The 57671-nt window shown below is 73.1% G+C and carries 46 protein-coding genes and 9 tRNA genes (1 of these 55 running past the window's edge); 28 read left to right on the top strand and 27 right to left on the bottom strand.

The annotated features are described in order from the left end of the window. The 3 genes from ABT084_RS26965 to ABT084_RS26955 all read left to right on the top strand — a co-directional run. On the top strand, positions 1 to 809 hold the 3' portion of the coding sequence (locus ABT084_RS26965) for a hypothetical protein (protein WP_351048908.1). 859 nt of this gene lie to the left of the window's left edge; only the last 809 of its 1668 coding nucleotides appear in the window; its start codon lies off the left edge, out of view; its stop codon occupies positions 807 to 809. A 294-nt stretch (positions 810 to 1103) separates the two neighbouring features. Beyond that, the gene (locus tag ABT084_RS26960) at positions 1104 to 2579 is read left to right on the top strand and encodes a N,N-dimethylformamidase beta subunit family domain-containing protein (protein ID WP_351048905.1); all 1476 of its coding nucleotides are present in this window, start codon (positions 1104 to 1106) and stop codon (positions 2577 to 2579) included. A gap of 97 nt (positions 2580 to 2676) precedes the next feature. Continuing rightward, positions 2677 to 3588, top strand: coding sequence for a phosphoribosylaminoimidazolesuccinocarboxamide synthase (locus ABT084_RS26955; RefSeq protein ID WP_351048903.1), 912 nt, complete (start codon positions 2677 to 2679; stop codon positions 3586 to 3588). Between the two features lie 132 nt (positions 3589 to 3720). On the opposite strand, the gene ABT084_RS26950 is transcribed toward ABT084_RS26955, so the two are convergent. From ABT084_RS26950 to ABT084_RS26915, 8 genes are all read right to left on the bottom strand, one after another. Beyond that, positions 3721 to 3793 (bottom strand) — tRNA-Gly (locus tag ABT084_RS26950). A gap of 22 nt (positions 3794 to 3815) precedes the next feature. Further along, entirely contained in the window at positions 3816 to 4445 is a 630-nt protein-coding gene (locus tag ABT084_RS26945; RefSeq protein ID WP_502969208.1) for a response regulator, read from the bottom strand. A gap of 29 nt (positions 4446 to 4474) precedes the next feature. After that, positions 4475 to 5743, bottom strand: coding sequence for a sensor histidine kinase (locus ABT084_RS26940; protein WP_351048896.1), 1269 nt, complete (start codon positions 5741 to 5743; stop codon positions 4475 to 4477). A gap of 21 nt (positions 5744 to 5764) precedes the next feature. Next, positions 5765 to 6538, bottom strand: a complete 774-nt coding sequence (locus tag ABT084_RS26935; protein ID WP_351048893.1) for an ABC transporter permease — start codon at positions 6536 to 6538, stop codon at positions 5765 to 5767. Further along, a complete protein-coding gene (locus tag ABT084_RS26930; protein WP_351048890.1) occupies positions 6535 to 7482 on the bottom strand; it encodes an ABC transporter ATP-binding protein in 948 nt (315 codons plus the stop codon). Before ABT084_RS26930 ends, ABT084_RS26935 begins: the two co-directional genes overlap by 4 nt. A 171-nt stretch (positions 7483 to 7653) precedes the next feature. Next, a tRNA-Gly gene (locus tag ABT084_RS26925) sits at positions 7654 to 7726 on the bottom strand. A gap of 93 nt (positions 7727 to 7819) precedes the next feature. Further along, a tRNA-Gly gene (locus ABT084_RS26920) sits at positions 7820 to 7891 on the bottom strand. Between the two features lie 88 nt (positions 7892 to 7979). Next, positions 7980 to 8297, bottom strand: coding sequence for a histone-like nucleoid-structuring protein Lsr2 (locus tag ABT084_RS26915; RefSeq protein ID WP_351048887.1), 318 nt, complete (start codon positions 8295 to 8297; stop codon positions 7980 to 7982). Positions 8298 to 8617: 320 nt separating this feature from the next. Between ABT084_RS26915 and purS the strand changes: the two genes are divergently transcribed. From purS to ABT084_RS26895, 4 genes are all read left to right on the top strand, one after another. Further along, positions 8618 to 8869: a phosphoribosylformylglycinamidine synthase subunit PurS gene (gene purS / locus ABT084_RS26910; RefSeq protein WP_008740952.1), complete on the top strand. Its 252-nt coding sequence runs from the start codon at positions 8618 to 8620 to the stop codon at positions 8867 to 8869. 2 nt (positions 8870 to 8871) lie between these two features. Beyond that, positions 8872 to 9552 (top strand): phosphoribosylformylglycinamidine synthase subunit PurQ, encoded by a 681-nt coding sequence (gene purQ / locus ABT084_RS26905; RefSeq protein ID WP_351048884.1) that lies wholly within the window; start codon positions 8872 to 8874, stop codon positions 9550 to 9552. Further along, complete coding sequence (purL, locus tag ABT084_RS26900; protein WP_351048881.1) at positions 9549 to 11798, top strand: phosphoribosylformylglycinamidine synthase subunit PurL; 2250 nt, start codon at positions 9549 to 9551, stop codon at positions 11796 to 11798. Before purQ ends, purL begins: the two co-directional genes overlap by 4 nt. A 95-nt stretch (positions 11799 to 11893) precedes the next feature. Further along, positions 11894 to 12685: a maleylpyruvate isomerase family mycothiol-dependent enzyme gene (locus tag ABT084_RS26895; protein WP_351048878.1), complete on the top strand. Its 792-nt coding sequence runs from the start codon at positions 11894 to 11896 to the stop codon at positions 12683 to 12685. A 40-nt stretch (positions 12686 to 12725) separates the two neighbouring features. On the opposite strand, the gene ABT084_RS26890 is transcribed toward ABT084_RS26895, so the two are convergent. Both ABT084_RS26890 and ABT084_RS26885 read right to left on the bottom strand, forming a co-directional pair. Continuing rightward, positions 12726 to 14156, bottom strand: a complete 1431-nt coding sequence (locus ABT084_RS26890) for a sulfatase-like hydrolase/transferase (RefSeq protein WP_351048875.1) — start codon at positions 14154 to 14156, stop codon at positions 12726 to 12728. Positions 14157 to 14266: 110 nt separating this feature from the next. Further along, a complete protein-coding gene (locus ABT084_RS26885; RefSeq protein WP_351048929.1) occupies positions 14267 to 14362 on the bottom strand; it encodes a putative leader peptide in 96 nt (31 codons plus the stop codon). A gap of 157 nt (positions 14363 to 14519) precedes the next feature. On the opposite strand from ABT084_RS26885, the gene purF reads away from it, so the two are divergent. Together purF and purM are read left to right on the top strand one after the other, a co-directional pair. After that, entirely contained in the window at positions 14520 to 16037 is a 1518-nt protein-coding gene (purF, locus tag ABT084_RS26880; RefSeq protein WP_351048873.1) for an amidophosphoribosyltransferase, read from the top strand. 49 nt (positions 16038 to 16086) lie between these two features. Continuing rightward, positions 16087 to 17157 carry a phosphoribosylformylglycinamidine cyclo-ligase gene (purM, locus tag ABT084_RS26875; protein ID WP_351048870.1) on the top strand — a complete coding sequence of 357 codons (1071 nt, stop codon included), beginning with the start codon at positions 16087 to 16089 and terminating at the stop codon, positions 17155 to 17157. A gap of 114 nt (positions 17158 to 17271) precedes the next feature. On the opposite strand, the gene ABT084_RS26870 is transcribed toward purM, so the two are convergent. Together ABT084_RS26870 and ABT084_RS26865 are read right to left on the bottom strand one after the other, a co-directional pair. Beyond that, positions 17272 to 17538: a DUF3073 domain-containing protein gene (locus ABT084_RS26870; protein WP_351048867.1), complete on the bottom strand. Its 267-nt coding sequence runs from the start codon at positions 17536 to 17538 to the stop codon at positions 17272 to 17274. Positions 17539 to 17861: 323 nt separating this feature from the next. After that, positions 17862 to 18971, bottom strand: a complete 1110-nt coding sequence (locus ABT084_RS26865; protein WP_351048864.1) for a Leu/Phe/Val dehydrogenase — start codon at positions 18969 to 18971, stop codon at positions 17862 to 17864. A 190-nt stretch (positions 18972 to 19161) separates the two neighbouring features. Between ABT084_RS26865 and ABT084_RS26860 the strand changes: the two genes are divergently transcribed. After that, positions 19162 to 20016, top strand: coding sequence for a DUF8083 family protein (locus ABT084_RS26860; protein ID WP_351048860.1), 855 nt, complete (start codon positions 19162 to 19164; stop codon positions 20014 to 20016). A 512-nt stretch (positions 20017 to 20528) separates the two neighbouring features. Next, on the top strand, positions 20529 to 20735 hold the full coding sequence (bldC, locus tag ABT084_RS26855) for a developmental transcriptional regulator BldC (RefSeq protein ID WP_003949541.1): 207 nt from the start codon (positions 20529 to 20531) through the stop codon (positions 20733 to 20735). A 342-nt stretch (positions 20736 to 21077) separates the two neighbouring features. On the opposite strand, the gene ABT084_RS26850 is transcribed toward bldC, so the two are convergent. From ABT084_RS26850 to hrpA, 3 genes are all read right to left on the bottom strand, one after another. After that, positions 21078 to 21233 (bottom strand): DUF6274 family protein, encoded by a 156-nt coding sequence (locus tag ABT084_RS26850; RefSeq protein ID WP_351048857.1) that lies wholly within the window; start codon positions 21231 to 21233, stop codon positions 21078 to 21080. Between the two features lie 121 nt (positions 21234 to 21354). Beyond that, a tRNA-Asp gene (locus tag ABT084_RS26845) sits at positions 21355 to 21428 on the bottom strand. A gap of 79 nt (positions 21429 to 21507) precedes the next feature. Then, positions 21508 to 25431 (bottom strand): ATP-dependent RNA helicase HrpA, encoded by a 3924-nt coding sequence (hrpA, locus tag ABT084_RS26840; RefSeq protein ID WP_351048854.1) that lies wholly within the window; start codon positions 25429 to 25431, stop codon positions 21508 to 21510. A 99-nt stretch (positions 25432 to 25530) separates the two neighbouring features. On the opposite strand from hrpA, the gene ABT084_RS26835 reads away from it, so the two are divergent. The 3 genes from ABT084_RS26835 to ABT084_RS26825 all read left to right on the top strand — a co-directional run bounded on the left by ABT084_RS26835 (position 25531) and on the right by ABT084_RS26825 (position 27627). Next, entirely contained in the window at positions 25531 to 25968 is a 438-nt protein-coding gene (locus ABT084_RS26835) for a hypothetical protein (protein WP_351048852.1), read from the top strand. Between the two features lie 61 nt (positions 25969 to 26029). Further along, a complete protein-coding gene (locus tag ABT084_RS26830) occupies positions 26030 to 26761 on the top strand; it encodes a DsbA family protein (RefSeq protein ID WP_351048849.1) in 732 nt (243 codons plus the stop codon). Continuing rightward, positions 26758 to 27627 (top strand): cytochrome c biogenesis CcdA family protein, encoded by an 870-nt coding sequence (locus ABT084_RS26825; protein ID WP_351048846.1) that lies wholly within the window; start codon positions 26758 to 26760, stop codon positions 27625 to 27627. The genes ABT084_RS26830 and ABT084_RS26825 overlap by 4 nt, the downstream gene beginning before the upstream one ends. 36 nt (positions 27628 to 27663) lie before the next feature. Here the strand turns inward: ABT084_RS26825 and ABT084_RS26820 are convergent. The 4 genes from ABT084_RS26820 to ABT084_RS26805 form a co-directional block, all read right to left on the bottom strand. After that, positions 27664 to 27740: transfer RNA gene (locus ABT084_RS26820), tRNA-Phe, on the bottom strand. A 22-nt stretch (positions 27741 to 27762) separates the two neighbouring features. After that, positions 27763 to 27836, bottom strand: a tRNA-Asp gene (locus ABT084_RS26815). Positions 27837 to 27875: 39 nt separating this feature from the next. After that, positions 27876 to 27948, bottom strand: a tRNA-Glu gene (locus ABT084_RS26810). Between the two features lie 121 nt (positions 27949 to 28069). Continuing rightward, positions 28070 to 28420, bottom strand: a complete 351-nt coding sequence (locus ABT084_RS26805) for a metallopeptidase family protein (RefSeq protein WP_330331644.1) — start codon at positions 28418 to 28420, stop codon at positions 28070 to 28072. Positions 28421 to 28503: 83 nt separating this feature from the next. Between ABT084_RS26805 and ABT084_RS26800 the strand changes: the two genes are divergently transcribed. The 4 genes from ABT084_RS26800 (at position 28504) to ABT084_RS26785 (ending at position 32693) form a co-directional block, all read left to right on the top strand. Next, on the top strand, positions 28504 to 29007 hold the full coding sequence (locus ABT084_RS26800; protein ID WP_351048842.1) for a FluC/FEX family fluoride channel: 504 nt from the start codon (positions 28504 to 28506) through the stop codon (positions 29005 to 29007). Next, positions 29004 to 29381, top strand: a complete 378-nt coding sequence (gene crcB / locus ABT084_RS26795) for a fluoride efflux transporter CrcB (RefSeq protein ID WP_351048839.1) — start codon at positions 29004 to 29006, stop codon at positions 29379 to 29381. The genes ABT084_RS26800 and crcB overlap by 4 nt, the downstream gene beginning before the upstream one ends. 115 nt (positions 29382 to 29496) lie before the next feature. Beyond that, positions 29497 to 30042, top strand: coding sequence for a hypothetical protein (locus ABT084_RS26790; RefSeq protein ID WP_351048836.1), 546 nt, complete (start codon positions 29497 to 29499; stop codon positions 30040 to 30042). A gap of 287 nt (positions 30043 to 30329) precedes the next feature. Continuing rightward, a complete protein-coding gene (locus tag ABT084_RS26785) occupies positions 30330 to 32693 on the top strand; it encodes a DEAD/DEAH box helicase (protein WP_351048833.1) in 2364 nt (787 codons plus the stop codon). Between the two features lie 114 nt (positions 32694 to 32807). Here ABT084_RS26785 and ABT084_RS26780 read toward each other — a convergent pair whose 3' ends face one another. Further along, positions 32808 to 34127: a S8 family serine peptidase gene (locus tag ABT084_RS26780; protein ID WP_351048831.1), complete on the bottom strand. Its 1320-nt coding sequence runs from the start codon at positions 34125 to 34127 to the stop codon at positions 32808 to 32810. Positions 34128 to 34416: 289 nt separating this feature from the next. On the opposite strand from ABT084_RS26780, the gene cseB reads away from it, so the two are divergent. The 4 genes from cseB (at position 34417) to ABT084_RS26760 (ending at position 40163) form a co-directional block, all read left to right on the top strand. Further along, complete coding sequence (gene cseB, locus ABT084_RS26775; protein ID WP_351048829.1) at positions 34417 to 35163, top strand: two-component system response regulator CseB; 747 nt, start codon at positions 34417 to 34419, stop codon at positions 35161 to 35163. Next, on the top strand, positions 35160 to 36488 hold the full coding sequence (locus ABT084_RS26770) for an ATP-binding protein (protein ID WP_351048826.1): 1329 nt from the start codon (positions 35160 to 35162) through the stop codon (positions 36486 to 36488). The genes cseB and ABT084_RS26770 overlap by 4 nt, the downstream gene beginning before the upstream one ends. Positions 36489 to 36719: 231 nt before the next feature. Next, positions 36720 to 37475: an ABC transporter ATP-binding protein gene (locus ABT084_RS26765; protein ID WP_351048926.1), complete on the top strand. Its 756-nt coding sequence runs from the start codon at positions 36720 to 36722 to the stop codon at positions 37473 to 37475. Positions 37476 to 37604: 129 nt separating this feature from the next. After that, on the top strand, positions 37605 to 40163 hold the full coding sequence (locus ABT084_RS26760; protein WP_351048824.1) for an ABC transporter permease: 2559 nt from the start codon (positions 37605 to 37607) through the stop codon (positions 40161 to 40163). A gap of 109 nt (positions 40164 to 40272) precedes the next feature. On the opposite strand, the gene ABT084_RS26755 is transcribed toward ABT084_RS26760, so the two are convergent. Next, a tRNA-Lys gene (locus tag ABT084_RS26755) sits at positions 40273 to 40345 on the bottom strand. A 171-nt stretch (positions 40346 to 40516) separates the two neighbouring features. After that, the gene (locus ABT084_RS26750) at positions 40517 to 41125 is read right to left on the bottom strand and encodes a TetR/AcrR family transcriptional regulator (RefSeq protein ID WP_351048821.1); all 609 of its coding nucleotides are present in this window, start codon (positions 41123 to 41125) and stop codon (positions 40517 to 40519) included. 98 nt (positions 41126 to 41223) lie between these two features. Here ABT084_RS26750 and ABT084_RS26745 point away from each other — a divergent pair, with 98 nt between their 5' ends. The 4 genes from ABT084_RS26745 to ABT084_RS26730 all read left to right on the top strand — a co-directional run bounded on the left by ABT084_RS26745 (position 41224) and on the right by ABT084_RS26730 (position 44693). Continuing rightward, the gene (locus tag ABT084_RS26745) at positions 41224 to 41718 is read left to right on the top strand and encodes an FBP domain-containing protein (RefSeq protein WP_351048818.1); all 495 of its coding nucleotides are present in this window, start codon (positions 41224 to 41226) and stop codon (positions 41716 to 41718) included. Between the two features lie 71 nt (positions 41719 to 41789). Further along, positions 41790 to 41863: transfer RNA gene (locus ABT084_RS26740), tRNA-Met, on the top strand. A 211-nt stretch (positions 41864 to 42074) separates the two neighbouring features. Next, the gene (locus ABT084_RS26735) at positions 42075 to 43241 is read left to right on the top strand and encodes a PP2C family protein-serine/threonine phosphatase (protein ID WP_351048923.1); all 1167 of its coding nucleotides are present in this window, start codon (positions 42075 to 42077) and stop codon (positions 43239 to 43241) included. A 330-nt stretch (positions 43242 to 43571) separates the two neighbouring features. After that, on the top strand, positions 43572 to 44693 hold the full coding sequence (locus ABT084_RS26730) for a M23 family metallopeptidase (protein WP_502969207.1): 1122 nt from the start codon (positions 43572 to 43574) through the stop codon (positions 44691 to 44693). Here the strand turns inward: ABT084_RS26730 and ABT084_RS26725 are convergent. The 4 genes from ABT084_RS26725 to ABT084_RS26710 form a co-directional block, all read right to left on the bottom strand. Then, positions 44602 to 45939, bottom strand: a complete 1338-nt coding sequence (locus ABT084_RS26725) for a PrsW family intramembrane metalloprotease (RefSeq protein WP_351048917.1) — start codon at positions 45937 to 45939, stop codon at positions 44602 to 44604. The two genes, ABT084_RS26730 and ABT084_RS26725, sit on opposite strands and share 92 nt — an antisense overlap. A 107-nt stretch (positions 45940 to 46046) precedes the next feature. Next, positions 46047 to 46853 (bottom strand): tRNA (guanosine(46)-N7)-methyltransferase TrmB, encoded by an 807-nt coding sequence (gene trmB, locus ABT084_RS26720; RefSeq protein WP_502969206.1) that lies wholly within the window; start codon positions 46851 to 46853, stop codon positions 46047 to 46049. Between the two features lie 348 nt (positions 46854 to 47201). After that, positions 47202 to 48275, bottom strand: coding sequence for an FAD-dependent oxidoreductase (locus tag ABT084_RS26715; RefSeq protein WP_351048815.1), 1074 nt, complete (start codon positions 48273 to 48275; stop codon positions 47202 to 47204). 177 nt (positions 48276 to 48452) lie between these two features. Next, entirely contained in the window at positions 48453 to 50126 is a 1674-nt protein-coding gene (locus ABT084_RS26710; RefSeq protein ID WP_351048812.1) for an NsdA family TPR-like regulatory protein, read from the bottom strand. Between the two features lie 591 nt (positions 50127 to 50717). Between ABT084_RS26710 and ABT084_RS26705 the strand changes: the two genes are divergently transcribed. Both ABT084_RS26705 and ABT084_RS26700 read left to right on the top strand, forming a co-directional pair. Continuing rightward, a complete protein-coding gene (locus ABT084_RS26705; protein WP_351048809.1) occupies positions 50718 to 52967 on the top strand; it encodes an asparagine synthase-related protein in 2250 nt (749 codons plus the stop codon). Positions 52968 to 53348: 381 nt separating this feature from the next. After that, positions 53349 to 56765 carry an ATP-binding protein gene (locus tag ABT084_RS26700; protein WP_351048807.1) on the top strand — a complete coding sequence of 1139 codons (3417 nt, stop codon included), beginning with the start codon at positions 53349 to 53351 and terminating at the stop codon, positions 56763 to 56765. Between the two features lie 32 nt (positions 56766 to 56797). Here ABT084_RS26700 and ABT084_RS26695 read toward each other — a convergent pair. Continuing rightward, a partial coding sequence (locus tag ABT084_RS26695) for an NPCBM/NEW2 domain-containing protein (RefSeq protein ID WP_351048804.1) occupies positions 56798 to 57671 on the bottom strand: 874 nt, incomplete at its 5' end.

The following is a 57671-nucleotide window of genomic DNA, read 5'->3' as shown; positions in this document are numbered from 1 at the left end:
GGATGGGCCGCTGGCCCGCGCACCTCGACACCGGGGTGGTCCGCGCGCTCACCGAGCTGTCCCGGCGCGACCGGCTGGCCGAGGGGTTCACCTCCCGGCTGGGCGAGCGCCCCGCGTGCGATCTGCTGGAGCAGCCCGGGGTGGTCGACGAGGCGGCCTCGCTGCTGGCCGCGCGGCTCTTCCACGGCGGTCCGGCCGAAGTGGGCCCGGACTGGTCGCCGGTCGAGTGGGCGGCGTATCCGGAGGAGGTCGTCGACCGCAAGTGGCGTACGGAGGCGGCCCGGCTGCACCGCTCGCTCGACCTCCTCGCCGGGGCCGCGCCGCAGGGCGTGGTGACCGGGGACGCGGTGAGCGGCCCGACGCTGGAGCGGGTGCTGCGGTATCTCGCCTCCGGCGGGGCCGACGACACCGCCGCGGACACGCTGGCCGGACGGCTCAGCGGGGACGTGGCGCGCGAGGAGCGGGCGGTGGCCGAGCGGGCCGGCGTCGGCTCCGGCGCGGGAGCCGGAGCGGCGAAGGCGCGCGGCGCCGACACGGTGCCGCTGTTCCCGCTGCAGGCCCCGCGCAGCGGCCGGGACCTGCTGGCCGACCACGTCATGGCGATGGTGTGCTGCGCGGCCGTGGACTCGGCGGGCGGTGCGCCGGGCCTGGACTGGCTGGACGGGCCGGTGCTGCTGGTCGCCGGGACGCGCTGCGCGGACCTGGCGCCGCCGGTGCTGGCGCTGGTGGAGGACGGCGACCCCGCGCCGCTGCGCGGATGGCTCGCGGACCTCGGGGTCCGGCCGGAGAAGCCGGTCCGGCTGGTCTGAGCCGGCCGGCCGGGGCGCGCCGCGCGCTCGCCGCCCCCGCGCCCGAGTCGGCGCGCCCGCGCCCGCCTCCCGCCGCGCGCCGCCCGCCACGCCGTGCTCCTCCCCGCGCGCCCCGGGCCCCGGGAGGGGGCGTGCGGGTCGCACAGGTAACCGGATGTGAATGTTCCGGTCACGTCAATTCGCGACGAACGGTGACGGAGTGCGTGCGTTATGTGATGTGCTGGGACCGGTCGTGGACATGGACCGCGGCACGGCGGGGCATGCGCGTTCGGGGGAGCGAGGGAGGGGAGCGGTATGGGTGCGGACCAGATCCGGCGATGGGAGTCAGGTGCGCTCGCGCACGCGGTGACCGATCCCTTCGGCCAGGGCCCGCTGCCCTGGTTCCGGGGCAGCGAGACGTACTTCGACGACACCGGCCAGGTCGTGCCCTGGTACGTCGATCCGTCCCTGGCCCCCGGCCAGATCCCGCCCGCCCGCACCAGCGGCCCCCGCACCGCCGACGACGTGCACCGCCAGATCAAGGGCTTCGCCTCCACCGGAGCCGTCGCCCCCGGCGAGGCCATCGACTTCCGCATCACCGTGGACCCGCCCCAGCAGTTCTCGGTCGACATCTACCGGATCGGCCACTACGGCGGCGACGGCGCCTCGAAGATCCACTCGAGTCCACGGCTGTCGGGCATCGTCCAGCCCGCCCCCCTCACCGCCGACCGCACCGTCTCCTGCCACCACTGGTGGCTGTCCTGGCGGCTCCAGGTCCCCTCGTACTGGAACCTCGGCGCGTACGTCGCCGTCCTCACCACCGACGACGGCTACCGCTCCCACATCCCCTTCACGGTCCGCGACGACCACCCCGCCGACCTGCTGCTGCTCCTGCCCGACATCACCTGGCAGGCCTACAACCTCTACCCGGAGGACGGCCACACGGGCGCCAGCCTCTACCACGCCTGGGACGAGGAGGGCCGCCTGCTGGGCGAGGAGGACGCGGCCATCACCGTCTCCTACGACCGCCCCTACGCGGGCGCGGGCCTGCCCCTGCACGTCGGGCACGCCTACGACTTCATCCGCTGGGCCGAGCGCTACGGCTACGACCTGGCCTACGCCGACACCGGCGACCTGCACGCGGGCCGCGTCGACCCGACCCGCTACCGCGGCCTGGTCTTCCCCGGCCACGATGAGTACTGGACGACCCCCATGCGCCGGACCGTGGAGCGCGCCCGCGACCACGGCACCTCGCTGGTCTTCCTCTCCGCCAACACCATGTACTGGCAGGTCGAGCTGTCCCCGTCGCCGTCCGGCACCCCCGACCGGCTGCTGACCTGCCGAAAACGCCGCGGCCCAGGCCGCCCCGCCCTCTGGCGCGAGGTCGACCGGCCGGAACAGCAGCTGCTGGGCATCCAGTACGCCGGCCGCGTCCCCGAACCCGCGCCCCTGATCGTGCGCAACGCCACCCACTGGCTCTGGGACTCCACCGGGGCCGCGGAGAACGACGAGCTGCCCGGCCTGGTCGCGGGCGAGGCCGACCGCTACTTCCCGCGCACCCAGCTGCCCGAGCACCAGGACCGGATCCTGCTCGCGCACTCTCCGTACGACGACACCGAGGGCCACCGGCGCCATCAGGAGACCTCCCTGTACCGCGCCCCGAGCGGCGCCCTCGTCTTCGCCTCCGGCACCTTCGCCTGGTCCCCCGCGCTCGACCGCCCCGGCCATGTCGACGAGCGGGTGCAGAAGGCCACGGCCAATCTCCTCGACCGGATCTGCAAGCGGGACTGACGCGCGGCCCGGCCGGGACCGGGACCCCTGGGGCGGGGGCACGGGACCCGATGCGGGAGAATGGCCGTGCGCTCGTACAGAACCACAGGGAGACCCCGTGTCCGGATTCGTCGAAAAGCCCGAGCCGGTTCAGGTGCCGGGCCTCGTCCACCTCCACACCGGCAAGGTGCGCGACCTCTACCGCGACGGGGACGACAACCTCGTCATGGTCGCGAGCGACCGGATGTCCGCCTTCGACTGGGTGCTGCCCACCGAGATCCCGGACAAGGGCCGCGTCCTGACGCAGCTGTCCCTGTGGTGGTTCGACCAGCTCGCGGACATCACCCCGAACCACGTGATCAGCACCGAGCTGCCCGTCGGCGCCCCCGCCGACTGGGCCGGCCGCACCCTGATCTGCCAGAACCTCGACATGGTCGCCATCGAGTGCGTCGCCCGCGGCTACCTCACCGGCTCCGGCCTGGCCGAGTACCGGCAGACCCGGACCGTCTGTGGGCTGGCGCTCCCCGAGGGTCTGGAGGACGGCTCCGAGCTGCCCGCCCCGATCTTCACCCCGGCCGCCAAGGCCGAGGTCGGCGAGCACGACGAGAACGTCTCCTACGAGGAGGTCGCGCGCACCACCGGCCCCGAGACGGCGGCGCTGCTGCGCCAGGCCACCCTCGCCGTGTACGGGCGGGCCCGCGACATCGCCCGGGAGCGCGGGATCATCCTCGCGGACACCAAGTTCGAGTTCGGATTCGCCAAGGACGGCGTCCTGGTCGCCGCCGACGAGGTGCTGACCCCGGACTCCTCCCGCTTCTGGCCCGCCGACCTGTGGCAGCCGGGCCGGGCCCAGCCCTCCTTCGACAAGCAGTACGTCCGCGACTGGCTGGCCTCCCCGGCCTCCGGCTGGGACCGCCACGGCGAGCTTCCGCCGCCGCCGCTGCCGCAGGACGTCGTGGAGCGGACCCGCGCCAAGTACATCGAGGCGTACGAGCGCCTCACCGGCCAGACCTGGAAGAGCTGGACCTGAGCCGCGCGTCCGGGGCCCGCGTCGCGCGACACGGGCCCCGGACGGCCTCGGGCCACCACGGCCCGGCCCCCCGCCCGGCCCCGGACACACGAAGAAGCCCCCGGTCATGGACCGGGGGCTTCTTCCTTACAGAGCGGACAACGCGACTCGAACGCGCGACATCCACCTTGGCAAGGTGGTGCTCTACCAACTGAGCTATGTCCGCAGGCGCCGTAAGGCGAGACCTACTATACCCAACCCCGGGCGCGTGCGAGACGCACTGCCGTGTGCCGGTTCTCGGCGCCCAGCTTCGCCGCCGCCGACGACAGGTAGTTGCGCACGGTGCCCTGCGACAGGGAGGCCCGCTCCGCGATCTCCGCGACCGGCGCCCCGTCCGCCGCGAACTCCAGCACCTCGGCCTCCCGCGCGGTCAGCGGGGAGTCCCCCGCGCTGATCGCGTCGGCCGCCAACTCCGGGTCCACGTACCGCCCTCCGGCGTGCACGGTCCGGATGATCTCGGCCAGCCGCTGCGCCGACACCGTCTTGGGCGCGAAGGCCCGGACCCCCGCGGCCAGCGCCCTCTTCAGGTGCCCCGGGCGCCCGTGACTGGTCACGATCATCGTCCGGCAGCCGGGGAGTTCGGCCCGCAGCGATGTGGCCACGCTCACACCGTCCGCCCCCGGCATCTGGAGGTCCAGCACCGCCACGTCGGGGCGGTGCGCCCGCGCCATGGCGAGCGCCTCCGGGCCCGTGGCCGCCTCGGCGACCACGAGGAGGTCGTCCTCCAGCCCCAGCAGCGCGGCCAGCGCGCCCCGGATCAGGTGCTCGTCGTCGGCGAGCAGCACCCGTACGGGACTCCCCGCACCGCCGGCCGCCACGCCGCCCGCCACTCCCGCGTCTCCTCCGGTCACGTCCGTGCCTCCTCGTGCGCGATCTCCACCCGCAGCCGCTGCCCGGGCACCTCGGCCCGCAGCCGGAACACGCCCGGCGCGGCCGTATCCGGCGTACCTCCCGCCGGGACGGTCCCCGCCTCCAGCGAGCCGCCCAGCGCCGCCAGCCGCTCCCGCAGCCCGGCGAGCCCCGAACCCGGCGGCCCGGCCGGATGCGGCGGCGCTCCGTCGTTCTCGACGAGCAGCACCACCGCCCCCGCGTCCCCGCCCGCCAGCCGGATCACGCACTCCCGGGCGTCCCCGTGCCGCAGGACGTTGGTCGTCGCCTCGCGCACCACCCAGCCCAGGGCGGACTGCACCGCCGCGGGCAGCTTCCGCCGCTCCAGCAGCTCCACCCGGCAGTCGATCCCGGCGGCGCTCAGCACCCCGCGCGCCCCCTCCAGCTCCACCCCGAGGTCGGCCTCGCGGTAACCCCGCACCACGTCCCGCACCTCCCGCTGCGATTCCCGCGCGATCCGCTGCACCTCGACCATCTGGTCCACCGCCTCCGGGCGCCCGCGCCGCGCCAGCTGGACCGCCAGCTCGCTCTTGAGCGCGATCACCGCCAGGTTGCGGCCCATCACGTCGTGCAGGTCGCGGCCGAAGCGCAGCCGCTCCTCGGCGACCGCGAGCCGCGCCCGCACCTCCCGCGCGCGGTCCAGCTCCCACACGGTGGTCAGCAGCCATGCCGAGAAGCCGTAGGTGAAGGAGAGGAACAGACTGCTGATCAGCACCCCGATCAGGTATCCCAGCGCCTGCAGGCCCGACTGGCCCAGCGCGAGCGCCATCAGCGCCGTACCGGCCGCGGCGACCGGAGGCCCGTACCGCCTGCGCGGCGACTCCAGCGCGATCGTCAGCGCCCCGACGCCGAAGCAGAGCATTCCGACCACCGTCGTCGCGGCGAGCGCCTCCTCGAGCACGGCGGGATCCGTCGAGAGGGCGAGCGGGACGAGGGCCACGACGGCGCTGGCCGCGGCGGTCGCGAGCGCGAGGCGCCGCGGGCGCGGGCGCCGGTCGAGCACCCAGTCCAGCGCACGCGAGGTGAGCACCCCGCACAGCACGGCGTGCGCGCAGACCAGCAGGCAGACGGCCAGGCGCGCCGCTCCGGCGCCCTCGGCCGACAGGAGCGGGAGCAGCCCGACCGACAGGATCTCCACGAGTACGAAGAAGTGGAACGACCAGCGCGTGTACAGCTCGACCTTGGCCGCGCTGCCGCGGTCCTTCCACCACCCCGTCAGCCTGGACACAGCCGGTTCCCCCCGATCCGTCTAACGTCGCGGTTCCCAGCGGAACCACCGCCGGACAGCAAACACCGTGAGCGCGATCCAGGCCAGCGTGGTCGCGGCGGGTACGAGCAACTCCGCGTCCCCGCCGAGCCAGCCCGCCCGCACCAGGGCCATCACCCCGCTCAGCGGCAGCAGTTCGGCGGCCCGGGCGAGAGCGTCCGGCAGCGAGTCCACCGGTACGAACAGCCCGGATCCGATCACCGAGGCCAGGAACAGCGGGAGCGTGGTCAGGCCCGCGCTCTCCACATTGCGGGTGAACGCGCTGGTGAGCGCGGCGAGTCCGGCCAGCAGCAGGATCCCGGCGAGGACGCCCAGGGCGAGCACCGCCGGGTTCTGCGGGCCGCGCACGTGCAGGACGGCCGCCCCGGCCACCGCCAGGCCGGCGATCTGGGCCAGCGCCAGTACGGCGGCGGGCAGCGCGGTCCCGGCCAGGATCTCCAGGTCGCCCGCCTCGCCGGTGCGCAGCCGTTTGAGGACGAGTTCCTCGCGCCGGGCGACGTACGCCGAGACCAGGTTCATGTAGACGACCATCAGCAGCACCATCCCGATGCCGCCGGTCAGCGTGGCTTCCGCCAGGCCCGCCGCGCCGTTCGAGCTGAGCGTGAAGCGCAGGGAGAGCACCATCACCACCGGCATCAGCAGCGCCACGGACAGCGCGGCCCGGTTGCGGACCAGAAGGGTGATCTCGGAGCGGGCGAGGGCGGCCAGCCGCCGGGGCCGCAGGTCCGGGACGCGCGCGCTGTTCAGGGCAGTCATCGGGCACCCGCCATCTCGTCGTCGCGGTCGGCCGCCCGGCGGCTCCGGGCGATCTCCAGGAAGGCCTCCTCCAGCGAGGCGGACCGGGCGTCGAGCCCGCCCAGCTCCACCGCCGCCTCGTCGGCCCAGCGCAGCAGCTCGCCGAGCGCGGACTGGAGCCGCTCGGTACGGATCTCCACCCGCCGCCCGTCGGCGGCGGCCCGCAGCGACAGCGGCAGCCGGGCCGCCGCCACCCCGGCGGGCAGCGTGAACCGGATCCGGGCCGGCCGGGTCGCGGTCACCTCGGCCGGGGTCCCGGACAGGACGAGCTCCCCCTCGTGCAGGATCGCCAGCCGGTCCGCCAGCGCCTCGGCCTCCTCCAGGTAGTGCGTGGTCAGCAGCACCGTGGTGCCCTCGTCCCGCAGCGCCCGGACCAACGCCCAGGTGTCCTGTCGCCCTTCGGGGTCCATGCCGGTGGTCGGCTCGTCGAGGAAGAGCACCTCGGGCCGCCCGAGCAGGGCCAGCGCCAGATCGAGCCGCCGCCGCTCCCCGCCGGACAGCTGCTTGACCCGTACGTCCGCCCGCGCCCCGAGCCGGACCAGCTCCAGCACCTCCGCGCCCGGGCGGGCGCCGCTGGTGACCCCGGACCACATCCGGACGGTCTCCGCGACGGACAGGTCGGAGGGGAACCCGCCCTCCTGGAGCATCACCCCGGTGCGCGGGCGCACGGCGGCCCGCTGCCGGAAGGGGTCGAGCCCGAAGACCCGGACCCGGCCGCCGCTCGGAGCGGCCAGCCCCTCCAGCAGCTCGACGGTGGAGGTCTTCCCGGCGCCGTTCGTCCCCAGAAGGGCGAAGACCTCGCCCCGGGTGACGGAGAAGGAGATGCCGCGCACGGCCTCGAACCCGCCGGAGTAGCCGCGGCGCAGCTCCGCGGCTTCGATCACTGTCCGCTCGGTGTCAGTCATGACTCCAGACTCCGGCCGGTTCCGGGAGCGGGTCAGTGCGCGCTGTCACCGCGTCCGATGACATATGTCAGGGCCGCGCACCGCGGGAGGGAAGGCGAGAGGGAACGGGGGAGGGAACGCGGAAGGCCCCAGTCGATGACTGGGGCCTTCCGGTGAAACTCTTGGAACAAGAGCGGACGACGAGACTCGAACTCGCGACATCCACCTTGGCAAGGTGGTGCTCTACCAACTGAGCTACGTCCGCAAACTCGCAAAGATCGCTTCCTCGTAGGAAGCCACCAAGCGGTCGCGAGCATCACTCTACCCGATCCACCACAGTGGTCGGTAAAGCGTGCAGAGCGGGTGACAGGAATTGCACACTGCGCCTTCCTCCTGGAAGGAGGATGTTCTGCTACTGAACTACACCCGCACGACCTTCGGGGCTTTGACCTGCGGTCTGGCCCCTCGGCGTGATCCACACACTAGCCGATCCCTGGGGGTGGATGGCAAATCGAGGGTCAGTGAGCGGCGTTGTACGCCTCGTAGACCTTCTTGGGGATGCGGCCGCGGGGCGGCACGTCGAGCTGGTTGGAGCGCGCCCAGGCGCGGACGACCGCCGGGTCGGGAGCGATCGCCGTGTGCTTGAAGGTCTTCCCGGAGCGGGACTGCCGGCGGCCTGCGGCCACGTAAGGAGCCAGACCCTTCCGGAGCTTCTTTGCGTTGGCGACATTGAGGTCGATCTCGTACGACTTACCGTCCAGAGCGAAGACGACCGTTTCCGCCGCTTCTCCGCCGTCGATGTCGTCGGAGATCGTGACTACTACGCGCTGCGCCACGTATATCGGTCCCTTCGTGCGGCACCAGCACGGGGTGACGTGCGGTGATGCCGACTGTGTGGATGCTTCGGAGCAATGCTTCTTTCCCCCGTTTTTGCGGGGGATTCCTTTGTACAGTGAATGACGTTGTATAGCGAAGCCCAGTTAATTCTCTCCGCGTGTCCCGCCGCAATCCCGGGTGCGTGTTTTTCCGGTGGATTTTGCGAAGCGTTGGTGAAGTCGAAACCCCGCGCCCGAGGCCCCCGCCCGATATCTACCCGCGTAGAAATTTTGGCCGGGTACGCTGATGGAACCGCCTTCGCACCAACCACCACACGGGAGTGCCAGTGGCACGCGTCGTAGTCGACGTCATGCTCAAGCCGGAGATCCTCGACCCCCAGGGCCAGGCGGTGCAGCGTGCACTGCCGCGTCTGGGCTTCGAGGGGATCGCCGACGTCCGCCAGGGGAAGCGCTTCGAACTGGAGGTGGAGGGACCGGTCGACCAGGCCGCCCTCGACCGCATCCACAAGATGGCCGAAACGTTCCTCGCCAACACCGTCATCGAAGACTTCACCGTGAAGGTCGAGGCCTGACGGTGACCACTCGCATCGGAGTCGTCACGTTCCCCGGAACGCTCGACGACCGTGACTCGCTGCGCGCCATCCGCCTCGCGGGGGCCGAGCCGGTCTCGCTGTGGCACCGCGACAAGGACCTGCACCAGGTCGACGCGGTCGTCCTCGCGGGCGGGTTCAGCTACGGCGACTACCTGCGCGCCGGAGCCATCTCCCGGTTCTCGCCGGTGATGGAGACCATCATCGAGCAGGCCAAGGCCGGCATGCCCGTCCTCGGTATCTGCAACGGCTTCCAGGTCCTCACCGAGGCCCACCTGCTGCCGGGGGCGATGCTGCGCAACAACCACCTGCACTTCATCTGCCGCGAGCAGAAGCTGCGCGTGGAGAACGCGGAGACCGCGTGGACCGGCGACTACACCGCCGGCCAGGAGATCTCCATCCCGCTCAAGAACATGGACGGCCGCTACACCGCCGACGAGCACACGCTCGACGCACTGGAGGCCGAAGGCCGCGTGGCCTTCCGGTACCTCGAGGGCAACCCGAACGGGTCGCTCCGGGACATCGCCGGCATCACGAACGCGGCGGGCAACGTCGTGGGCCTCATGCCGCACCCCGAGCACGCGGTCGAACCACTGATCGGGACCGGCCGCACCGACGGCCTCGGATTCTTCACCTCGATCCTGAAGAAGCTGGTCAGCGCATGAGCCTGGACACCGTCAAGAACGCCACCGAGACCCCCGACGCCTCCCAGCCCTGGAAGGAACTCGGCCTCAAGGAGGACGAGTACGCCCGGATCCGGGAGATCCTCGGCCGCCGTCCCACCGGCGCCGAGCTGGCCATGTACTCCGTCATGTGGTCCGAGCACTGCTCGTACAAGAGCAGCAAGGTCCACCTGAAGCAGTTCGGCGAGAAGGCCCCCGAGAACACGGCGATGCTCGTCGGCATCGGCGAGAACGCGGGCGTCGTCGACGTCGGCCAGGGGTACGCGGTCACCTTCAAGGTGGAGTCGCACAACCACCCCTCGTACATCGAGCCCTACCAGGGCGCGGCCACCGGCATCGGCGGCATCGTGCGCGACATCCTCGCCATGGGCGCCCGCCCGGTCGCGGTCGTGGACCCGCTGCGCTTCGGCGCGGCCGACCACCCCGACACCAAGCGCGTCCTGCCCGGCGTCGTCGCGGGCATCGGCGGCTACGGCAACTGCCTGGGCCTGCCCAACATCGGCGGCGAGGTCGTCTTCGACGCCTGCTACCAGGGCAACCCGCTGGTCAACGCCGGCTGCATCGGCGTGATGAAGCACGAGGACATCCACCTCGCCAAGGCCTCCGGCCCCGGCAACAAGGTCATCCTCTACGGCGCCCGCACCGGCGGCGACGGCATCGGCGGCGTGTCCGTGCTGGCCTCGGAGACCTTCGACTCCTCGAAGCCGACCAAGCGCCCCGCCGTCCAGGTCGGCGACCCCTTCCAGGAGAAGCTCCTCATCGAGTGCACCCTGGAGATCTTCAAGGAGAAGCTGGTCGCGGGCATCCAGGACCTCGGCGGCGCCGGGCTCTCCTGCGCCACCTCCGAGCTGGCCTCCGCCGGTTCCGGCGGCATGCGCGTCGAGCTGGACACCGTTCCGCTGCGCGACGCGACGCTCTCGCCCGAGGAAATCCTCATGAGCGAGTCGCAGGAGCGCATGTGCGCGATCGTCGAGCCGCAGTACGTCGAGCGGTTCATGGAGATCTGCGAGAAGTGGGACGTCATCGCCACCGTCATCGGTGAGGTGACCGAGGGCGAGCGCCTGGAGATCTTCTGGCACGGCGAGCAGATCGTGGACGTGCCCCCGGGCACCGTCGCGCACGAGGGCCCGGTCTACAACCGCCCGTACGCCCGCCCCGAGTGGCAGGACGCGCTCCAGGCGGACGACGCGAACAAGCTGGCGCGCCCGGCCACTTCGGCCGAGCTGCGCGAGCAGGTCCTGGCCCTGGTCTCCTCCCCGAACCAGGCCTCGAAGTCCTGGGTCACCGACCAGTACGACCGGTTCGTCCAGGGCAACACGGTGCTCTCGCAGCCCGAGGACGCGGGCATGGTCCGTATCGACGAGGAGACCAACCTCGGCGTCGCCATGGCCACCGACGGCAACGGCCGCTTCGCCAAGCTCGACCCGTACACGGGCGCGCAGCTGGCCCTGGCCGAGGCCTACCGCAACGTGGCGGCGACCGGCGCCAAGCCGCTCGCGATCTCCGACTGCCTGAACTTCGGTTCCCCCGAGGACCCGGGCGTCATGTGGCAGTTCGCCGAGGCCTGCCGCGCGCTCGCCGACGGCTGCCTGGAGATGGGCATCCCCGTCACCGGCGGCAACGTCTCGCTGTACAACCAGACCGGCGAGACCGCGATCCACCCGACCCCGGTCGTGGCCGTCCTCGGTGTGATCGACGACGTCAACCGCCGGACGCCGATGGCGTTCACGGAGCCCGGCCAGCTGCTCTACCTGCTGGGCGACACCGCCGAGGAACTGGGCGGTTCGGCCTGGTCCGAGGTCGTCCACCAGCACCTGGGCGGCATGCCGCCCAAGGTGGACCTCGCCCGGGAGATGCTGCTCGGCGAGATCCTGATCTCGGGCTCGCGCGACGGCATGATCGACGCCGCGCACGACCTGTCCGACGGCGGCCTCATCCAGGCGCTCACCGAGTCCTGCCTGCGCGGCGGCAACGGCGCGCGGATCGTGGTCCCGGAGGCGCTGGACGCCTTCACCCTCCTCTTCTCCGAGTCCGCGGGCCGGGCCGTCGTGGCCGTCCCGCGCAGCGAGGAGCTCCGCTTCACCGACATGTGCGGGGCGCGCGGCCTGCCCGCCACGCGGATCGGTGTCGTGGACGGCGAGGAGATCGAGATCCAGGGCGAGTTCAGCATTCCGCTGACCGAGCTGCGCACCGCGCACGAGGCGACGATCCCGGCCCTGCTGGCCTGACCGGCCGCTGTCCGGCTCCTTCGCGAGCGTCGTACGAGGCCCCGCCCGGCTTGTCCGGGCGGGGCCCCGTCGTTGCTGGGGGTTAGGGTCGGCGCATGGCGCCTGGGAAGAAGAAACCGCGTACGTACGACTCCGCCCGGACGCGGGCGGCGGTCACCGCACAGTTCGCCCATGTGGCCGACGCGGTAAGCGGGTTGAGCGCCGAGGAGCTGGCCCGGCCCACGCACCTCGGCGCCTGGACGGTCGGCGAACTCGCCGCGCACATCGCCTGGATCGCGGATTCGCTGGCCGGCTCCCTGGCCCGGCCGCCCGCGGCGAAGGCGGTGCTCGGCGCCGCCGCGTGGCCCTTCGCCACCGCCCCGCTGGCCGGGCGGATCGCCGAGGCGGCGACCGAGACCCTGAGCGGCGCGCCCCTGCCCGAGCTGTTGGAGCGGGCCGCGGCCCGGATGGCCGCGGCGCTGGCCGAGCACCGCGACGACCGGGTGCTGGACCTGTGGATCGGGGCCATGACCCTGGGGGACTTCCTGGTCACCCGGACCGTGGAGCTGGTGGTCCACACCGACGACCTGAACCGGGCCGCGGGGCTGGCGATCCCGCTGGACCGCCAGGCGCTGGCCGCCTGCGTCCGGCTGCTCGCCGACGCGCTCGCGGACAGGGCCCCGGGCGGCTCGGTCGAGGTACGGATCCCCCCGTTCGCCGTGGTCCAGTGCGTGGCGGGGCCCCGGCACACCCGGGGCACCCCGCCGAATGTCGTGGAGACGGACCCGCTGACCTGGATCCGGCTGGCGACCGGCCGCACCGCATGGGCCGGGGCCCTGGCGGACGCCCGGGTCAGCGCGAGCGGCGAACGGGCCGACCTGGCCGGCCTGCTCCCCCTGATGCGCTGACCCGAGGCGTACCGGCGCATGGGCGGCCGGCGGCGCCGGATCAGCCGGGATACGGCAGCAGCCCCGCGTCCGTCTTCTCCCAGGCCGCCCGCAACTCCGCGAGGCGGGCCGGTTCCAGGGCCGCCTTGTCGGCCTGCTCGCGGAGGTCTCCCGCCAGGTTGAACAGCTGGTCCCGGCCGCCCTTGCCGCGGTAGTACTTCCAGTCGCCGCGCCGCAGCGCCCGCTCCCCGCGCACCCTCCAGAACAGGTCGTGCCGCGGGGCCTCCTCGCCGCGCAGCAGGTACCCGGCCAGGCTCCTGCCGTCGAGCGGATGGGCGCGGTCGGGCCGGGCCCCGGCCAGCTCCAGCAGCGTCGCGGTCCAGTCCGGCGTGACCACCGGGACGTGGCTGACCTGGCCGCCGTCGATCCGGGCGGGCCAGCGGACGATCGTGGGGACGCGGATCCCGCCTTCCTGGAGGGAGGCCTTGTTGCCGCTCAGGGGCCAGTTGTAGGAGAACCGCTCGCCGCCGTTGTCACTGGCGAAGAACACGAGGGTGTCGTCCTCCTGCCCGGAGCGCTTGAGCGCGGCGAGCACCTCGCCGACCGAGCGGTCGAGGTCCTCGACCATCTGCTGGTACTTCTCGACCGAGCCGCCGTCCTGGTGCCACAGCGCGCGCCCGTCCCCCGCCTTGATCCGACGGACGACCTCCGCGCTCTCCGCGGTGTCGCCGTCGGCGATCCAAGGCCAGTGCGGGGTGGTGAAGTTCAGGTTCAGCAGCCACGGCTTGTCGTGCCCGCGGCCGACGTACTCGCTCGCCCGCTCGGTGAGGATCCGGGTGTAGTAGCGCAGGTCCTTGTACGCGGCGTCGCCCTCGTAGAGGTCGTACTCACCGGCCAGGCCGAGCTTGGAGTAGTACTCCAGGGCGCCGCCGAAGTTGCCGAAGAACTCGTCCCAGCCGGACTTGGTCGGGCTGTAGTCGGGGAGGTAGCCGCAGTGCCACTTCCCGATCAGCGCGGTGGCGTATCCGCTGGCGCGCAGCAGCGAGGCCAGCGTGGGGTGGGTGGGCTCCAGGCCCACGGACCGGTCGGCGATCGGCTCGGCCAGTCCGCCTGCGGTACGGCCCGGATAGCGGCCGGTGTAGAGGCTGAACCGGGTCGGCGAGCAGGTCGCGGATCCCGCGTAGGCATCGGTGAACCGGACGCCCTGGCGGGCCAGTCGGTCCAGGTTCGGGGTCTTGATGTGCGGGGAGCCGTACGAGGACAGGTCGGCCCAGCCCAGGTCGTCGCCCAGGATGAACAGGATGTTCGGGCGCCGCCCGGAGCGCCCCCGCGCGGCCTTGAACTCCCGCTCGCGGGGCTGTGCGTACTGCGCTTCGGCCGGCGCGGCCTGCGCCGGGCCCGCGGCGGCGATCCCGACGGCGGCGGTGGCGGCGGTGGCGCCGACCGCGCCGCCGAAGGCGCGCCGGGACAGCTCGGATCGGTGGGTGCTCACAGAAGTACTCCAGCCCAGGGCGAGGCCGCCGACGGAAGTCTCCGGCCGGCCCAGACAGAAAAGACCCGGAAAGGGTCGGAAAAGGGAAAAGAACCGCGAAATGTGAGTGGTTACGCGGAACAGCGACAGATGGCGCTCGCGACACGGACGAGGTCGACGTGGCGGCGCTCGACAAGGGTGACGCTGAGGTCACCGGCGGGCTGCATGGGGTGGAGCTTGTGTGAACGCACAGGTACCTGTCAACCAGCGCATCCGGATATCGAGACGGTCACCCTGCGTCCGGTTTACCGGACTGTCCGCACTGTGACATTTCCTGGCCGTCCCCAATTCGGACCAGTGGTCGATCTCGCCTACACTCAAAGCGTGCCTCGTGGTGATGGACGACTCAACCACGACCTGCTCCCCGGTGAGAAGGGCCCCCAGGACGCTTGCGGCGTCTTCGGTGTCTGGGCTCCGGGTGAAGAGGTCGCCAAGCTCACCTACTTCGGACTGTATGCACTGCAGCACCGTGGACAAGAGTCCGCGGGCATCGCTGTGAGCAACGGTTCCCAGATCCTCGTCTTCAAGGACATGGGCCTCGTTTCCCAGGTCTTCGACGAAACCTCCCTCGGATCCCTCCAAGGTCATATCGCGGTCGGTCACGCCCGCTACTCGACCACCGGAGCCTCCGTCTGGGAAAACGCGCAGCCCACCTTTCGTGCGACGGCCCACGGCTCCATTGCCCTGGGTCACAACGGAAACCTGGTGAACACCGCCGAACTCGCCGGGATGGTCGCCGACCTCCCCCGTCAGGACGGCCGTGCCACCCAGGTGGCCGCGACCAACGACACCGATCTCGTGACGGCCCTGCTCGCCGGACAGACGGACGACGACGGCAGGCCCCTGACCATCGAGGAGTCGGCCACCAAGGTCCTCCCGCTGGTCAAGGGCGCCTTCTCGCTCGTCTTCATGGACGAGGGGACCCTCTACACCGCCCGCGACCCGCAGGGCATCCGCCCGCTGGTCCTCGGCCGCCTCGAGCGCGGCTGGGTGGTGGCGAGCGAGACCGCCGCCCTCGACATCTGCGGCGCCAGCTTCGTCCGCGAGGTCGAGCCGGGCGAGCTGATCGCGATCGACGAGAACGGTCTGCGGTCCTCCCGATTCGCGGAAGCGAAGCCCAAGGGCTGTGTCTTCGAGTACGTCTACCTGGCGCGCCCGGACACCGACATCGCCGGCCGGAACGTGTACCTCTCGCGTGTCGAGATGGGCCGCCGGCTGGCCAAGGAAGCCCCGGCCGAAGCCGACCTGGTGATATCGACACCGGAATCGGGCACGCCCGCCGCCGTCGGATACGCCGAGGCCAGTGGGATTCCGTACGGCGTCGGCCTGGTCAAGAACGCCTACGTCGGCCGGACCTTCATCCAGCCCTCGCAGACGATCCGCCAGCTCGGCATCCGGTTGAAGCTGAACCCCCTCAAGGAAGTCATCCGGGGCAAGCGCCTGGTGGTCGTCGACGACTCGATCGTCCGCGGCAACACCCAGCGCGCCCTGGTCAAGATGCTCCGCGAGGCCGGTGCGGCCGAGGTCCACATCCGGATCTCCTCCCCGCCCGTGAAGTGGCCCTGCTTCTTCGGCATCGACTTCGCCACCCGCGCGGAGCTGATCGCCAACGGCATGACCGTGGACGAGATCGCGACCTCCATGGGCGCGGACTCCCTCTCGTACATCTCGCTCGACTCGATGATCGAGGCGACGACCATCCAGAAGCCCAACCTCTGCCGGGCCTGCTTCGACGGCGAGTACCCCATGGAGCTGCCCGACCCGCAGCTCCTGGGCAAGCAGCTCCTGGAGACCGAGCTGGCCGGCGGCAAGGACGCGGCGGACGCGCTCCGTCGTCCCTAATCACGCACCCGCAGTAACCGCAGTAACGACACGAAAGCTCATCCCTGTCATGACAGAGAAGACCACCGGTGCCAGCTACGCAGCCGCGGGCGTCGACATCGAAGCGGGCGACCGCGCCGTCGAGCTGATGAAGGAGTGGGTGAAGAAGACGCAGCGCCCCGAGGTCCTCGGCGGCCTCGGCGGCTTCGCCGGCCTCTTCGACGCCAGCGCCCTCAAGCGCTACGAGCGCCCGCTCCTCGCCTCGGCCACCGACGGCGTCGGCACCAAGGTGGACATCGCCCGCCAGCTGGGCGTGTACGACACGATCGGCCACGACCTGGTCGCGATGGTCATGGACGACATCGTCGTCTGCGGCGCCGAGCCGCTCTTCATGACCGACTACATCTGCGTCGGCAAGGTCCACCCCGAGCGGGTCGCGGCCATCGTCAAGGGCATCGCCGAAGGCTGCGTCCTGGCCGGCTGCGCCCTGGTGGGCGGCGAGACCGCCGAGCACCCGGGTCTGCTGGGTCCGGACGACTTCGACGTCGCGGGCGCCGGTACGGGTGTCGTCGAGTACGACGCCCTGCTCGGCGCGGACCGTATCCGTACGGGGGACGCCGTCATCGCGATGGCGTCGTCCGGGCTTCACTCGAACGGGTACTCGCTGGTCCGTCACGTCCTCTTCGACCGCGCCAAGATGGCGCTGGAGAGCCACGTCGAGGAGTTCGGCCGGACCCTCGGCGAGGAGCTGCTGGAGCCGACCAAGATCTACTCGCTGGACTGCCTGGCCCTCACCCGCACCGCCGAGGTCCACGCCTTCTCGCACATCACGGGCGGCGGCCTCGCGGCCAACCTCGCCCGGGTCATCCCGGACCACCTGCACGCCACGGTCGACCGCTCGACCTGGGCCCCGGGCGCGGTCTTCGACCTGGTCGGCCAGGCGGGCAAGGTCGAGCGCCTGGAGCTGGAGAAGACGCTCAACATGGGCGTCGGCATGATCGCCGTGGTCCCGCAGGAATCGGTGGACGTGGCCCTGACCACGCTGGCCGACCGCGGCGTCGACGCCTGGGTCGCGGGCGAGATCCAGGGCCGCGGCGCCCACACCGAGGGCTCGACCCTCACCGGCGACTACGCGAACTGAAGCTGACGGACCCGGCGGCAACGCCGGGAACGCACTGAAACCCGGTCCGGGGCTTGGCCCTGGACCGGGTTCATGTGTTGCTCAGCTGGTGGTGCGGTGCAGACGCTGGATGCGTCAAGCGCCACGACGCTGCGCCGACGGGCCGGACTCTTCGTCCTCGTCCTCGTCATCGCCGTTGTACAACTTCGCGTACTTGGCGTACGGGTCGTCGTCGTCGTCTTCCAGCTCGTCATCGACCTCGACCGGCGCGCTGACAGGCAGCGGCTCCGTCGGCGATGCGCCCAGCTCATTGGCCAGACGTGAGAGGTCAGTCCCGCCGCTGTTGTACTTCAGCTGGCGGGCGACCTTTGTCTGCTTGGCCTTGGCCCGGCCGCGCCCCATGGCTCGACCCCCTCGGTGACGGGGCTCGACGGCCCCAGAGTCTGACACGCGTTCATGGTTCGGAGCGGGCTCTCCGTGGAGAGACCGTCCGTAGAGCTTTAACGGTACCTGCTTCCGCGGCCATACGGTACGCCGCCCGCATGACGTGCCCCGGCACAGTGCCTGCGAGACGCCCCGTACTCGCTGGTCAGCTGCGATTTTAACCCTATATTGGCGCGCGACCCGCCGAAGCGCAGTGAGTTCCGTCTCTCCGCAACCCCGGCGGGTGCAAACGCCCGTCGTACAAGGGCCGGCGCCGGTTTTCCCACCGGCGCCGATCCTGTTTACAAGCCCCGCGCGGCGCGCGCTTCGGCCATCCGCTGCTCGGCGATCCGGTCGGCCGCCGCGGCCGGCGGAATCCCGTCCGACTTCGCACGTGCGAATATGGCCAGCGTGGTGTCGAAGATCTTCGTCGCCTTGGTCTTGCAGCGGTCGAAGTCGAAGCCGTGCAGCTCGTCGGCGACCTGGATCACGCCGCCCGCATTGACCACGTAGTCCGGCGCGTAGAGGATGCCGCGGTCCGCGAGGTCCTTCTCGACGCCGGGGTGCGCGAGCTGGTTGTTCGCCGCGCCGCACACCACCTTCGCCGTGAGGACCGGCACCGTGACGTCGTCGAGGGCGCCGCCGAGCGCGCAGGGGGCGTAGATGTCCAGCCCCGCCAGGCGGATCAGCGCCTCGGTGTCGGCGACCGCGGTCACCTTGCCGGGGTGCTTGTCGAGGATCCGCTGCACGGACTCGGCGCGGACGTCGGTGATGACGACCTCGGCCCCGTCCTCCAGCAGGTGCTCCACCAGGTGGTGCCCGACCTTCCCGACGCCCGCGACGCCGACCTTGCGGCCGCGCAGGGTCGGGTCGCCCCACAGGTGCTGCGCGCTGGCGCGCATGCCCTGGAAGACGCCGAAGGCGGTGAGCACCGAGGAGTCGCCGGCGCCGCCGTTCTCGGGGGAGCGGCCGGTGGCCCAGCGGGTTTCGCGGGCGACGACGTCCATGTCGGCGACATAGGTGCCGACGTCGCAGGCGGTCACGTAGCGGCCGCCGAGGGACTCCACGAACCGGCCGTAGGCCAGCAGCAGTTCCTCGCTCTTGAGGACGTCCGGGTCCCCGATGATCACGGCCTTGCCGCCGCCGTGGTCGAGGCCGGCGAGGGCGTTCTTGTACGACATGCCGCGGGCGAGGTTGAGGGCGTCGAGGACGGCCTCCTCGTCCGAGGCGTACGCGTGGAAGCGCGTACCGCCGAGCGCGGGGCCCAGCGCGGTGGAGTGGAGGGCGATGACGGCCTTGAGGCCACTGGCGCGGTCCTGGCAGAGCACGACCTGCTCGTGGCCGCCCTGTTCCGTGCGGAACAGGGTGTGCAGGACGCCGTCGGTCATTTCGGTCACGGTGGTGACTCCCATGGATGAGATGCGGCGGGAAGCGCCCTCCTGCGGGTGGGGAGGGCGTTGTTGGGAGCAGCGTAAGACCTGCGGGCCGCGCCGGGCCGCCCTGTCCGGGGATCGGACCCCCGCTCGGACTTCTGAGCGGATTTCTCCCCTCGCGGGGGCGCGCGGCCGCGTACGGGCGCCCGGTGCGGGGGAGTACGTGAGCGTGAGCGAATCCTCCGATCCCCGGCTGCCCGCCGCGCGCCAGGCGCCGACCGTCCCCTACGCGTCCTATCTGCGCGTCTACGAGCCCCTCGCGGCCTTCGCCGAGCCGGAGCGCGCCCATTGGGCCGACTACGCGCGGCGCGGGCAGATCCCGACCGCCCAGGACGAGCTGCGCCGGTCGCTGGCCGACCTGGTCCGCGTGCCACCGGTGGGGGTGCCCGCGCACGAGAGCGGGGACGCCTTCACGGCGGAGCTGGACGGGGTGCTGCTGGTGTGCCCGTGGCGGACCCGGCTGCGCGGCTGGCTGGCGCTCCAGGAGTTGGTGAGCGACTTCCCGCTGCCGGTGCTGGACGTGGCGCTGCCGCCGGCCGTGCGCCGCCGGGCGGCGGAGGAGTACGAGGCCTGGCGGGAGCGGAACCCGGACGCGCGCCCGTGGATCCGCACGGCGGTCTGGCAGGTGCCGCTGCGCTGGTTCGTCCTGGTGGCCGACGAGGAGCGGGAGTACGTGCCCGGGGAGGTGCTGCGCTACCGGACGCCGATGGTCCAGGCGCGGCGCCGGCTCGCGCGCGGGCTGCGGACCCTGCGCGAGGCGGAGGGGTACGGGGCGCTGGCGGACGGCCTGGTCGAGGTCGGCAGCTGGCTGGAGGAGTTCCATCCGCGCTCGATGGTCGAGCTGGACTACGGCGGCCTGGTCCACGGACTGCCGGCGGCGGGGCTGGCGGCGGACCGGTCGGCGGCCGAGCTGGCGGCGGGGATCGCGGCGCTGCGGGCGGGCGACTCTGACGGAGCCGTGGAGACGTACGTCATATTGGCCGACCGATGGCGTGCTGTTCGGGAGAGACTGTTCGCCAACTAGCCGTATCGTCCGAACGGTCACAAGCCGTACGTCTTCAGGACGATTCACTCATTGGGGTCTTAGTGCCAGGACCTACGTCCTGATCCGGGCCATTGACTCAAGGGTGACGGAACGCACTTTCCGCACCCTTGCGCCCTTCCCCTACCCTCGTGCCAAAATAGGACAAGGAGTCCGGGGAGGGTTCCTTCCGTCCAACTTTGGGTGGGTTGCTCGGCATTGCACGCTATGGGGGGTCTGACGACTCCTGATCGCTCTGTGACTGATCGTCACAGTGGGGTGACTGTCCGTTATGGGTCAGTCCATCGGCTTCCGTCGCTGATGAACACCTCGGAGGGCAATTCCATCGGTTTGGCCGACGAGGCTGGACAGATGGTGTAGTTGTAGTGCCGAGGACAAGCCGTTCGTCCTATAACCGACTCGGCCTTCGTCTGTCCATTTCGGGCAACGAGGGCCAAGGTGCAGAATTTAGAGGAAAGAACCGAGATGGTTCGGTTCTCCCGAGGAGGCCGCTCATGACCGCTCGCACCCCTGATGCCGAGCCGCTGCTGACCCCGGCTGAGGTTGCCACGATGTTCCGCGTGGACCCGAAGACGGTCACTCGCTGGGCCAAGGCTGGCAAGCTCACGTCCATCCGCACCCTGGGTGGGCACCGCCGCTACCGCGAGGCCGAGGTTCGCGCACTGCTCGCGGGAATTCCGCAGCAGCGCAGCGAGGCCTGAGGTACCGCAGCACGACCTTTTACCGGGTAGATATCGGATCCCCCAATCCGAAGAAACCCACAAGGCTTCACACGGCCGGACCTGCCCCAACAGGCTCCTCAGCCGTCGATCGCGCTGGACTCCGCCGGGTCCAGCGCGATCTTTTTTATGCCCGGACGCGGCGTCGGCGCCGACGCGCGAGGCGGCGTGTCGAGGGGGTGCCATTGCACATATTAAATCGAAGAGGCGTATGCGCGTGATAAATGTGTGCGTCTCAAAAACTCATGCGGTGACTCCCGTCACAGCTAACATCTCTTGTACATCCGGCATTGCGCCCGTAATGGGGTCCGTCGGACGGTGATGTCAGGCCGGCGAGGGACCTTGGTCCCCCAGGGCCGCTTCCCGCGCGAGGCGCAGGAGCCGGTGGCAGACCGGGCAGTGGCGCGTGAGGTGGCGGCGTCCGCCAGAGGCCGCCAGATGGGCCTTCAGGAGCGCTCTCAGCTCGTCCCGGGCGTTCATGGGGGAAACCACACCTCCCGTGCCTATGGCGGCCGCAGGGGCCCGTGGGGCCGCGCTGGGTTTGTGTCGCGCAATGCGTCAGGGCCCGTATCCCTGGGGGATACGGGCCCTGACGTTCCTGCGAACCTGACGGGACTTGAACCCGCGACCTCCACCTTGACAGGGTGGCGAGCTAACCAACTGCTCCACAGGTCCTCGTTCGCGGCCACTTGGTGGCTGCGAAACCGACTGTACAACAGCTCGGGGGGTGAGGTCGAACCGGATCACGCCGGCGTCACGGAGCCAGGGCGTCGACCGCCTTCACGATGCGCTTGTCGGAGACCGGATACGCCGTCCCGAGGGCGTGGGCGAAGTAGCTCACCCGCAGTTCCTCGATCATCCAGCGGATGTCCGTGACCGCCGTCGGAACGGGCCGCCCCTTGGGCAACTGCTCCAGCAGCCAGGCGTACTCGTCCTGCATCTCGTGGACCTTCTCCATGCGCGTGGTGTCGCGCTGGACCGAGGTCGGCATCTGCTGGAGCCGCCGGTCGGCCGCCACCAGATAGCGCATCAGGTCGGGCAGCCGCCGCAGCCCGGTCAGGGTCACGAAGCCGGCCGGCACCAGGGCCGCCAGCTGCTTCTGCACGTCCTGGACGTTCTTGATCAGGGTCGGGCTGTTGGTGGCCTTCAGCCGCCGCTCGCAGGCCTGCCAGGCGGCCAGCACCTGCTGCACCTGATCGACCGTGCGTACGGTCGTGTCCACCAGGTCCGTACGCACGGCGTCGTAGAGCTTGCGGAAGCCCGCCTCGTCCCAGGCCGGCCCGCCGTGGTCGGCGATCAGCTTGTCGGCCGCCGCCGTCGCGCAGTCCTCGAACAGCGCCTGGATGGAGCCGTGCGGATTGCGCGAGAGCGCCAGCTTCTGCTGGTTGCCGAGCTTGTCCGAGGCGAACTTCGCCGGGTTCACCGCGATGTTGAGCAGGATCAGCTTCCGGGTGCCGCGCCACATGGCGAGCTGCTGCTCGGCCTCGGTGTCGAAGAGCCGTACGGAGACGCTCGCGCCCGCGTCCACCAGGGCCGGGTAGGCCTTGACCGGCTGCCCGGCCCGCCGGGTCTCGAAGACCTTGGTCAGGGTGCCGATCGTCCAGTCCGTCAGCCCGGTCCGCTCGATGGTCTCGCCGCCCGCGCGCTCGGCGGTGGCCGCCGCGGCCTGGGAGAGGGCCTGGCGGGCCTTGGGCCGCAGCCGCAGCCGCAGGGACTCCAGGTCCTTGTCCTCGGCGAGGTTCTTGCGGCGCTCGTCGACGATCCGGAAGGTGATCTTCAGGTGATCGGCGATCCGGCTCAGGTCGAAGTCCTCGGCCGTGACCGGGACCCCCACCATCCGCTTCAGCTCGCGCGCGAGCGTGACCGTCAGCGGCTCCTGCAGCGGCACCGCGGTGTCCAGGAAGCGGGTCGCGAAGTTCGGCGCGGGCACGTAGTGCCGCCGGATCGGCTTGGGCAGCGAGCGGATCAGCTCGGTGACGATCTCCTCGCGCAGGCCCGGGATCTGCCAGTCGAAGCCCTCGTCGGTGACCTGGTTCAGCACCGTCAGCGGGATGTGCACGGTCACGCCGTCCGCGTCCGCGCCCGGCTCGAACTGGTAGGTCACGCGGAACTTGAGCGCGCCCTGGCGCCAGGAGTCCGGGTAGTCGTCCTTGGTGACCCCCGCGGCCTTCTCGGTGAGCAGCATCTCGCGCTCGAAGTCGAGCAGCTCCGGCTCGTCGCGCTTCTTGTGCTTCCACCAGGAGTCGAAGTGCGCGCCCGAGACCACGTGCTCGGGGATCCGCTGGTCGTAGAAGTCGAAGAGCGTCTCGTCGTCGACCACGATGTCCCGGCGCCGGGCCCGGTTCTCCAGCTCCTCGACCTCGGTCAGCAGCTTGCGGTTGTCGGCGTAGAACTTGTGGTGCGTGCGCCAGTCGCCCTCGACCAGCGCGTTGCGGATGAACAGCTCGCGCGAGACCTCGGCGTCGATCCGGCCGTAGTTGATCTTCCGCTGGGCGACGATCGGGACGCCGTACAGCGTGACCTTCTCGTACGCCATCACCGCCGCCTGGTCCTTCTCCCAGTGCGGCTCGCTGTACGTGCGCTTGATCAGGTGCTGTGCGAGCGGCTCGACCCACTCGGGCTCGACCTTCGCGTTGACCCGCGCCCACAGCCGGGAGGTCTCCACGAGCTCCGCCGACATGACGAACTTCGGCTGCTTCTTGAAGAGGGCCGAACCGGGGAAGATCGCGAACTTCGCCGACCGCGCGCCGAGGTACTCGTTCTTGTCGGTGTCCTTGAGCCCGATGTGCGAGAGCAGACCCGCCAGCAGCGACACGTGGATGTGCTGCTCGGGGGCGTCGGCCTCGTTGACATGGATGCCCATGCCCTTCGCGACCGTACGCAGCTGCGAGTAGATGTCCTGCCACTCGCGGATCCGCAGGAAGTTCAGGTACTCCTGCTTGCACATCCGGCGGAACGAGGAGGAGCCGCGCTCCTTCTGCTGCTCCCGGACGTAGCGCCACATGTTCAGGAACGACAGGAAGTCGCTGGTCTCGTCCTTGAACCGGGCGTGGTTCTGGTCGGCCTGGGTCTGCTTGTCCGAGGGCCGCTCGCGCGGGTCCTGGATCGACAGGGCGGCCGCGATGACCATGACCTCGCGCACGCAGTTGTTCTTGTCCGCCTCCACCACCATGCGGGCGAGGCGCGGGTCCACGGGCAGCTGGGACAGCTGGCGGCCCATCGGCGTGAGCCGCTTGCTGTGGTCCTTCTCGGCCGGGTCGAGCGCGCCCAGCTCCTGGAGCAGCTGCACGCCGTCGCGGATGTTGCGGTGGTCCGGCGGGTCGATGAAGGGGAACTTCTCGATCTCGCCGAGGCCGGCCGCGGTCATCTGGAGGATGACGGACGCCAGGTTGGTGCGCAGGATCTCGGCGTCGGTGAACTCGGGGCGCGTGAGGAAGTCGTCCTCCGAGTACAGCCGGATGCAGATGCCGTCCGAGGTACGGCCGCAGCGGCCCTTGCGCTGGTTGGCGCTGGCCTGCGAGATCCGCTCGATGGGCAGGCGCTGCACCTTGGTGCGGTGGCTGTAGCGGGAGATGCGGGCGGTGCCCGGGTCGATCACGTACTTGATGCCCGGGACGGTCAGCGAGGTCTCGGCGACATTGGTCGCGAGCACGATCCGGCGCCCGGTGTGCTGCTGGAAGACGCGGTGCTGCTCGGCGTGCGAGAGCCGGGCGTAGAGCGGGAGGACCTCCGTGAAGCGCAGGTTGCGCTTGTTCAGCGCGTCCGCGGTGTCGCGGATCTCGCGCTCGCCGGAGAGGAAGACCAGGATGTCGCCCGGGCCCTCGGACTGCAGCTCGTCGACGGCCTCGCAGATCGCGGTGATCTGGTCGCGGTCGCTGTCGTCGCCCTCTTCCTCGAGGAGCGGGCGGTAGCGCACCTCGACCGGGTACGTCCGGCCGCTGACCTCGACGATCGGGGCCTCGCCGAAGTGCCGGGAGAAGCGCTGCGGGTCGATCGTCGCCGAGGTGATGATGACCTTGAGGTCGGGGCGCTTGGGCAGCAGCGTGGCCAGGTAGCCGAGCAGGAAGTCGATGTTGAGCGAGCGCTCGTGGGCCTCGTCGATGATGATCGTGTCGTAGGCGCGCAGCTCGCGGTCCGTCTGGATCTCGGCGAGCAGGATGCCGTCCGTCATCAGCTTCACGAAGGTCGCGTCCTGGTCCACCTGGTCGGTGAACCGGACCTTCCAGCCGACCGTCTGGCCGATCTCCGACTTCAGCTCCTCGGCGATCCGCTCCGCGACGGTGCGGGCGGCGATCCGGCGGGGCTGGGTGTGGCCGATCATGCCCCGGACACCGCGCCCCAGCTCCATGCAGATCTTGGGGATCTGGGTGGTCTTGCCGGAGCCGGTCTCGCCCGCGACGATCACGACCTGGTGGTCGCGTATCGCCTCGGCGATCTCGTCCTTCTTCTGGCTGACCGGGAGGTTCTCGGGATAGGTGACCTCGGGCATGCGCGAGGCGCGGCCGGCCAGTCGCGCGGCGGCCTTCTCGGCCTCCGCGGCGATCTCGTCGAGCACGGCCTGCTTGGCCTCGGGCTTGCGGATGCGGCGGGCGCCTTCGAGGCGGCGGCCGAGGCGGTGCGCGTCGCGGAGGGAGATCTCACCGAGAAGCGTCTGCAGGGCGGCGAAGGAAGTAGACATACCTGGTCGAGGATCTCACCCGGGAGCGTCGGGTGGCGAACGCATTTGTGAGCGGGCCCGTACCATTTCCGGACGAGTCCCCCCAAGCAGCCCACCCGTGTGAGTGAGAGGCCCGCCATGTCCCGCCCCGGCCCGCGCCCGTGGTGCCTGCTGGGCGCCCTGCTCGCGGTGCTGCTGGGCTGCCTGGCGCCGGTGGCGGGGGCGGGGACGGAGGCGGTGATGGCCCCGGCCGCCGCCGCGGCAACTGTCGCTCCGGCCCCTGCTGCCCCGGCCGCCGTCGCTTCGTACGAGGGCCTGGCCGCGGCCTTCGAGGCGGCGCCCGCCGACCGGGCGCCCTCCTGCGCCCCGGGGGCTCCGGACCACGGGGGCGTCCCGGCCGCGCCGCCGCGCGCGTCCGGTGACCACGGGTACCCGCCCGCCGCGCGGTGCCTGCCCGAGCCGGCCGGCCCGGCGGGGGGCGCGCCCGTACGGGTGCTCGTACGGGGTCCGGACCGAGCGGCGCCCGGACCGCTGGAGCTGTCCGTGATGCGGGTCTAGACAGACCGCTCACCCCGGTCCGTCCAGCCCCTCCCCGCACCTCTCTCCGGAGCGCCTCCGCATGCCCTCGCCCAAGAATTCCGCCCGCAAGCCCCTGCTGATCTCCGCCGGGGTCGCGCTCGCCGCCGTCACCCTCGGCCTCGTCTCCTGGCAGGCCACGGCCCCCCAGGACACCGGGCCCGAGCCCACCTCGGCGGCCGCGCCGCAGGCCCCCGACGCCCGCGCCGAGCTGATGAAGCTGGCCCGCCGCGACGCGAACGACAAGCTCACCACCGGGCGCCCCGACGCGCCCGTCGTCCTCATCGAGTACTCCGACTTCAAGTGCGGCTACTGCGGCAAGTTCGCGCGCGACACCGAACCCGAACTGGTGAAGAAATACGTCGAGGACGGCACCCTGCGCATCGAATGGCGCAACTTCCCGATCTTCGGCGCCGAGTCCGAGGCCGCCGCCAGGGCCGCCTGGGCCGCCGCCCGGCAGGACCGGTTCGCCGCGTTCCACACCGCCGCCTACGCCGAGGGCGCCAAGGAGAAGGGCTTCGGCGAGGCCCGGCTGCTGGAGCTCGCCCGCGAGGCCGGGGTCCCCGACCTGGACCGCTTCAGGCAGGACATGGGCGGCGAGGAAGCCGCCGCCGCCGTCCGCGCGGACCAGGAGGAGGGCTACCGCATCGGGGTCACCTCCACCCCGTCCTTCCTCGTCAACGGGCGGCCGATCGCGGGCGCCCAGCCGCTCTCGGCCTTCACCTCGGAGATCGCCAGGGCCAAGCAGGCCGCGCGGGCGGCGGCCGCGAAGTGAACGGCATCGGATACCTGGCCGCCCTGCTGGGCGGTCTCCTCGCGCTGCTCAGCCCGTGCAGCGCGCTGCTGCTGCCGGCCTTCTTCGCGTACTCCATCGACTCCACGTCCCGGCTGCTGGCCCGCACCGGGATCTTCTACGCCGGACTCGCGACCACCCTGGTGCCGCTCGGCGCGGCCGGCTCGTACGCGGGCCGCTTCTTCCACGGCAACCGGGACGTCCTGGTCCTCTTCGGCGGCTGGCTGATCATCGCGCTGGGCCTGGCGCAGATCCTGGGCCTGGGCTTCGCCTCGCGGCGGATCTCGGACCTGTCCGGCCGGATCCGCCCCACCACCGCCGTGTCCGTGTACGCGCTGGGCGCGGTCTACGGGCTCGCCGGATTCTGCGCGGGCCCGATCCTGGGCAGCGTCCTGACGGTCGCGGCGGTGAGCGGCAGCCCGGTCTACGGCGGCCTGCTGCTGGCCGTGTACGCGCTGGGGATGGCCGTACCGCTGTTCCTGCTGGCCCTGCTCTGGGAGCGCTTCGACCTCGGCCGGCGGCGCTGGCTGCGCGGGCGCGCGGTCCGGATCGGCCGGTTCGAGCTGCACACGACCTCGCTGCTGTCCGGCCTGTTCTTCATCGCGCTGGGCGCGCTGTTCCTGGCGTACGACGGGGCGAGCGCGCTGCCCGGGCTGCTCGACGTGGACGACTCGTTCGCGGTGGAGCAGTGGGTACGGTCCGTCGCGGACGGAGTCCCGGACTGGGCGCTGCTCGGGCTGATCGCGGCCGGAGCGCTGGGCTTCGGTCTGGCGCGGTGGCGCCGCGCGGCCCGTACCGGCGGAGCGGCGGGGGCCGAGGTCCGGGAGGAGGCCCGGGAAGAGGGGTGAAGCAGAAGGCCCCGTCCGATGGACGGGGCCTTCTCGTGGTGGCTGGGGCCGGGGTCGAACCGGCGACCTATCGCTTTTCAGGCGATCGCTCGTACCAACTGAGCTACCCAGCCACGAAACTCTTGCGAGCTTCAGCGAACCTGACGGGACTTGAACCCGCGACCTCCACCTTGACAGGGTGGCGAGCTAACCAACTGCTCCACAGGTCCTTGCTATGTGCGAGCGCAAGTCTCGCACATGGTGTTGCGTACCCCCAACGGGATTCGAACCCGTGCTACCGCCTTGAAAGGGCGGCGTCCTGGGCCACTAGACGATGAGGGCTAAAGGCCCGCCTAGGCACTTTCCAGCGCGTCGGGGACGTGAGAAGCATATGGGATCGGGGCGGCGATCGCCAAAACGGTTTGCCCCGGTCGGCGGCCGGTCCCCGCAGGGGGCCGGAGCCTCAGCCCCAGCCCAGTTCGTGGAGGCGGTCGTCGTCGATGCCGAAGTGGTGGGCGATCTCGTGCACGACGGTCACGGCGACCTCGTGCACCACGTCGTCGGGCGCCTCGCAGTACCGCAGGGTCGGGCCCATGTAGATCGAGATCCGGTCCGGCAGCACTCCGGCGTACCACTCGCCGCGCTCGGTCAGCGGCGTCCCCTCGTAGAGACCCAGCAGTTCCGGATCGTCCGCGGGAGGTTCGTCCTCCACGAACACGGCCACGTTGTCCATCACCCGGGTCAGCTCGGGCGGGATCCGGTCCAGGGCCTGGGCCACCAGCTCTTCGAAGTCGTCGCGCGTCATCTGCAGCACGCGGCCATTCTCCCGCGCCGCACGCCGATTGAGGCGGGCCGGGACGCGACGCGCGAGAATGGCCGCGTGCTGACAGGGGCGACATGCGAAGCGGGGCGCGGATGACCCGGCCGGTGGACGGCGCCGAGGCGATCGACCCGGACGTCGACCTCCACGTGCCGGCGCAGCGAGCCGAACCGCAGCGCCGGGTGCTCGCGGTCGTGGCGGCCGGCGGCGCGGTGGGCGCCTCGGCGCGGTACGCGGTCGCCCTGCTGTGGCCGGCCGCGCCCACGGCCTTCCCGTGGGGGACCTTCTGGGTCAACGTGGCGGGCTGCGCGCTCATCGGCGTCCTGATGGTGCTGATCAGCGAGGGCGGCCGGTCGGCGCATCCCCTCGTACGGCCCTTCCTGGGGGTCGGGGTGCTCGGCGGATTCACCACCTTCTCCACCTACGCCGTGGATTTCGAGCGGCTGCTGGACGCCGGTGAGGCCCGGACCGCACTGGGGTACGCCGGGCTCACCGTGGTGGCCGCGCTGGGCGCCGTGTGGGCGGCGGCCTGGCTGACGCGCCGCGCGGTGGGCGACGGAAGGGCCCGGGTGCGCCCGTGAACTGGCTCGTGGTGATCGTGGGCGCGGCCGTGGGGGCGCCGCTGCGCTACCTGACCGACCGCGCGGTGCAGGTGCGCCACGATTCGGTCTTTCCCTGGGGGACCTTCGTGGTGAACGCGGGCGCCTGCCTCGTCCTGGGCGCCCTGACCGGGGCGGTGCTGGACGGAGCGGCCTCCTCGCGGCTGAGCCTGCTGCTCGGGACGGGGCTGTGCGGGGCGCTCAGCACGTACTCGACGTTCTCCTACGAGACGCTCCGACTGGCGGAGCGGGGCTGGAAGTTCCTCGCGGTGGCCAATGTGGCCGGGTCCGTGCTGGTCGGGCTGGGCGCCGTACACCTGGGCTGGCAGGTGGCGGGGGCGCTGGGCGGGAACTGACCGCGGGGGCCCGGTCACCGGGTGGCGGAAGGGGCGTGTCTCTTACGGGGCAAACGGAGTTGGGCACATTGACCCGTTCACCGCGGAACCCTGCCCTCTCCCGGAGGTGCCACCCGTGCGCCACTTGTCTGCTTCCGTCCGACTGGCCGTCGCCACGCTCGCGCTCACGGCCACGGCGGGCTGCATGAGTGTCGGCGACGACGCCGCCAAGCCCGGAGCCTCCTCCCCCGCGGGCCACCGGGGATCCGCCGCCGAGTCCGGCGGCGGGTCCTCCAGTGGCAAGAGCGGCGGGGCGCACGGCGGCGGGCACGACAAGAAGGACGGTACGGGCGAGAAGGCGACCGCCGTGGGCCCCGACGGGAAGGTGCTGCCCCCGGGCGCCACGGCCAGCCCGGGCGCCGTGGTGGCCGGGGTGCCCGGCGGCCCCTCCCCGTCGGCCGGACCGCACGCGGGCGGCGCCGGGGGCGCGGGGCCGGCGGGTCCGGGCACCGGCCCGGGGACCCAGCTGCCGCCGTCGGCGGGCGGGACGAGTGCGGGGGCGGGGGGGTCGGGTGGGGTGACCCCGCCCACTCCGGCGTCCAGTCCGTCCGACTCGTCGTCTGTGACTCCGACCACTCCTACGCCCTCCGCGCCGGCCCCTTCGTCGAGCCCCGCGGGGTAGTCCGGCACCCCCTCCGAGCCGTGTCGGGTGCGCGAATTGAGCTCGCACTCTCGTTCGACTGGACGGCGTTCTTGCAGGTCAGTGGCCTCTTGCTTGAGGTGACTTGCCAGAGTGGGGGGAGGGTGCGTATGGTTATAGATCGTTTGATCCCATTGCCCGGCGCCGAATCCGAAGAGCGCCGCGTGGCGCGTACTCTCCCCTACCGTGGCTGACCGCATTGAGGCGGTCGATTTGCGATTCACGGAGTTTGGGCGCGTGCCGAGACTCCGGAAGGTTTCGCATTTCGCATGTCCATTTCCAGTTCTGACCGTGCCGTCATGCCCGAGAACGACTCCATCGAGGCCATCGAGGCCGTCGAGCGCACCGAAATCGTCGAGACCCTCGTGGTCGACGAGATCGTGACCGACTCCCTCGCCGCCGACATCGAAGCTTTTGAGGCCGACGTGACGACCGACCAGTCCATCGACGCCGCAGCCGACGACGCTGCCGACGCCGAGCCCACGATCACCTTCGGCGACCTCGGTCTGCCGGACGGGATCGTCCGCAAGCTCGCGCAGAACGGTGTCACCGCCCCCTTCCCGATCCAGGCCGCGACCATCCCGGACGCCCTGGCCGGCAAGGACATCCTCGGCCGTGGCCGCACCGGCTCCGGCAAGACCCTCTCCTTCGGTCTGCCGACCCTGGCCTCGCTGGCCGGTGGCACCACCGAGAAGAAGAAGCCCCGCGCGATCATCCTCACGCCGACCCGTGAGCTGGCCATGCAGGTCGCCGACGCGCTCCAGCCGTACGGCGACGTCCTCGGCCTGAAGCTCAAGGTCGTCTGCGGCGGTACCTCGATGGGCAACCAGATCTACGCCCTGGAGCGCGGTGTCGACGTCCTCGTCGCCACCCCCGGCCGTCTGCGCGACATCATCAACCGCGGCGCCTGCTCGCTCGAGAACGTCCAGGTCGCGGTCCTCGACGAGGCCGACCAGATGTCCGACCTGGGCTTCCTGCCCGAGGTCACCGAGCTGCTCGACCAGATCCCCGGCGGCGGCCAGCGCATGCTCTTCTCCGCCACCATGGAGAACGAGATCGGCACGCTCGTCAAGCGCTACCTGCAGAACCCCGTCACGCACGAGGTCGACAGCGCGCAGGGCAACGTCTCGACCATGACCCACCACGTCCTCGTCGTGAAGCCGAAGGACAAGGCGCCGGTCACGGCCGCGATCGCCGCCCGCAAGGGCCGCACGATCATCTTCGTCCGCACCCAGCTGGGCGCCGACCGCATCGCCGAGCAGCTCATCGAGTCCGGTGTGAAGGCCGACGCGCTGCACGGCGGCATGACGCAGGGTGCCCGTACCCGCGTCCTGGAAGACTTCAAGAAGGGCTACGTCAACGCGCTCGTCGCGACCGACGTCGCCGCCCGCGGCATCCACGTCGACGGCATCGACCTGGTCCTGAACGTGGACCCGGCCGGTGACCACAAGGACTACCTGCACCGCTCGGGCCGTACCGCCCGCGCCGGCAAGTCGGGCGTCGTGGTCTCGCTGTCGCTGCCGCACCAGCGCCGCCAGATCTTCCGCCTGATGGAGGACGCGGGCGTCGACGCCTCGCGCCACATCGTCGGTGGAGCGGGCGCGTTCGAGCCCGAGGTCGCCGAGATCACCGGTGCGCGCTCGCTCTCCGAGGTCCAGGCCGACTCCGCGAACAACGCCGCCAAGCAGGCCGAGCGCGAGGTCGCCGACCTCACCAAGCAGCTCGAGCGCGTCCAGCGCCGTGCCGTGGAACTGCGCGAGGAGGCCGACCGCCTCGTCGCCCGTTCCGCTCGTGAGCGCGGCGAGGACCCGGAGGCCGCTGTGGCCGAGGTCGCCGAGGCCGCGGAAGCCGAGGTCGCGGCCGAGGCCGCCGCCGCTGCTGCCGCCGCCGAGGCCCAGGCCGTGCAGCGCCGTGACGACCGTGGCAACTTCGAGCGTCGCGACGACCGCGGCGACCGTGGTGACCGCGGCGGTCGTGGCGGCTTCAACCGTGACGACCGTGGTGACCGCGGTGGCGACCGTGGCGGGTTCCGCTCCGGTGGCGACCGTCGTGACGACCGCCCCTCCGGTGGCTTCCGTCGTGACGACCGTCCGTCCGGTGGCTTCCGCTCCGGTGGCGACCGCCGCGACGACCGTCCTTCGGGCGGCTTCCGCTCGGGTGGCGACCGTCCGGCCGGTGGCGGCTTCCGCTCCGGTGGCGACCGTCCCACCGGTGGTGGCTTCCGTCGCGACGACCGTCCGTCCGGTGGCTTCCGCCGCGACGACCGTCCCTCGGGCGGCTTCAACCGTGACGACCGTGGCGGCGACCGCCCGGCCGGCGGCGGCTTCCGTCGTGACGACCGTCCCTCGGGCGGCTTCCGCTCGGGTGGCGACCGTCCGGCCGGTGGCGGCTTCCGCTCCGGTGGCGACCGTCCCACCGGTGGTGGCTTCCGTCGCGACGACCGTCCGTCCGGTGGCTTCAACCGTGACGACCGCGGTGGCGACCGCCCCTCCGGCGGCTTCCGCTCCGGTGGCGGCGACCGCCCCTACGGCCGTCGCGACGACCACCGCCCGTCGGGCTCCGGCTCCGGCTCGTCCTTCGGTGGCGGCAACGCCCGCCGCGACGACAAGCCGCGCTGGAAGCGCAACGGCTGATCGTCGCCGCATGTGACACCTGACGCCTGATCCAAGGCGTCCGCTCGGCCCCCACGGCACTTCGGTGCGGTGGGGGCCGAGCGCGTTTCACCGCGTTCTACCGGTGGATGCCGACTACAGGCCGTCGGTGAACAGGAGGGAGTTGGGGCTGTCCTCGGAGATCTTGCTCAGGGCGTACTTGGTGGCCTCGGTGCTGAGGAAGGACGCGACCTCGTCGGACAGCGCGTTCGGACGCGCCTGCTTGTAGAGGACGGCGGCGCCGGTGACGTGCGGGGCGGCCATCGACGTACCGTCCATGGACACGCTGCCGCCGCCGAGCTTCGCGGAGACGATGGCCTCGCCCGGCGCGTAGAGCTCCAGGCACCGGCCGTGGTTGGAGAAGACGCTCTGCTCGTCGCGCCGGTTCGACGCCCCGACCGTGAACACGCGCTCCGCGGAGGCTGGGGAGACCCGGCAGGCGTCCACGGCGTCGTTGCCCGCCGCGATCACCGGCAGGACGCCCGTGTCCGAGAGGGCTTCGGCCGCCGCGTTGAGGGCCTCGGAGTAGTCCGCGCCGAGCGAGGCGTTCAGGACGGCGGGCTGCTTGGCGTTCTTGGCCACCCAGTCGAGGCCGGCGATGATCCCCGCGATGGAGCCCTGGCCGTCGCAGCCGAGCACCCGGACGCTGACCAGGCTGACCTCGTGCGCCACCCCGTACGTCTTGCCCCCGACCGTGCCCGCGACGTGCGTGCCGTGGCCGTTGCAGTCCATGCCCTGGCCGCCGTCGCCCACCGTGTCGAAGCCGAAGGTGGCGCGTCCGGGGTCGAACTCGTCGTGGTTGTAGTCGATGCCGGTGTCCAGGATGTAGGCGGTCACCCCGGCGCCGTCGCGCTTGGGGGTGAACTGGCCGTCGCCCTTGCCCCTCCGCTTGTCCCACCACCGCTGGTCGATCCGGTCCAGACCCCAGGAGGCGGCCCGTGCCCGGGTGTCCGGGGCGGTGCCGGGCTTGGTCTCGGGTTGCGTGCCGGGCTTGGTGTTCGCGTCAGGTTTAGCGTCAGGTTTCGCGTCGGGCTTCGTGTCCGGCCTGGTGTCGGGCTTGATGACCGGCTTCGGAGGCGACACGACCTTGGCGTCCTGCTCGACCGCCCTCACGCCCGGGCTCACGCGGACGCTGTCCAGCTGGCGCGGCGTCAGCGGCACGGCGAACCCGTTGAGGGCCCTGCGGTAGACGAAGGTCGGCTTCAGCTCCAGCCGCTCCGCGAGCTGGGCCGGATCCACGCCCTTGTCGAGGGTCACGATGTAGTTGCCCGGCACCGGGTTGGGCGCGATGGACAGCGGGGCCGGGGTCGGCTCCGGCGCGGCGGTGGACTGCGAGGCGGTCGCCAGGGGGGCGGCGAGGGCGAGCGCCGCCGCGGTGACGGCGGCGGCGAGTACGAGCTGCGTGCGCGTTGTCATGCCGGGCAGGGCATCACGGAGAAACGATCATAAGCCAGGACATTTCCCCGTGTCCCGCCGCATCACCGCAATGGGCGCTAGGCCGACTGCCGCCCCGGCCTTTGTATCGGGCGGGCATCGGGAAGCGCTTGGTTGCCCATCGGATCGGCGCGGTGGGGCGCGGGGCGCGGACGCCGGGTCCGCCGTCTGCCTATCGTTCCTTGCGGACGGGCCCACCCGGTGACCCGGCCACCCGGCCGTCCGCCCCTGGCGTCCGCCCCTTCCGCCGTCGAACAGGAGCCGTCCGCCCGTGTCCTCGCCCTCCCCCACCCCGGCTCCGGCTCCCGCGCGGCCCGTTCGCGTGCTCCTGGTGGAAGACGACGACCTGATGCGCCGCTCCTTCACCGTCGCCCTGGAGCGCTACGGCTACGAGATGCGGGCCGCCGCCGACGGCCTGACCGGGCTGGAGCTGTTCCGCGACGAGAGCTTCGACCTGCTGGTCCTGGACGTGATGCTGCCCGGCCTGGACGGGATCGGCCTGTGCCGCAGGGTCCGGGAGACCAGCCTGGTGCCCGTGCTGATGATGTCCGCGCGCGGTGACGGGCTCGACGTCGTCGCCGGTCTGGAAGCCGGGGCCGACGACTACGTGGTCAAGCCCGTGGACACCTTCGTCCTCGTCGCCCGCATCCGGTCGCTCCTGCGGCGGGCGAGGTACGCGCCCGCTCCGGCCCCCGGGCGCGGCGCCGGCGACGCACCGCCCCCCGCCGAGCCGGAGCTGCTGGTCTTCGGGGACCTCACCATCGACACCGGCGGCCTGGAAGTGTCCCTCCGCGGCAGTCCGGTGGCCCTCACCCCGACCGAGCTGAAGCTGCTGCTGCAGTTCGCCGCGCACCCCGGCATCGTGCTGGAGCGGCACACCCTGCTGCGGGAGGTGTGGGACTACGGCTGGGACGGCGACAGCCGGGTCGTGGACCTGTGCGTGCAGCGGCTGCGCGGCAAGCTGGGCCGGGACCGGATCGAGACGGTCCGCGGTTTCGGCTACAAGTTCAGGCGTTGAGGGCGGTGGTGCCCCTGCGCTGGAAGATCGCCGGACTGGCCGCCGCCACGGCGTGCCTGGTCGCGGCGGCGGTGGGCGTGCTGGTGCACGTGTGGACCGCGCACGAGATCCGCTACCGGGCCGAACGGGAGGCCTTCAACGGCGTGTACGAGGCCATGGACGTCTACCGGCGCACCGGAACCCTCACCGGCGGCGCCCGGCTGGATCCGCCCGAGCTGCCCTACGCCCTGCGCGACCCGGCCGACGGCGACCGGCACACCTCGTACGGCGGGAACGTCCCCGGCAGCATGGACCCGACCGTCTGGGGCGCCCAGCGGGTCGCCGGCCCCGGCAGCCCGGTGCTGGCCGTCCAGGTCACCATCTACGCCGAGTTCCACGACCTGTACCGGCTCGACGTGACCATGGCGGTGGCCTCGCTGATCGCCCTCGCGGCGGCCACGCCCCTGGCGTTCTACGGCGCCGGGCTGCTCGGCCGCCGGCTCCGGCGCGTCTCCGAGACCGCGGGCCGGATCTCCGCCGGGGACCTGGACGCCCGTACCGGCCCCACCAAGGGCCGTGACGAGGTGTCCGACATCGCCGCCACCGTCGACCTGATGGCGGACAGCCTCAGCCGACGGCTGCGCGCCGAGCGGCAGTTCACCGCGGACGTGGCCCATGAGCTGCGCACCCCGGTCGGCGGTCTGCTGGCCGCCGCCGACCTGCTCGCGCCCGGGGAGACGGAGGACCTGCTCCGGGCCCGGGTGCGGGACCTGCGCGCGCTGGTCGAGGACCTGCTGGAGATCTCCCGGCTGGACGCCGGGGCCGAGCAGCCGGTCCGCGCCCGGGTGCCGCTCGCCGCGGTCGTCGCCGAGGCGGTGGCGCGTACGGGCCTCGACGGCACGGAGGTCACGGACGCGACCGCCGCCGCTGAAGCCGTCGCCGAAGCCGGATCCGAAGCCGGATCCGAAGCCGGATCCGAAGCCGGCGCTGCCGACGACGGGACGCGGGAGGAGAGCGCGCCGGTCGTGGAGACCGACCCGCGCCGCCTCGAACGGATCGTCGGCAACCTCGTCGTCAACGCCCATCGGCACGGGCGCGCGCCGGTCCGGGTCACCGTCGACGCGCGGGCCCGTACGGTCATCGTGCGCGACCACGGCCCCGGCTTCCCCCGGGACCTGCTGCTGGGCGGCCCCCGGCGCTTCCACACCGGAGCGGCCGAGCGCGGCACGGGCCACGGCCTGGGCCTGACCATCGCCCTGGGCCAGGCCCGGGTCCTCGGCGCCGAGCTGCGGCTGGACAACGCCCCGGACGGCGGCGCGGTCGCCACGCTGCGGCTGCCGGACTGACCGCCCGGCCGCCCGGCCGCCCGGCCGCCTGGCCGCCTGGCCGCCTGGCCGCCTCGCCGCCTGGCGACGTACCGGCGGCTTTCACCCGGGCCCCTGCACAACCGCCGCACAGCGGAGCGCCCGCTGATACACGGTGGCCCAGGCACCGATACGTTCCCCGGACACCCTTCGGAGTGCACCTTCCGCACCCGAAGAGGAGTCCCCGTGACCGCCGACCCCCTTGCCCCGTACGTGCCGCACGCCACGACCGGGACCGCGGCCGCCACCACCGGCCTGTCGAAGGTCTACGGCAGCGGGGACACCCGCGTCGTCGCTCTGGACCGGGTCAGCGTCTCCTTCCGGGAGGGGGAGTTCACCGCGATCATGGGCCCCTCCGGCTGCGGCAAGTCCACCCTGATGCACTGCGCGGCCGGGCTCGACTCGTTCACGTCGGGGTCCGTCCGCATCGGCACCACCGAGCTGGCCGCGCTGAACGACCGCCAGCTCACCCAGCTGCGCCGCGACCGGATCGGCTTCATCTTCCAGGCGTTCAACCTGCTGCCGACGCTGACCGCGCTGGAGAACATCACGCTGCCGCTGACCGTCGCCGGCCGTCGGCCCGACCGGCAGTGGCTGGACCGCGTGGTCTCCATGGTCGGCCTCTCCCAGCGGCTCGGCCACCGCCCCGGACAACTCTCCGGCGGGCAGCAGCAGCGCGTCGCGGTGGCCCGGGCCCTGGTCTCCCGCCCCGCGATCGTCTTCGGCGACGAGCCCACCGGCAACCTCGACTCCCGCGCCGGGGCCGAGGTCCTCGGCTTCCTGCGCGATTCGGTGCGCGAGCTGGGTCAGACCGTCGTCATGGTCACCCACGACCCCATCGCCGCGGGCTACGCCGACCGCGTGGTCTTCCTGGCCGACGGCCGTCTGGTGGACGAGATGACGCGGCCCACCCCGGAGCGGGTGCTGGACCGGATGAAGGAGTTCGACGCGCGCTCGCGCACCAGCTGACGCGCCCGCGCGCCGCTCTCCCGGCGGTACGCGCCGCTCTCCCGGCGGGGACGCGCCGCCCCCACCGCATCAGCAGCCCACCAGCCGCCCGCTCGCTCCAGAGCCCGCCTCTCCCAGGACCCGCACCCCATGTTCCGTACCGCCCTGCGCAACGTGTTCGCGTACAAGGCACGCCTGTTGATGACCGCCTTCGCGGTCCTCCTCGGCGTCACCTTCATCACCGGCAGCCTCGTCTACGGCGACAGCCTGAGCCGGGCCGCCACCGACCGGGTCGCCGGCGGCTACGAGCGCATCGCCGTCAGCGTCTTCACCGAGCGGTCCCCCGCAACCGGCGGGCCCCCGGCCACCCTCGACGCCGCCACCGTGAGCGCCCTGGCCAAGGTCCCCGGCGTCGCCGCCGCCACGGGCCGGGCCGGCGGCTTCGCCGCGGTCGCCGACCACGACGGCCGCCTGATCGCGCGGGGCCAGTCGTCCCCCCGCGGCGCCAACTTCGCGCCGGGGGCGGGCGGTACGGACCCCGCCTACCGCTTCACCCAGGGCTCCGGACCGGCCCGCGACGGCGCGATCGCCCTCGACGAGACCACCGCCGCCCGGGGCGGCTTCCGCGTGGGTGACAGCGTGCGCGTCGGTACGGACACGGGCGCCGCCACCTACACCCTCAGCGGGATCTTCCGGACCCAGGGCACCACGCGGGCCGGGGCGGGCACCCTGACGCTGCTCACCGACGCCACCGCCCAGCGGCTGTTCGGCCGGCCGGGCGAGTACGCGGACATCGAGCTGACGGCCGCGCCCGGTACCGACGTCCAGCAGCTCCTCGGCCGGGTCGAGGCGGCGCTGCCCCCGGGAGCCGGAGCCGCCACCGGGGCCCAGCTCGCCCGGATCCAGACGAACCTCGCCACCAGCGACAGCGACACCATGAGCCAGATCCTGCTCGGGTTCGCCGCGGTCTCCCTCTTCGTCGCCGCCTTCCTCATCTCCAACACCTTCACCATGCTGGTCGCCCGGCGCACCAGGGAGCTGGCCCTGATGCGGGCCGTCGGCGCCTCGCGCGGGCAGGTGCGCCGCATGCTGCTCACCGAGACCCTGCTGGTCGGCGCGGTCGCCTCCGCGGCGGGCCTCGCCCTCGGCACCGGGGTCGCCGCCCTGCTCCAGCGCGCCTTCGCCACCGCCGACGCCCCGGCCGCCCCGCTCGTCCTGACCCCGGCCACCGTGCTCACGTCCCTGCTGGTCGGCACCGCCCTGCCGATGGCCGCCGGGTGGCTGCCGATCCGCCGGGCCATGGCCATCCCGCCCGTCGCCGCGCTGAGCGCGGCCGAGCCCGCGGCGCCCGCGCGCGCCCGTTCCCCGCGCAGCGGCCTCGGCGCCGTTCTGCTCCTCTGCGGCGCCGCCGCCGTGGTGTACGGGGCCCTGACCACGGGGAAGGACGCCCGTACCGTCATCGGCGCCGGTGCGGCCCTCACCCTGACCGGGGCGATCGTCCTCGTCCCGCTGCTGTCCCGGCCGTTCGTCGCCCTGCTCCGGCCGCCGCTCACCCGCCTCCAGCCGGTGTACGGGGATCTCGCCGCCCGGAACACCGTGCGCGATCCGCGGCGTACGGGCGCCACCGCCGCCGCGCTCGCCATCGCGCTCACCCTCGCCTCGGGCCTGTCCGTCCTCGGGGCCTCCGCCGCCCGGTACCTCGACCGCGCGACCACCCACGACCTCACCGCCGACTACCTGGTGCAGCCCGCCGAGGGCGGCATGCGGATGACCCCCGCCACCGCGGAACCCCTGAAGAAGGTGCCGGGCCTCGCGTTCAGCCCGCTCAACCAGTCGACCGGGTACCGGCTGGGCGGCGCCCCCTCCGTACTGACCGGCGTCGACCCCGCCACCATCGGGCGGCTGCTGCGGTACGACGTGCTCGAGGGCTCCCTCGACCGCCTGGCCGAGGGGCAGATCGCCGTCGCCGACCACAAGGCGCGGAAGGCCGGTTGGCACGTCGGCCAGAGGCTGCCCCTGCAACGCCAGGACGGCCCGAGCGGCGCCGTCACCACCGCCACCACCGTGACCATCGGCGCCGTCTACCGGGCGGACGAGCAGAGCAACCTGCTGCCCAGCGTCACCGCACCGGACTCCCTCGTCGCCCGCCACGACCCCGCCCCGCACACCGACGGCATCCTCCTGGCCATGGACGGCGGCCCCGGCCGGGCCGCCCTCGGCAAGGTCACCCACGCCCTCGGCGACAACCCCGCCCTGGCCGTCCTCGACGAGGAGGCCCTGCGCGCCCGGGACAGCGGCGGCATCGGCGACCAGCTCAACGTCTTCTACGCCCTGTTGAGCATGGCCCTGACGATCGCCGCGCTGGGCATCGCGAACACCCTCGCCATGTCCGTACTCGAACGCCGCGGGGAGATCGGCACCTTGCGCGCCCTCGGCGTGGACCGCACCGGGGTGACCCGGATGATCCGTCTGGAGGCATTGATCCTCGGTGCGCTCGGCGCGGTGGTCGGCACCGTCCTCGGCGTCTTCCTCGGCTGGGCCCTGGGCCGCACCCTCCAGGAGAGCGTCGCGGGCTACACGCTGGTCCTCCCCTGGGGCCGACTGGCCCTCGGCGTGCTGATCGCCCTGACGGGCGCCCTCCTCGCCTCCCTCTGGCCCGCCCACCGAGCCGCCCGCACCGACATCCCGACATCCATGACCGCCCCCTAGCGCGCCACCCGCGTCCGACCGGCCGGAAACGACTGAGCGCCCCACCCGGACGAAGCCGGGTGGGGCGCTCAGTGGTGGGCCGGAGGGGTTGCCCCCGGCCCGCGAGCCGTAGGCCATGTCGGACTCGAACCGACAACCAACGGATTAAAAGTCCGCTGCTCTGCCAATTGAGCTAATGGCCCTCGCAGTGCTCACCCCAGAGCATAGCCGGAGAGGGGCGCGAGGCCGATCGGGTATCGCCCGGAGTGGCTTCGGCGGTTTCCCGCCAGGTTCGCGGGTGTTCGCCGACGTCCGGGCGGCGGTGGCGAGTTCGGGCCCCACCGCCCGGGCGGTGGGTGCGGGGGGCCACCCGGTCAGGGTGCCGGCGTACGGGCGGACCCCGGCGCGCCGGGCTGCGTACGCGGCCAGTTGACCAGGAGGGTGTGCAGGGCCGCCGTGATCCGGGCCCAGGACTCCCGGACGGCGCGCGGGTGGGCGAAGGAGCCGGTGGCCTCCAGAGCGGCGAAGCCGTGGAAGGTGCTGCGCAACAGCCGGACCGCGTCGGTGCGGTCGGGTTCGGGCAGCGCGTAGGCGTGCAGCATCGAGGTGGTGAGCTCGATCATCCGCAGGTGCCCGGGCGAGGCGGCGACCACCTCGGGCGGCAGGCGCAGCTGGGTGGCGGCGTACCCGCCGGGGTGTTCGAGGGCGTAGGCGCGGTAGGCGTCGGCGAAGGCGGTCAGGGCCTGCTCGCCGGAGCGGCCGGCGAGCGCCTCCCCGAGCCGGTCGGCGAACGCGGCGGCCGAGCGCACGGCGAGGCGCGTGCGCAGGTCGTCGAGGCCGCGGATGTGGGAGTAGAGGCTGGCGTCCTTGACGCCGAAGCCGCGGGCGAGGGCGGAGACCGTGACCTGGTCGAGGCCCGCGGAGTCCGCGAGGTCGGCCGCCGCTTCGATGATGCGGTCGGGGGTGAGGCCTGCTCGGGGCAACGGTCCGGCTCCTTGGGTAGGGCCCGTACATCGGATACGTACTTCCGATAAGTGTTAATCATTTGCCTAGGGTGTCTAGGAACCCTAGCGTGGGTCCCATGAAGGCACTGACCGAGAAGGACATCCGGGGCTCGTTCGTGAACTGCTCCAAGGGTGAGGCAGCCCGCATCCCGCTGCCCCGGGACCTCGCCACCCGCCCGTGGGAAGACCTCGACTTCCTCGGCTGGCGCGACCTGTCCGCACCCGACCGCAGCTATCTGGTGACCGGCGGAGCCGACGGCTCCGGCCCGGTGGGCGTGACGCTGCGCTTCCCGTCCGTCAAGCGCGGGGCGCTGCACCGCAGCATGTGCAGCCTGTGCCTGACCCTCCACCCAGGGAGCGGGGTCTCGCTGATGACCGCCCGCAAGCGCGGCAAGGACGGCCGCGAGGGGAACTCACTCGGCCTCTACATGTGCACCGACCTGGCCTGCTCGCTCTACGTGCGGGGCAAGAAGCTGCCGGAGCCGGGCGGCCGCTTCGAGGAGAGCCTCACCGTCGACGAGCAGATCGAGCGGATGGTGGGCAATCTGACCGGGTTCCTGGCCAGGTTGTGACGGCTGCGTCCGGGCCCCCGCGGTAATTGGTCGGAGGTCCTCCCCGGATGGCGTAGAGTTGGGTTTACCGACGCGGGGTGGAGCAGCTCGGTAGCTCGCTGGGCTCATAACCCAGAGGTCGTAGGTTCAAATCCTGCCCCCGCTACTCAAGCCCTCAGGGGCAATGACGAAGGCCCGGATCCTCACGGATCCGGGCCTTCGTCGTTTCCGTGGCCGATCCGGTCGTCCGTGGGTGGTTCACCCGATCGGTACCGGCCGGTTCGCCCCCGGGCCCCGCACCCCACACCCTTGAGGGGGCGATGCGGCAGCGGCCCGTACCCGCGTGAGGGACCTGGCAGGAGAACACCTTGGAGGGGCTGGGGCAGCAGGGCGGCGCCAACGGCGCGGCCGCCAACGGCGGGAACCGGCTGGCCCGGCGTTTCATCCGGGTGCTCCCGGCGGTCCTGGTCCTCCTCGGCCTGGTCTTCGACGTCGTCACCCCGCCCAGCTACACCGGCTCGCCCTTCTTCTCGGCCGCGCCGCTGGTCGCCGCGCCGTTCTTCGCCCTCGGTACGACCGCCCTCACCGGCGCCCTCGCCTCGCTCGCGGTGGTCGCGCTGCACCTCTACAACGGCACCACCTGGAACGGCGAGGCCCTCACCGAGCTGGTCACCGTCCTGACCGTCTCCGGCCTGGCCCTCCTCATCAACCGGGTGGTCCGGCGCAGCGGCGCCCAGCTCGCCTCCGCGCGCGGGATCGCCGAGGCGGCGCAGCGCGCGGTGCTGCCCACGCCCGCCGACCGGATCGGGGGGCTGCACATCGCCGCCCGCTACGAGGCGGCGGAGGCCGACGCGTTCATCGGCGGCGACCTGTACGCCGTCCAGGACACCCCGTACGGCGTACGGCTGGCCGTGGGCGACGTACGGGGCAAGGGGCTGGGCGCGGTGGAGGCGGTGGCGGTGGTCCTCGGGGCCTTCCGGGAGGCGGCGGAACAGGAGCCGGCCCTGGAGGGGGTGGCCCGGCGCCTGGAGCGGGCGCTGGCCCGGGAGGGCGTGCGGCGCGACAGTCTGGACGCGGTCGAGGGGTTCACCACCTGCGTGCTGGCCGAGATCCCGCGGGGGACCGGGGGCCTGCGGATCGTGAACCGGGGGCATCCGGAGCCGCTGCTGCTGGGTCCGGACGGATCCCTGGAGGTGCTGTCCCCGGGAGAGCCGGCGCTGCCCCTGGGGATGGGAGAGCTGGGCAGCTGGCCGGACCGGGCCGACGAGTGGGACTTTCCGGCGGGCGCGACCCTGCTGCTGTACACCGACGGGCTGAGCGAAGCGCGGGACGGCGCGGGGGAGTTCTACGACGCTCCGGCCCGGCTGCGGGGGCGGATCTTTCCGGGGCCGGAGGAGGTGCTGGACGCGCTCATCACGGACGTGCGCCGGCACACCGGGGGCGGGGCGACGGACGACATGGCGCTGCTGGGCGTCGCCCGGCCGGGAGAGCGGCAGCCCGCGCGGCGGCGGACCGTACCGGTGGTGCCGCGCGACGACGCGTGACCGCGGCCCGCGTGCCGCGTCCCGAGCTCCCGCGTCACGTTCCGTGTGCGAAAGGGCGCGTTCCGCAAGCGAATTGACGGGCCATCATGAACGGGGTGTGGCTGGAGTTGCGTGGATCAACGCGCCCTTCTGTGCAGGTTAAGGCCCATTGAGAGGTAAAAGTCCAGGCCAAAGCCGGTCGTCCGGTGGCTGATTGGTGTGAACGATCAATCGCAACAGCTTGGAATCACTCCCCGGTGTCTATTACCGTTCGATAACGCAGCGCGGTCGCCACACCCGTCGCAAGAGACGGCGGTGCGCGTGCGCGCGGATTTCGAGGAGTGTGCCCCGGTGCCGTCCCATCTGCCTGCCCCCGACGGTGTCGACGTCCAGGAGTCCCCCACCGCCGGTGCCTGGGGTGAGTGGAACCCGACCGAGGACTCGGCCCGCGCGGTGCGCGGCAAGCACCGCGTGGCGCGCCAGCGCGGCGGACTGGCCCGCAGCTCCACCGTGCTCGGGGTCGGCGTCATCGCGGCCGTCGGAGCCGGCGGCATCGCCACCGCGCAGGACCGCCCGCAGGTCGCCATCAGCATCCCGTCGCTGGGCTCCCTCGGCGGGGACGACGCTCCGGAGCGGGGCGCGGACGGATCCGAGCACGGGATCGTCCAGAGCCAGGACCACCACCAGGGCGGGAACGGGACCGACGGCTACGGCCCTGGTCGGGCGGAGGACGCCGGGCAGGGGCAGCGGGCCGTCGGCTTCGACGCGGGCGAGGTGCTGCGCCACCGGATCCTCCAGCAGGCCGAGTCCCAGCAGGACGCCGCCGCCGCGGCGGCCACGGCGGAGGCCGAGCGGGCCGCGCAGCAGGCCGCCGCCGAGGAGGCCCGGCAGAAGCAGGCCGCCGCCGACGAGGCCGCCCGCGCCGAGGCCGAGGCGGAAGCCAAGGCCCAGGCGCAGGCCCAGGAACAGGCGAAGGCCCAGGCCCAGGCCCAGGCCGCCGCTCAGCAGCAGGCACCCGGCGCGGGCCGGGCGTCCTCCGGTTCCTCGGGCCCGTCCGCTTCCGCGCCCTCCACGGCCGGCGGCTACGCCCTGCCCACCTCGGCGTACACCCTCACCTCCCACTACGGCGACGCCGGTTCCATGTGGTCCTCCGGGATGCACACGGGCCTGGACTTCGCCGCCCCCACCGGCACCCCGGTCAAGGCGGTGCACGGCGGGACGATCATCTCCGCGGGCTGGTCCGGCTCGTACGGCTACCGGATCGTGCTGCAGCTCCCGGACGGTACGCAGGTCTGGTACTGCCACCTGTCCTCGATGTCGCAGACCTCCGGCACGGTCTCCACCGGCGAGACGATCGGCCGGGTCGGAGCCACGGGCAACGTCACCGGACCCCACCTCCACCTGGAAGTACGTACCGACGGAGCGACGCAGGACCCGCTGTCCTGGCTCCAGGACAAGGGCCTGAGCGTCTAGGCACCGGTACGGGCACGGACACCGGCGCCGGTCCCTGGACCGGAACCCGGGGCGGCTCCTGGACCGGCAGCCATCCCGCGGCCGTCGCGGGCACCCGCGGGGGCGCCGCGTACAGCTCCTCCATGACGGCGGCGCGGGCCAGCGCCGGGCCCGCGGCCGCCCGGTCCCGCCACATGCGCTCCAGCAGCTCCCGCTCCCGGACCGGGAAGTCCACCGCGAGGCGCGGACCGCAGGTGCGGACCTCCTCGCGCAGCAGGGCGAGGGCCGCCGCGTCCGCCGTGTAGCCGGCGACCACGCGGGCCGCCGGACGCCCGCCCGTACGCCGTGCCAGCGCGCGGGCCAGCGACCTGGCCGGCACCGACGCGAGCGCCGGCACCTCCGCCGGGCCGAGCCAGCCCGCCGCCGCGTACACCCTCAGCTCGCGGGCGACCGTACGCAGTTGACCGCGCCGGATCCGGACCGCCAGCCACACCAGCGCGACGAAGGCCGGGACCATCACACAGCCGTAGACGGCGTAGAAGCCGTACGCCCCCAGCTCGGACGAGCTGTTCCACAGCGCGTGCGCGCCCATGGCGAGGGCCAGGCCCAGCAGCGGCAGCCCGATCCGGACCGGGCGCCGGGTGCTGCGCGCGGCCACGCCCAGGCCGAGCCCGGTGAGCGCGGTGAACAGCGGGTGGGCGAAGGGGGACAGCATGATCCGGACGAAGAAGGTGGCCGCGGTCATGGAGTCGAGCACGCTGGTCCCGGAGTCCAGGTCCTCGCCGAAGGCGTTGCCGAGGTAGAGGATGTTCTCGGTGAAGGCGAAGCCGGTGGCGGTGAACCCGGCGATGGCCAGGCCGTCCGCGGGGCCGGTGAAATGCCGTCGCCGGAAGGTGAACACCAGCAGCAGGGCGGCGGCCTTCGCGCTCTCCTCGACGACGGGAGCGATCGCCACCGAGCCGAGCCGGTCGGCGGCGGAGGGATCGGCGGCGGCCGAGGCTATCCACTCGGTCGCGAAGTTGTTGGCCACTATGGCGATCAGGGCCGCCGTGCACGCCCCCCACCCGGCGCAGAACAGCAGCCGGGACCAGGGCAGCGGCGCGGCCCGGCCCGGCCAGCGGAACGCCGCCATGAGCGGGGCCACCGGCAGCAGGGCCAGGCCGAGACCGACGAAGAACCCCGCGGTACCGGTCTGTTCCCGCACCAGCTCCAGGATCGCCACGCCGGACAGGGCCAGGCAGGAGAGCAGGGCGACGAGCACGCACATGCGGACCGCGCCCGACGGACGTGCGAGCACACCGGGGAGCGCTCGGAACACGTCTTCACCCTAGCGAGCGGGTCCGACACGCGCAGTGACGTTGTGGGTTGTCCCCGTTACGGGGTACGGCGGAACAGCAGATCGTGTACGACGTGCCCCTTGTCGAGGCCCTGGCCCTCGAACCGGGTCAGCGGCCGGAAGTCGGGGCGCGGCGCGTAGCCGCCGTCCGCCTGGGTGTTCTCGAACCGGGGGTGCGCGCCGAGGACTTCGAGCATCTGCTCGGCGTACGGCTCCCAGTCGGTCGCACAGTGCAGTACGGCCCCGGGGGCCAGCCGGGTCGCGGCCAGGTCGAGGAACTCGGGCTGGATCAGCCGCCGCTTGTGGTGCCGGGCCTTGGGCCACGGGTCCGGGAAGTACACGCGCAGCCCGGCGAGGGAGTCGGGGGCCAGCATCTCGCGCAGCAGGATGATCGCGTCGCCGTTGGCGACGCGGATGTTGTCGAGGCCGTTCCGCTCGGCGAGCGCGAGCAGGTTGCCCTGGCCCGGGGTGTGCACGTCGGCGGCCAGGATCCCGGTGTCCGGGTCGGCGGCGGCCATCTGCGCGGTGGCCTCGCCCATGCCGAAGCCGATCTCCAGGACGACGGGGCGGCCGTCGAAGAGCTTGTCGAGGTCGATGACGTGGTGTCCGTCGATGTCCAGGCCCCAGGTCGACCACTTCCGGCGCAGCGCCTCGCCCTGCCCGGTGGTCACCCGGCTGCGGCGCGGCTGGAAGCTCCGGATCCGGCGCTCGTGGTGCGACCCCGCCGGGTCGGGCGCGGGCCCGTCGGGAAAGCGGGGCTCCGTACGCCAGCGCGGCGGGACATAGGAAGCCGCCCCTTCGGGGGCGTCGGGGTTACCGGGCTGCGGATTCAATGACTCAGACACAATCCCCAGATTCTACGACCCCGACTCCCCGCCGCCCCGCCCCAAACCCCCGCCCCCACGCGCCCTCGCCACCGCCCGAGGCACCCGGGCCCTGCCAAATCCATGCCGACGGGCATTCGGGGCCGCGCCACATCAGCCCCGCCGGCGTTTGAGGCGCCGCCGGAGGCAGGGCTGGCGCCGCCGAGGGTGCGGGTTCTGGTCACCTCTGCTCCGGGCCGGAGCCCCGGCCGCATCCAGCCCGCCGGAGCCGCGGCCCGGCCCGGTCAACTCCAGCCCGGACGGCGTTCGAAGCCGCGCCAAAATCAGCCCCGCCGGCGTTTGAGGCGCCGCCAGGGGCAAGGGAACCGGTCAGCCGCGAAGCATCCGCAAGGCCCGCCGCGCCACCTCACCCCCCACCGGCAACGCCACCCCCGCCCCCTCGGACGGCAGGTTCAGCACATGCACCACCCCCTCCGTCTCCCGGACCTGGAGGTCATCCCCATGCACCCCGTCCCCGTCCCCGGCACCGTCCCCGTCCCCGCCACCGCCCGCCCCCGGCACCGGCACAAGATCCGCCCCCGACACCCCCGGCAGCACCCCCCGCACCGCCTCCACGAACGCCGGCTCCGACAACGGCCGCCGCATCCCACCCCCGACATGCACGACCCCGTCGACCCCCCGGATCAGGCACACCCCGTGCACCGCTTCTCCCACCCCCGGCGGAGCCACCCGCACCACCCCCCGCACCAGCGACGGCCGCGCCAGCCGGTAGACCTGACCCGGACCCGGCACACCCCGCCCCCCGGCGCACCGCACCAGCACCTTCGCCCGCAGCACCTCGCCGGAGGCGACCCGCACCTCACAGGCCCCGGACCCGAAGCCGGACCCGAAGCCGGACCCGGACCCGGCCCCGGACCCGAAGCCCCCCGCCCGCCCCCCGATCCGCTCCACCCGCACCCCGTACCGGACCTCCGCCCCCGACGACCGCACGAGCTGCGCCGCCACCCGCCCCTCGTCCACGATCGCCGTGCTCCCGACCCGGACCGCGGCCGGCGCCCGCACCTCCGGCTCGTACTCCCTGATCTGCGCCGGACCCAGCTCCCGCACCGGGATCCCGTGCCGACGGCCCCGCTGGGCCAGCGCGTGCAGCCGCGGCAGCTCCGCCCGCCCGGTGGGGAGGATCAGCTCCCCGGTCACCTCGTGCGGTATGCCGTGCTCCGCGCAGAACTTCACCATCTCGGCCGCGCCCCGCACCGCGAAGCGCGCCCTCGCCGATCCGGGCCGCGCCTGGATCCCGCTGTGGACGATCCCGCTCCGCCGCCCGCCGGGCCCCGCCTCCTCCTCCAGCACCACCACCCGCGTACCGGGAGCGAGCCGCGCCAGGGCATGAGCCGCCGACAGGCCGACGATCCCGCCGCCGATCACCAGCACGTCGCATTCCACGCCGCCGTCACCTCCCACCCCTGCATCCTGCACCCCGCCACTGACAACGCGGCCACGCCGACCACCCCGGCACAGGGCCACCCCGGCACAGGGCCACCCCGGCACAGGGCCACCGGCACACGGGCCACCCCGCCCCACCGGCCCACCGGTCCGCGCCCGCCCGCCCGGCAGGCCCCCCTACGCGGGCGTGACCAGCAGCGGCCGCGCCCGCTCGCGCAGCTCGGCGACGCGCGGTTCGTCGCCGTACGGTTCCAGCCGGTGCAGCAGGTCCCGTACGTACTCCGTGGTCCGCGCCGAGGAGATCCGCCCCGCGACCTCCACCGCCCGGGTGCCCGCCGCGCAGGCCGCGTCGAGATTGCCGGACTCCAGCTCCGCGACCGCGCTCACCACCAGGCGCAGCCCGTGCGAGCGGACGTACTCCTCGGTGGGGCGGGACAGTGCCTGTTCGGTGAACCGCCGGACCTGCCGGGGCAGTTTGAGGTCCCGGTAGCATTCCGCCGCATCCGCTGCGAAACGGTCGTACGAGTAGAAACCCAGCCAGGTCGGATCCGGGTCCCCGTCCCGCGCCCGCTCCAGCCAGCCCTCCGCCGCCCGCAGCGCGGCCCCCGCGGCCACCGGATCGCCCGACTTCGCGTGTGCCCGCGCCTCCACCAGCCGGAAGAAGCTCATGGTGCGGGACGTGGCGAGCCCCCGGTTGCGCTCGACGGCGGCCTGCGCGAGGTCCACGCCCTCGTCCGGGAAGTCCCGGTAGGTGGCCTGGAGGGACATCGAGGCCAGGACGTACCCGCCGAGCGGCACGTCGGCGGCCGCCCGGGCGAGGCGCAGCGCCTGGATGTAGTAGCGCTGGGCGGCCTCCTGCTGGCCGGTGTCGAAGGCCATCCACCCGGCGAGCCGGGTCAGTTCGGCGGTCGCCCCGAACAGCGCCCGGCCCACCTCGTCGGTGTAGGAGCCCAGCAGCAGCGGCGCCGCGTCCACCCGCAGGCACTCCGGGACCATCGAGGAACGCCAGTCCCCGCCGCCGTACTTGGAGTCCCAGCGGCGCGCGTCCTCGGCCGCCTCGCGCAGCTTGGTCACATCGCTGTGGCCGACCCGCTGCGGTGAGGGATCCGGGAGGACCACGGCGGGGGACTGACCGGCCGCGCGGGGCGTTTCGGGGCCGGACTGCGCGGGCACAAAGGAGGTCGGCGGCGCTGCGGCCGGTGCCGCCGGGCCGCTCGAAACCCCGCCCGTCGTACCGCCCTTACCACCGCCCGCAGTACCGCCCGTACCGCCACTCGTCGTACTTCCCGTACTTCCCGCACCGCCCGTACCGCCGGCCGTCGTACCGCCGGCCGTCGTACCGCCGCCGCCCGAGAGAAGGGGGCCCGGAGCAGTGGCCTCGCGCGCGACCGAGCCGTCCGCCGGAGATATCAGCCAGCGCGACGCGGGCGTCGCGTACGCCGCCACGGAGAAGGAACCGGCCAGGGACTGCCAGATCCCACCGCCCCCGCGCCGCCCCGCGAGGTCCAGCCGGTAGAGATCGGTGGCCGAGCGCACCGCCGCCCCGACATCGCGGGGGAAGGCGAGACCGACCTCGGGCGCGGGGTCCGCGTCCGCCAGCCCGATCTCGTGCAGCGGCACCGGCCGCCCCAGCTTGGCGCCGATGGCGGCGGCGATGAGGTGCGGAGCCGCCCCCTGCGGCACCATCCCCTTGGACACCCACCGGGCGACCGAGGTCTTGTCGTACCGAAGCGTCAGTCCGCGCTGCGCTCCGAGGTCGTTGACCCGCCGGGCCAGCCCCGCGTTGCTGATGCCCGCGAGGGCGAGGACGGCGCCGAGCTTCTCGTTCGGCTCACGGAGCTCCCTGGACATGCGCCACCCCTCGTCACACACGTGGAACGCAGACCGTCATCGGGGCATAGGCGCCCGGCAACGTAAACCCAGCGTAGTTCGCCGCATCCCAAGCGTTAAGGCCCCGCCTTCCGGATGGCGAGATTGTTGTCCGTACGCACAGTCGTGGCCGGGGTCGCACCCGGGGCGCACGTGTCAGTGCGTGCTCCGTCCGTGTGGCCGTGCGCCCACCCGTGCGCTCTGGCTCCCCCCGGGGCCCGGCGATTCGATGTGCGGTGCGTGGGTCGGCCCGACGCGTGGATCCGGCGGGCCGGGGGACGCCGCCGCCTCAATCCCCGCGGGTGGCGGTACGGTCCGGGGGGCGGACGCCGCCTCCCGGACCGCGCCCGCGCCAGGGCACTCAGTACGGCTGAAGAATGGCCGAAACCGACCTATGGGGCGGTGGGAACGGAACGCCAAATACCGCGTGTGCGGGGCGTGTTCGTTTGCATGTGCGCCCCCCTTAACCACTCTCGCACGCCTGTCTCGTGGCAGCATGGACCCGAGCCACCCGGGGTCCCGCCGTCCGGCCGTCCGGCCCCGGTCACGTGCCCACAGGCTGGGGAGACGGCTATGCGGTGGTTGGTGGGCTGGAGCAGTATCGCCGCAAGCTTCGGCACGGCCGGACGCGTCGGCGCCCCGTCGGACGGGCTGCGCGGCGGCCTCGCGGACGCCCCCCGCGCCTCGTACGCCTCACCACCCCCCTACGGATCGACCGGCTTCGACGGTGGCGCGTACCCCGAACAGGGCGCGTACGGCGCCTACGGCGAGCCCGACGCCTACACGGAACGCACCCTCCACCCCGTCGGCGCCCAGCTCCTGTGGGGCGACCCCGACCCGCTGTGGGCCGTCGGCGACTGGCGCCCCGACGAGATCCGCACCGTCACCGCCGACCCCGCCGACCCCTTCACCCGGCTCGCCGTCCTCGGCTGCTGCGGGGCCGACGACGCCGCTCTGCGCCGCGCCCTGTTCGCCGCCCGCGGCGGGGCCCTGCGCCACCTCACGCAGTGGTCCGGCAGCTACACCGCCGTCGTGCAGGCCGGCCGGCGGATCACCGTCGTCGGCGACCTCGCGGGCGCCCGGCCCGTCTTCTACACCCCCTGGGCGGGCGGAACGGCGTACGCCACCGCGGCCCTCCCGCTCGCCGACCTGATCGAGGCCCAGCTCGACATCGGCCACCTCGCGGCCCTGCTGGCCTGCCCCGACAGCCCCGAGGCACTGGGCGACGGCACACCGTACGCGGGGGTGCGCCGGATTCCGCCCGGGCACGCGATCATCCTGCGCGAGGGCTCCCGTGAGATCACCGGGTACGAGCCCGTCGCCTCCCTCGCCGTCGCCGCGCCCGAGATGGAAGCCGAGGCCGCGACCGAGGGCGTGCGCGAAGCACTCGTCGACGCGGTGCGCGCCCGGCTCACGGCGCCCCGCCATGCCCCCGACACCTTGCCCCACGACCCGGGACCAGTCCCCGGCATGGGACCGGCCGACCGCCGTGCCGCCCGCGGCGCCCCGGCCCCGGGCGTCGGCGCCGACCTCTCCGGCGGCAGCGCCTCCGCCACCCTCGCCCTCCTCGCCGCCGGGCTGCCCGGTGCCCCCGGCACCGTCCTCGGCCACGGCTCCGGCGCCGGGGAACGCCTCCTCGCCGTCACCTTCAACGACCTCACCACCCCCCGGGGCCGCGAGGGCGACCTCGAACGCGCCCACGCCATCGCCGCCAACCCCCGCCTGCACCACGTCGTCGTGGCCGCCGCCGAGGAAGCCCTCCCGTACGCCGAACTCGACGGCCCGCTCACCGACGAACCCGGCCCCTCGCTCGTCCTCGCCGCCCGCGACCGGCGCCGACTGGCCGCGGGCAGCGCCGACCACTTCGTCGGCCACGGCGCCCGCCAGGTCCTCGACGCGCACCCCGCCCGGCTGGCCGACCTCCTGATGGACCGCCGCAGACGCCACCTGCTGCGCCCGGTCGCCGCCCTGACCCGCTCGGCGGGGGCCGAAGGCCAGTTCCAGGGCCAGTCCCTCCTCATCCCGCTGACCGTGTACTCCGCCGCCCGCCGCCTCGCCCGTACGCCCTACCGCGCGGGCATGGAGGACGCCGCGGCCCGGCTGCGCGAAGGCCGCCTGCCCGTCGGCGCCGCCACCCCGCTCGACGCGTCCCTCGCCGCGCTCACCTGGTGCCGGCCCGGCCCGGCCGCGAGCTGGCTGACCGGCGAGGCCCTCGCCGAGGTCTCCGTCCGGCTCGCCGCCGCTGCGGGCCGCCCTCCGCTCTCGCTGCGCCCCGGCGAGGCCCGGGCCCGCTCCGTCCTCGCCCGACACGCGGCCGACCACCGGGTCTTCGAACAGGCGGTGGAGGTCCGCAGCCAGCGCCTGCACGCCCCCTTCCTCGACAACCAGGTCGTCCGCGCCGCCCGCGCCCTGCCCGAATCCCTGCGCGTCCAGCCGGGTGCCCGCGCGGCGATCCTGCGCACCGTCCTCGCGGGTACGGGCGTACGCGAACTCCCGCCCGGCTGGGGCGCCCCCGCCCACTCCGCCAACGAGACGGCGGTCCGCCTCGGCCTGCGCGCCGCACTCGACACGCTGCTCGCCCTCTTCACCGCGCCGCTCCTCGCGGACGTGGGCCTGATCGAGGCCCGGGTGATCCAACAGGCCCTGATCGACGCGGCCGACGGCCACCCGGTCCCGCTGGACGGCCTCGCCGAACTGGTCTCCGTGGAACTCTGGCTCCGCCGCCTGATGTCCCGCCGGGGCACCTGCTGGACGGGCACCTCGTCCGCCCGCCGCCGCGCGGTCCCCACCGGCGTCCCCCTCCGCCGCCCGGCCCTGTCCTGAACCCACCCCCGCCCGGTGCCGCCCGGGCGAATGCGGGCCGGCCCGGCCTCCGGCGGGCCCTCAATCGCCGGGCGGGCTGGTTTGGCCGGGGTGGCCTGGTTACGGGGGCCCATCTCAGCCTCGCCGGTGTTTGAGGCGCGGGTCGGGGTGGAGCCCGGGTGCGGGCCGGTTTGGCCTCCGGCGGGCCCGCATTCGCCCGGGTGGCCTGGTTTGGCCCGGGCGGTGCTTTGCCTGGCGGCGACGGTCGCGCGTTGCTGCGCCCACTTCAGCCTCGCCGGCGTTTGAGGCGCGGGTCCGGGCGGAGCCCGGTTTCGGGAAGGGGCGGGTAGGGGACAGCCCCGCGCAGCGGCCCCGCCCCCACCCCCAAGGCAAAATGACCCCGTGCGGTACCTGATCCTCGGCAACACCGAAGCCCGTGACGATTCCGGCGCCCCCCTCCCCATCGGCGGCGCCCGCCTCCGCGCCCTCCTCGCCGCCCTCGCGCTGCGGGCCGGCGCCCCGGCCGTCCCCGTCCGGGTCCTGGTCGACGAGGTCTGGGGCGACGCCCCGCCCCACGACGCCCCCGCCGCCCTGCAGGCCCTCGTCTCCCGCCTGCGCCGCACCCTCGGCGGCAAGGACACCGTCCAGTCCGACCCCACCGGCGGCTACCGCCTCCGCGCCACCCGGGACGACGTAGACCTGTACGTGTTCCAGCGCCTCGCCCGCCAGGCCGCCGAAGCCCTGTCCACTCCGGCCTCACCCCCCTCACCCCCCTCACTCGCCTCAACACCCCCACCACCCCACGACCCGCCCGCCCAGACCCTCCGCACCGCCCTCGCCCTCTGGCGCGGCCCCGCCCTCGCGGACCTCCCCGACCCCGCCACCCGCGCCGCCCACGCCACCGCCCCCGAGGCCCAGCACGCCGCGGCGCTCCGCGACCTCATCGAGGCCGAACTCCGCACCCCCACCACCGACCCGGCCACCCTCCTCCCGGAGATCGAGGCGCTGATCGCGGCCCACCCGTACGACGAACGGCTGCGCGCCCAGCAGTTGCGCGCCCTGCGCGCCGCGGGCCGCACGGCCGACGCCCTCGCCGCGTACGACCGCACCCGCCGCGACCTCGCCGAAGGCCTCGGCGCCGACCCCGGCCCGGAGCTGACCGCCCTCCACGCGGAACTCCTCCGGCCCGCCACCCCGCCCGCCAGCCCGCCCGCCGCCCCCGCCGAACGCCGCGGCAACCTCCGCCCGCGCCTCACCTCCTTCGTCGGCCGCGAGCCCGAACTCGAGTCCCTGCACGCCGACTTGTCCCGCGCCCGCCTCGTCACCCTCACCGGCCCCGGCGGCACCGGAAAGACCCGCCTCGCCGAACACGCGGCCACCCGCCACGCCGCCCACGCCGCCCGTACAGACCACACCAACCACACCGCCCACACCCCCCACGCCGCCCACACGGCCCCCGCCGAACCGGTCTGGCTGGTCGAACTGGCCCGCCTCGACCACCCCGCGGCCGTCCCCGCCGCCGTCCTCAGCGCCCTCGGCCTGCGCGACGCCACCCTCGTCGCCCGCGAGAAGGCCGTCGCCCAGGACCCCACCACCCAACTGCTCGAACACTGCGCCCAACGCCGCCTGCTCCTCGTCCTCGACAACTGCGAGCACGTCATCGGCGCCGCCGCCGAGCTGGCCGAGCGGCTGCTCACCCACTGCCCGGGCGTGCGGATCCTGGCCACCAGCCGCGAACCCCTCGGCGTGCCCGGCGAGAACGTCCGCCCCGTCGAGCCCCTCCCGCCCGATCCCGCGCTCCGCCTCTTCGCCGACCGCGGCGCCGCGGCCCGGCCGGGGTTCACCGTCGAGGACGATCCGGCCGCCGCCGCCGAGATCTGCGCCCGCCTGGACGGGCTCCCGCTCGCGATCGAGCTGGCGGCGGCGCGGCTGCGGCTGCTGACCCCGCGGCAGATCGCGGACCGCCTGGACAATCGTTTCCGCCTGCTGACCAGCGGCAGCCGTACGGTCCTGCCCCGGCAGCAGACCCTGCGCGCGGTGGTCGACTGGTCGTGGGACCTCCTGGACGCGTCCGAACGTACGGTCCTGCGCCGCCTGTCGGTCTTCGCGGGCGGCTGCGACCTGGCCGCCGCCGAAGCCGTCTGCGCGGACGGCGGCGATCCCCGCGACACGGCCGGAGTCGCCGATGTCACCGACGTCGCCGACATCCTCGGCGCCCTGGTCGACAAATCCCTGGTCCTGGCCGACCCCTCGCCCGTGACGACCACACCGGGCTCCCCGCCCGCCATGCGCTACCGCATGCTGGAAACCATCCACGAGTACGCCGCCGAGCGCGCCGCCGAGGTCCCCGCCGACCGGGCCGCCACCGCGCGCCGCCACACCGCCCACTACACGGCGCTCGCCGAAGAGGCCGAGCCCCTCCTGCGCTCCTCCGCCCAGCTCCCCTGGATCGCCCGGCTCGAGACCGAGCTGGACAACCTGCGCACCGCCTTCGCCGCCTCGCTATCCACCGCCACCGCCCCCGCCCCCGCCCCCGACACCGAGACCGCCCAGCGCCTCGCCTTCGCCCTGGGCTGGTTCTGGTGGCTGCGCAACTACCGCTCCGAGGGCGCCGAATGGACCGCCCGCGTGCTCGCCCTCGACCCCGGTGAACCGCCCGTCGACACCCCCGCGTACTGGCGCTGGATGCGCCTCCAGCTGCTCCACGTGTTCCTCATCGCGGAAACCCGCCCGATCGAGGAGTTCCGTACGCCCGAACGCCTCGCCATGGCCGACCGCATCCAGCAGGCCTTCCGCCGCAGCGGCCCGGAGACCGCCCGCTTCCCCGGCATGCTGTGGCCGCTGACCTCCTACCTCGCCGGCGACGCCCTCGACTTCCACGCCGGACTCGACGTGACCGTCGCCAACTGCCGCCAGTACGCCGGTGACTGGGAACTCGGCGTGACCCTCATGCTCCGTACGCACGTCGCCATCGACATCACCGGCGGCCTGCCGACCGTCGACGCCGACCTGGCCGAACTCCAGGAGATCGCCCGCCGCGTCGGTGACCGCTGGACCCGTGCCCAGGTCGCCAGCGCGGCGGGTGAAGTCGCGCTCTCCCGCGGCCGGTTCGCCTGGGCGCGCGCCGCGTACGAGGAGTGCCTGCGGCTCGCCCGCGAGGTCGGCGCGCACTTCGAGGCGCCGTTCGCGCTCGCCCGGATCGCGGAGACCGCCTTCTGTACGGGCGACGCGCCCGGCGCCGAGCGGCTGCTGGCCGAGGCGCACGCCGAGGCGCGGCGGTCCGGGGTGCATGACGTGGAGGCGTTCGCGCGCCTGCTCGCCGGGATGATCGCGCTGGACGAGGGCGACCTCCCCCGGGCGCGCGCCGAGTACGAGCTGGCGCTGGCCGGGTCCCTGCGGACCACCGTCCCGGCGCAGTTCTCGGCCGGACTGGGGAATCTGGACGCCGTCCTCAGGGGGCGGGAGGAGGGCCCGGCTGCCGGGCTGGCCGTGCTCCTGCCGACGCTGGAGACGGCGATCGCCGGGCACTGCGCGGAGCGGGTGCTGGCGGTGCTCGCCGAAACGGCCGCCGTGCTGCTGTCCGAGGCGGACCGGGCCGCCGAGTCCGTACGCGCGCTGGCGGCGGCCACCGCCTGGCGGGACGGCTTCCCGCGCTCCGTTCCCGAGGAACTGTTCGTACGGCCGCTGTCGGCCCGCGACAAGGCGGCCCTGGGCGCGGACCGTTACGACCGTGAGGCGGCGGTGGGCGCGGCCCTGACCCCCCGGGAACTCCTCGCCACGCTCACCGGCAACGGATCACCAGTAGCCGCTCCCCAGTAGCCGCTCACCGGCAGCCGCTCCCCAGTAGCCGCTCACCGGCAACTGATCACCGAGTCGGCCCAGGCCGCCAGCGTCAGGTCGGCGCGCCCGTCGGCGTGTTCCACGACCAGCCGCAGCGTCTTGCGCCCGCTCAGCCCGACCTGGACCGGCACCGCGGGGTCGCCGTAGCCGACCGCGCCGGACCGCCACAGCCGTACCCCGTCACCGTAGACCGAGAACCGCACCGTGCCGTCACCCGGCAGGGACAGCCCGTCCACCCCGGCCCGCGCCGAGAAGGAACCGCAGGTGCGGTTCAGCGCGATCTCCACCGACGAGCGGGCGTTGACGGTGATCCCGTGCCCGAACCGCCGGTCGCCGACCACCAGCCCCCACCGCTGCCACACCCAGCTGCTGCGCCAGGTCACCACTTCGGGGCCGCTGTGGTCGCCGAGCACGGACTGCTCCAGGCGCACCAGCTGGTACCCGGAGGGGGCCGGCGTCGGCGAGTGCCGGGACGGACTCGGCGTCGGCCGCCCCGGACTCGGTTTCGCGGGGGCCGGCCGGGAGGGCGCGGCCGACCGTGAGGGCGACGGCGTACGCGGCGCGGAAAGCCGCGGCGAGGGTACGGGCGCCCGTGCGACCGGCGGCTTCGGCGCGGGCGGATCGGGCACCGGGCTGAGCGGGGGCGGCGGCGCGTCCGGGACCGCCGGCGCGGCCACGGTCGCCCTCGGCGGCACCTGAGCCTCGGGCTTCGCGTCGTCCCCGGCCAGTGCGAACACCACCCCGGCCGCGGCGGCCACCACGACCCCGGCGGCGATCGCGGCCTTCGCGGGCAGCCCGAGCCGGGTGGCCAGCGTGCGCGAGCGGTCCCGGATGTCACCGACCGTCTTGAGCGAGGTGAAGACCGCGCCGTGGAAGGTGAACAGG

The organism is Streptomyces sp. NPDC002138 (assembly GCF_040296485.1).
GTDB lineage: Bacteria > Actinomycetota > Actinomycetes > Streptomycetales > Streptomycetaceae > Streptomyces.
Note: the sequence above shows the minus strand (reverse complement) of the source record. Positions and strands in the feature narration are given on the sequence as shown.

Excerpts from the sequence above, each read along its gene's own strand:
- ABT084_RS26960 (WP_351048905.1), top strand. The coding sequence starts at position 1,104 with ATGGGTGCGGACCAGATCCGGCGATGGGAGTCAGGTGCGCTCGCGCAC.
- ABT084_RS26935 (WP_351048893.1), bottom strand. The coding sequence starts at position 6,538 with ATGACTGCCCTGAACAGCGCGCGCGTCCCGGACCTGCGGCCCCGGCGG.
- ABT084_RS26930 (WP_351048890.1), bottom strand. The coding sequence starts at position 7,482 with ATGACTGACACCGAGCGGACAGTGATCGAAGCCGCGGAGCTGCGCCGC.
- purL (WP_351048881.1), top strand. The coding sequence starts at position 9,549 with ATGAGCCTGGACACCGTCAAGAACGCCACCGAGACCCCCGACGCCTCC.
- ABT084_RS26895 (WP_351048878.1), top strand. The coding sequence starts at position 11,894 with ATGGCGCCTGGGAAGAAGAAACCGCGTACGTACGACTCCGCCCGGACG.
- ABT084_RS26885 (WP_351048929.1), bottom strand. The coding sequence starts at position 14,362 with ATGCAGCCCGCCGGTGACCTCAGCGTCACCCTTGTCGAGCGCCGCCAC.
- purM (WP_351048870.1), top strand. The coding sequence starts at position 16,087 with ATGACAGAGAAGACCACCGGTGCCAGCTACGCAGCCGCGGGCGTCGAC.
- ABT084_RS26870 (WP_351048867.1), bottom strand. The coding sequence starts at position 17,538 with ATGGGGCGCGGCCGGGCCAAGGCCAAGCAGACAAAGGTCGCCCGCCAG.
- ABT084_RS26865 (WP_351048864.1), bottom strand. The coding sequence starts at position 18,971 with ATGGGAGTCACCACCGTGACCGAAATGACCGACGGCGTCCTGCACACC.
- bldC (WP_003949541.1), top strand. The coding sequence starts at position 20,529 with ATGACCGCTCGCACCCCTGATGCCGAGCCGCTGCTGACCCCGGCTGAG.
- ABT084_RS26850 (WP_351048857.1), bottom strand. The coding sequence starts at position 21,233 with ATGAACGCCCGGGACGAGCTGAGAGCGCTCCTGAAGGCCCATCTGGCG.
- hrpA (WP_351048854.1), bottom strand. The coding sequence starts at position 25,431 with ATGTCTACTTCCTTCGCCGCCCTGCAGACGCTTCTCGGTGAGATCTCC.
- ABT084_RS26830 (WP_351048849.1), top strand. The coding sequence starts at position 26,030 with ATGCCCTCGCCCAAGAATTCCGCCCGCAAGCCCCTGCTGATCTCCGCC.
- ABT084_RS26800 (WP_351048842.1), top strand. The coding sequence starts at position 28,504 with ATGCGAAGCGGGGCGCGGATGACCCGGCCGGTGGACGGCGCCGAGGCG.
- ABT084_RS26785 (WP_351048833.1), top strand. The coding sequence starts at position 30,330 with ATGTCCATTTCCAGTTCTGACCGTGCCGTCATGCCCGAGAACGACTCC.
- ABT084_RS26780 (WP_351048831.1), bottom strand. The coding sequence starts at position 34,127 with ATGACAACGCGCACGCAGCTCGTACTCGCCGCCGCCGTCACCGCGGCG.
- ABT084_RS26760 (WP_351048824.1), top strand. The coding sequence starts at position 37,605 with ATGTTCCGTACCGCCCTGCGCAACGTGTTCGCGTACAAGGCACGCCTG.
- ABT084_RS26745 (WP_351048818.1), top strand. The coding sequence starts at position 41,224 with ATGAAGGCACTGACCGAGAAGGACATCCGGGGCTCGTTCGTGAACTGC.
- ABT084_RS26725 (WP_351048917.1), bottom strand. The coding sequence starts at position 45,939 with ATGTGCGTGCTCGTCGCCCTGCTCTCCTGCCTGGCCCTGTCCGGCGTG.
- ABT084_RS26710 (WP_351048812.1), bottom strand. The coding sequence starts at position 50,126 with ATGTCCAGGGAGCTCCGTGAGCCGAACGAGAAGCTCGGCGCCGTCCTC.
- ABT084_RS26705 (WP_351048809.1), top strand. The coding sequence starts at position 50,718 with ATGCGGTGGTTGGTGGGCTGGAGCAGTATCGCCGCAAGCTTCGGCACG.